At 72.3% G+C, this 54597-nt stretch carries 57 protein-coding genes and 1 pseudogene (1 of these 58 cut by a window edge); 17 read left to right on the top strand and 41 right to left on the bottom strand.

All coding sequences use genetic code 11. The features are described from left to right. Nucleotides 1-103: 103 nt before the first annotated feature. The 3 genes from OIE51_RS18180 to OIE51_RS18170 form a co-directional block, all read right to left on the bottom strand. The gene (locus OIE51_RS18180; RefSeq protein WP_326598778.1) at nt 104-859 is read right to left on the bottom strand and encodes an A24 family peptidase; all 756 of its coding nucleotides are present in this window, start codon (nt 857-859) and stop codon (nt 104-106) included. 218 nt (nt 860-1077) lie between these two features. After that, a complete protein-coding gene (locus OIE51_RS18175; protein ID WP_326598777.1) occupies nt 1078-1638 on the bottom strand; it encodes a DUF1990 family protein in 561 nt (186 codons plus the stop codon). 42 nt (nt 1639-1680) lie between these two features. After that, complete coding sequence (locus OIE51_RS18170; protein WP_326598776.1) at nt 1681-2133, bottom strand: DUF6174 domain-containing protein; 453 nt, start codon at nt 2131-2133, stop codon at nt 1681-1683. A gap of 164 nt (nt 2134-2297) precedes the next feature. On the opposite strand from OIE51_RS18170, the gene OIE51_RS18165 reads away from it, so the two are divergent. After that, the gene (locus tag OIE51_RS18165) at nt 2298-4022 is read left to right on the top strand and encodes a serine/threonine-protein kinase (protein ID WP_326598775.1); all 1725 of its coding nucleotides are present in this window, start codon (nt 2298-2300) and stop codon (nt 4020-4022) included. A gap of 6 nt (nt 4023-4028) precedes the next feature. Here the strand turns inward: OIE51_RS18165 and OIE51_RS18160 are convergent, their stop codons facing one another. The 16 genes from OIE51_RS18160 to OIE51_RS18085 form a co-directional block, all read right to left on the bottom strand. Further along, nucleotides 4029-4748, bottom strand: a complete 720-nt coding sequence (locus tag OIE51_RS18160; RefSeq protein ID WP_326598774.1) for an OmpA family protein — start codon at nt 4746-4748, stop codon at nt 4029-4031. A 9-nt stretch (nt 4749-4757) separates the two neighbouring features. Beyond that, a complete protein-coding gene (locus OIE51_RS18155) occupies nt 4758-5366 on the bottom strand; it encodes a hypothetical protein (RefSeq protein ID WP_326598773.1) in 609 nt (202 codons plus the stop codon). 35 nt (nt 5367-5401) lie between these two features. Further along, nucleotides 5402-5917 carry a hypothetical protein gene (locus OIE51_RS18150; protein WP_326598772.1) on the bottom strand — a complete coding sequence of 172 codons (516 nt, stop codon included), beginning with the start codon at nt 5915-5917 and terminating at the stop codon, nt 5402-5404. A 62-nt stretch (nt 5918-5979) separates the two neighbouring features. Continuing rightward, nucleotides 5980-6183, bottom strand: coding sequence for a hypothetical protein (locus tag OIE51_RS18145; RefSeq protein ID WP_326598771.1), 204 nt, complete (start codon nt 6181-6183; stop codon nt 5980-5982). Between the two features lie 339 nt (nt 6184-6522). Beyond that, complete coding sequence (locus OIE51_RS18140) at nt 6523-6849, bottom strand: hypothetical protein (protein ID WP_326598770.1); 327 nt, start codon at nt 6847-6849, stop codon at nt 6523-6525. Between the two features lie 14 nt (nt 6850-6863). Next, a complete protein-coding gene (locus OIE51_RS18135) occupies nt 6864-7505 on the bottom strand; it encodes a hypothetical protein (RefSeq protein WP_326598769.1) in 642 nt (213 codons plus the stop codon). A 25-nt stretch (nt 7506-7530) separates the two neighbouring features. After that, nucleotides 7531-7827 (bottom strand): WXG100 family type VII secretion target, encoded by a 297-nt coding sequence (locus OIE51_RS18130; protein ID WP_326598768.1) that lies wholly within the window; start codon nt 7825-7827, stop codon nt 7531-7533. Nucleotides 7828-7896: 69 nt separating this feature from the next. After that, a complete protein-coding gene (locus tag OIE51_RS18125; RefSeq protein ID WP_326598767.1) occupies nt 7897-8784 on the bottom strand; it encodes a DUF5936 domain-containing protein in 888 nt (295 codons plus the stop codon). A gap of 12 nt (nt 8785-8796) precedes the next feature. After that, nucleotides 8797-9813: a type II secretion system F family protein gene (locus OIE51_RS18120; RefSeq protein ID WP_326598766.1), complete on the bottom strand. Its 1017-nt coding sequence runs from the start codon at nt 9811-9813 to the stop codon at nt 8797-8799. Nucleotides 9814-9815: 2 nt separating this feature from the next. Then, on the bottom strand, nt 9816-11156 hold the full coding sequence (locus OIE51_RS18115; protein ID WP_326598765.1) for a CpaF family protein: 1341 nt from the start codon (nt 11154-11156) through the stop codon (nt 9816-9818). A gap of 164 nt (nt 11157-11320) precedes the next feature. After that, complete coding sequence (locus OIE51_RS18110) at nt 11321-11698, bottom strand: TadE/TadG family type IV pilus assembly protein (protein WP_326598764.1); 378 nt, start codon at nt 11696-11698, stop codon at nt 11321-11323. Nucleotides 11699-11700: 2 nt separating this feature from the next. Then, the gene (locus tag OIE51_RS18105; RefSeq protein WP_326598762.1) at nt 11701-12081 is read right to left on the bottom strand and encodes a TadE/TadG family type IV pilus assembly protein; all 381 of its coding nucleotides are present in this window, start codon (nt 12079-12081) and stop codon (nt 11701-11703) included. After that, entirely contained in the window at nt 12078-13304 is a 1227-nt protein-coding gene (locus OIE51_RS18100) for an AAA family ATPase (protein ID WP_326598761.1), read from the bottom strand. Before OIE51_RS18100 ends, OIE51_RS18105 begins: the two co-directional genes overlap by 4 nt. Before the next feature lie 16 nt (nt 13305-13320). Beyond that, nucleotides 13321-14079: a Flp pilus assembly protein CpaB gene (gene cpaB / locus OIE51_RS18095; RefSeq protein ID WP_326598759.1), complete on the bottom strand. Its 759-nt coding sequence runs from the start codon at nt 14077-14079 to the stop codon at nt 13321-13323. 33 nt (nt 14080-14112) lie between these two features. Continuing rightward, on the bottom strand, nt 14113-14994 hold the full coding sequence (locus OIE51_RS18090; RefSeq protein WP_326598758.1) for a hypothetical protein: 882 nt from the start codon (nt 14992-14994) through the stop codon (nt 14113-14115). 110 nt (nt 14995-15104) lie between these two features. Beyond that, nucleotides 15105-16397, bottom strand: a complete 1293-nt coding sequence (locus tag OIE51_RS18085; protein ID WP_326598757.1) for an alanine racemase — start codon at nt 16395-16397, stop codon at nt 15105-15107. 198 nt (nt 16398-16595) lie between these two features. Here OIE51_RS18085 and OIE51_RS18080 point away from each other — a divergent pair, with 198 nt between their 5' ends. Beyond that, entirely contained in the window at nt 16596-17807 is a 1212-nt protein-coding gene (locus OIE51_RS18080; RefSeq protein WP_326598756.1) for a pyridoxal phosphate-dependent aminotransferase, read from the top strand. Nucleotides 17808-17866: 59 nt separating this feature from the next. Here the strand turns inward: OIE51_RS18080 and OIE51_RS18075 are convergent, their stop codons facing one another. Further along, nucleotides 17867-19732, bottom strand: a complete 1866-nt coding sequence (locus tag OIE51_RS18075; protein ID WP_326598755.1) for a phosphoenolpyruvate carboxykinase (GTP) — start codon at nt 19730-19732, stop codon at nt 17867-17869. 141 nt (nt 19733-19873) lie between these two features. On the opposite strand from OIE51_RS18075, the gene trhA reads away from it, so the two are divergent. The 3 genes from trhA to OIE51_RS18060 all read left to right on the top strand — a co-directional run bounded on the left by trhA (nt 19874) and on the right by OIE51_RS18060 (nt 22762). Further along, nucleotides 19874-20521 (top strand): PAQR family membrane homeostasis protein TrhA, encoded by a 648-nt coding sequence (gene trhA / locus OIE51_RS18070; protein WP_326598754.1) that lies wholly within the window; start codon nt 19874-19876, stop codon nt 20519-20521. Between the two features lie 88 nt (nt 20522-20609). Next, complete coding sequence (locus OIE51_RS18065) at nt 20610-22142, top strand: MFS transporter (protein WP_326598753.1); 1533 nt, start codon at nt 20610-20612, stop codon at nt 22140-22142. Then, nucleotides 22139-22762 (top strand): TetR/AcrR family transcriptional regulator, encoded by a 624-nt coding sequence (locus tag OIE51_RS18060; RefSeq protein ID WP_326598752.1) that lies wholly within the window; start codon nt 22139-22141, stop codon nt 22760-22762. The genes OIE51_RS18065 and OIE51_RS18060 overlap by 4 nt, the downstream gene beginning before the upstream one ends. Nucleotides 22763-22847: 85 nt before the next feature. Here the strand turns inward: OIE51_RS18060 and OIE51_RS18055 are convergent, their stop codons facing one another. The 3 genes from OIE51_RS18055 to OIE51_RS18045 form a co-directional block, all read right to left on the bottom strand. After that, nucleotides 22848-24848: a thioredoxin domain-containing protein gene (locus tag OIE51_RS18055; protein ID WP_326598751.1), complete on the bottom strand. Its 2001-nt coding sequence runs from the start codon at nt 24846-24848 to the stop codon at nt 22848-22850. Nucleotides 24849-24875: 27 nt separating this feature from the next. Next, on the bottom strand, nt 24876-25376 hold the full coding sequence (greA, locus tag OIE51_RS18050) for a transcription elongation factor GreA (RefSeq protein ID WP_326598750.1): 501 nt from the start codon (nt 25374-25376) through the stop codon (nt 24876-24878). Nucleotides 25377-25542: 166 nt separating this feature from the next. Beyond that, nucleotides 25543-25965, bottom strand: coding sequence for a DUF4307 domain-containing protein (locus OIE51_RS18045; RefSeq protein WP_326598749.1), 423 nt, complete (start codon nt 25963-25965; stop codon nt 25543-25545). A 133-nt stretch (nt 25966-26098) separates the two neighbouring features. On the opposite strand from OIE51_RS18045, the gene mca reads away from it, so the two are divergent. Both mca and OIE51_RS18035 read left to right on the top strand, forming a co-directional pair. Then, nucleotides 26099-26971, top strand: coding sequence for a mycothiol conjugate amidase Mca (gene mca / locus OIE51_RS18040; protein WP_326600678.1), 873 nt, complete (start codon nt 26099-26101; stop codon nt 26969-26971). A 3-nt stretch (nt 26972-26974) separates the two neighbouring features. Beyond that, the gene (locus OIE51_RS18035) at nt 26975-27199 is read left to right on the top strand and encodes a hypothetical protein (protein WP_326598748.1); all 225 of its coding nucleotides are present in this window, start codon (nt 26975-26977) and stop codon (nt 27197-27199) included. A gap of 33 nt (nt 27200-27232) precedes the next feature. Here the strand turns inward: OIE51_RS18035 and OIE51_RS18030 are convergent, their stop codons facing one another. The 4 genes from OIE51_RS18030 to ilvA form a co-directional block, all read right to left on the bottom strand. Beyond that, nucleotides 27233-30526, bottom strand: coding sequence for a tetratricopeptide repeat protein (locus OIE51_RS18030; protein WP_326598747.1), 3294 nt, complete (start codon nt 30524-30526; stop codon nt 27233-27235). Nucleotides 30527-30707: 181 nt separating this feature from the next. Beyond that, entirely contained in the window at nt 30708-31592 is an 885-nt protein-coding gene (locus OIE51_RS18025; RefSeq protein ID WP_442811955.1) for an ABC transporter permease, read from the bottom strand. Further along, nucleotides 31589-32656 carry an ATP-binding cassette domain-containing protein gene (locus OIE51_RS18020; RefSeq protein WP_326598746.1) on the bottom strand — a complete coding sequence of 356 codons (1068 nt, stop codon included), beginning with the start codon at nt 32654-32656 and terminating at the stop codon, nt 31589-31591. The genes OIE51_RS18025 and OIE51_RS18020 overlap by 4 nt, the downstream gene beginning before the upstream one ends. A 142-nt stretch (nt 32657-32798) precedes the next feature. Further along, nucleotides 32799-34013, bottom strand: coding sequence for a threonine ammonia-lyase (gene ilvA / locus OIE51_RS18015; RefSeq protein WP_326598745.1), 1215 nt, complete (start codon nt 34011-34013; stop codon nt 32799-32801). Nucleotides 34014-34198: 185 nt separating this feature from the next. Here ilvA and OIE51_RS18010 point away from each other — a divergent pair, with 185 nt between their 5' ends. Then, complete coding sequence (locus OIE51_RS18010) at nt 34199-34723, top strand: MarR family winged helix-turn-helix transcriptional regulator (protein WP_326598744.1); 525 nt, start codon at nt 34199-34201, stop codon at nt 34721-34723. Here the strand turns inward: OIE51_RS18010 and OIE51_RS18005 are convergent. Continuing rightward, on the bottom strand, nt 34704-35858 hold the full coding sequence (locus OIE51_RS18005) for a cystathionine gamma-synthase (protein WP_326598743.1): 1155 nt from the start codon (nt 35856-35858) through the stop codon (nt 34704-34706). The genes OIE51_RS18010 and OIE51_RS18005 overlap by 20 nt on opposite strands. A 109-nt stretch (nt 35859-35967) precedes the next feature. Between OIE51_RS18005 and OIE51_RS18000 the strand changes: the two genes are divergently transcribed. Together OIE51_RS18000 and msrA are read left to right on the top strand one after the other, a co-directional pair. Then, complete coding sequence (locus OIE51_RS18000; protein ID WP_326598742.1) at nt 35968-37128, top strand: hypothetical protein; 1161 nt, start codon at nt 35968-35970, stop codon at nt 37126-37128. 26 nt (nt 37129-37154) lie between these two features. Then, nucleotides 37155-37817, top strand: a complete 663-nt coding sequence (msrA, locus tag OIE51_RS17995; RefSeq protein ID WP_326598741.1) for a peptide-methionine (S)-S-oxide reductase MsrA — start codon at nt 37155-37157, stop codon at nt 37815-37817. 23 nt (nt 37818-37840) lie between these two features. Here msrA and OIE51_RS17990 read toward each other — a convergent pair whose 3' ends face one another. The 6 genes from OIE51_RS17990 to OIE51_RS17965 all read right to left on the bottom strand — a co-directional run bounded on the left by OIE51_RS17990 (nt 37841) and on the right by OIE51_RS17965 (nt 44212). After that, nucleotides 37841-38611, bottom strand: a complete 771-nt coding sequence (locus tag OIE51_RS17990; RefSeq protein WP_326600676.1) for a radical SAM protein — start codon at nt 38609-38611, stop codon at nt 37841-37843. A gap of 8 nt (nt 38612-38619) precedes the next feature. Then, nucleotides 38620-38787, bottom strand: coding sequence for a hypothetical protein (locus OIE51_RS17985; protein WP_326598740.1), 168 nt, complete (start codon nt 38785-38787; stop codon nt 38620-38622). A gap of 160 nt (nt 38788-38947) precedes the next feature. Continuing rightward, complete coding sequence (locus tag OIE51_RS17980) at nt 38948-40897, bottom strand: tetratricopeptide repeat protein (RefSeq protein ID WP_326598739.1); 1950 nt, start codon at nt 40895-40897, stop codon at nt 38948-38950. After that, nucleotides 40894-41430, bottom strand: coding sequence for a hypothetical protein (locus OIE51_RS17975; protein ID WP_326598738.1), 537 nt, complete (start codon nt 41428-41430; stop codon nt 40894-40896). Before OIE51_RS17975 ends, OIE51_RS17980 begins: the two co-directional genes overlap by 4 nt. Before the next feature lie 100 nt (nt 41431-41530). After that, nucleotides 41531-43141: an alkaline phosphatase D family protein gene (locus OIE51_RS17970; RefSeq protein WP_326598737.1), complete on the bottom strand. Its 1611-nt coding sequence runs from the start codon at nt 43139-43141 to the stop codon at nt 41531-41533. A gap of 258 nt (nt 43142-43399) precedes the next feature. Beyond that, nucleotides 43400-44212 carry an RNA polymerase sigma factor SigF gene (locus OIE51_RS17965; RefSeq protein WP_326600675.1) on the bottom strand — a complete coding sequence of 271 codons (813 nt, stop codon included), beginning with the start codon at nt 44210-44212 and terminating at the stop codon, nt 43400-43402. 450 nt (nt 44213-44662) lie between these two features. Here OIE51_RS17965 and OIE51_RS17960 point away from each other — a divergent pair, with 450 nt between their 5' ends. Next, on the top strand, nt 44663-44944 hold the full coding sequence (locus tag OIE51_RS17960; protein ID WP_326598735.1) for an STAS domain-containing protein: 282 nt from the start codon (nt 44663-44665) through the stop codon (nt 44942-44944). A gap of 5 nt (nt 44945-44949) precedes the next feature. Further along, nucleotides 44950-45876: an anti-sigma factor RsbA family regulatory protein gene (locus tag OIE51_RS17955; RefSeq protein WP_442812062.1), complete on the top strand. Its 927-nt coding sequence runs from the start codon at nt 44950-44952 to the stop codon at nt 45874-45876. A 117-nt stretch (nt 45877-45993) separates the two neighbouring features. Here OIE51_RS17955 and OIE51_RS17950 read toward each other — a convergent pair whose 3' ends face one another. The 4 genes and pseudogenes from OIE51_RS17950 to OIE51_RS17935 all read right to left on the bottom strand — a co-directional run bounded on the left by OIE51_RS17950 (nt 45994) and on the right by OIE51_RS17935 (nt 48673). After that, nucleotides 45994-46524 carry a gamma carbonic anhydrase family protein gene (locus tag OIE51_RS17950; RefSeq protein WP_326598732.1) on the bottom strand — a complete coding sequence of 177 codons (531 nt, stop codon included), beginning with the start codon at nt 46522-46524 and terminating at the stop codon, nt 45994-45996. Between the two features lie 48 nt (nt 46525-46572). Further along, nucleotides 46573-46870: pseudogene (locus OIE51_RS17945) on the bottom strand (alcohol dehydrogenase); the annotation flags it as partial. A gap of 93 nt (nt 46871-46963) precedes the next feature. Then, a complete protein-coding gene (locus OIE51_RS17940) occupies nt 46964-48229 on the bottom strand; it encodes a L,D-transpeptidase (protein ID WP_326598731.1) in 1266 nt (421 codons plus the stop codon). A 126-nt stretch (nt 48230-48355) separates the two neighbouring features. Beyond that, a complete protein-coding gene (locus tag OIE51_RS17935; protein ID WP_326598730.1) occupies nt 48356-48673 on the bottom strand; it encodes a hypothetical protein in 318 nt (105 codons plus the stop codon). A gap of 104 nt (nt 48674-48777) precedes the next feature. Here OIE51_RS17935 and OIE51_RS17930 point away from each other — a divergent pair, with 104 nt between their 5' ends. Beyond that, a complete protein-coding gene (locus OIE51_RS17930; RefSeq protein WP_326598729.1) occupies nt 48778-48957 on the top strand; it encodes a hypothetical protein in 180 nt (59 codons plus the stop codon). Nucleotides 48958-48976: 19 nt separating this feature from the next. On the opposite strand, the gene OIE51_RS17925 is transcribed toward OIE51_RS17930, so the two are convergent. Beyond that, nucleotides 48977-49999: a diguanylate cyclase domain-containing protein gene (locus tag OIE51_RS17925; protein ID WP_326598728.1), complete on the bottom strand. Its 1023-nt coding sequence runs from the start codon at nt 49997-49999 to the stop codon at nt 48977-48979. A gap of 86 nt (nt 50000-50085) precedes the next feature. Between OIE51_RS17925 and OIE51_RS17920 the strand changes: the two genes are divergently transcribed. Beyond that, on the top strand, nt 50086-50271 hold the full coding sequence (locus tag OIE51_RS17920) for a hypothetical protein (RefSeq protein WP_326598727.1): 186 nt from the start codon (nt 50086-50088) through the stop codon (nt 50269-50271). Nucleotides 50272-50297: 26 nt separating this feature from the next. On the opposite strand, the gene OIE51_RS17915 is transcribed toward OIE51_RS17920, so the two are convergent. Both OIE51_RS17915 and OIE51_RS17910 read right to left on the bottom strand, forming a co-directional pair. Continuing rightward, nucleotides 50298-51407: an adenylate/guanylate cyclase domain-containing protein gene (locus tag OIE51_RS17915; protein ID WP_326598726.1), complete on the bottom strand. Its 1110-nt coding sequence runs from the start codon at nt 51405-51407 to the stop codon at nt 50298-50300. 110 nt (nt 51408-51517) lie between these two features. After that, nucleotides 51518-52378 carry a biotin--[acetyl-CoA-carboxylase] ligase gene (locus OIE51_RS17910; protein WP_326598725.1) on the bottom strand — a complete coding sequence of 287 codons (861 nt, stop codon included), beginning with the start codon at nt 52376-52378 and terminating at the stop codon, nt 51518-51520. Between the two features lie 156 nt (nt 52379-52534). Between OIE51_RS17910 and OIE51_RS17905 the strand changes: the two genes are divergently transcribed. From OIE51_RS17905 to OIE51_RS17895, 3 genes are all read left to right on the top strand, one after another. Then, the gene (locus OIE51_RS17905) at nt 52535-54061 is read left to right on the top strand and encodes an acyl-CoA carboxylase subunit beta (RefSeq protein ID WP_326600674.1); all 1527 of its coding nucleotides are present in this window, start codon (nt 52535-52537) and stop codon (nt 54059-54061) included. 35 nt (nt 54062-54096) lie between these two features. Next, on the top strand, nt 54097-54303 hold the full coding sequence (locus tag OIE51_RS17900; protein ID WP_326600673.1) for an acyl-CoA carboxylase subunit epsilon: 207 nt from the start codon (nt 54097-54099) through the stop codon (nt 54301-54303). A 168-nt stretch (nt 54304-54471) separates the two neighbouring features. Next, nucleotides 54472-54597, top strand: the 5' portion of a protein-coding gene (locus OIE51_RS17895) for an ABC transporter permease (RefSeq protein ID WP_326598723.1). The gene runs 1329 nt beyond the window's last position; the window shows 126 of its 1455 coding nt (coding positions 1-126); it begins with the start codon at nt 54472-54474; its stop codon lies off the right edge, out of view.

Below are 54597 nucleotides of genomic sequence, written 5' to 3'. Positions count from 1 at the left end.
GACAAGAAAGCGGGCCGGTCCGTGGGGGGGGTTACGGACCGGCCCGAGGGGGGGTTTCCACCGTAACGCATGAGTGGCCATGGTGGCTGCACCTTCCACAGAATCAGGCCGCGAGTCCGCCGAGGAGGAGGGCGACCAGGGCGCCCAGGGCCATGAACGGCCCGAACGGAATGGTCCGCCCGCGCCCCGCCCCGCCCGCGATGACCAGGGAGAACCCGTAGCCGGCCGCGAGCAGGAAGCCCACGAGTGTTCCGAAGAACACAGTGGACCAGCCATACCACCCGAGGACTACTCCGATCGAGGCAGCCAGTTTGACGTCCCCGAAGCCCATGCCGCGCGGATTGATGAGAAAGAGGACGAAGTACACCCCGGTCAGCACCGCCCCACCGAACAGCGCCCCGCGCCAGCTGCCGCCGGCCCCGGGCAGCAGAGCGGCCACGCCGAGCCCGGCGGCGACAGCGACGGCCAGCGGGAGGGTGAGCACGTCCGGCAGCCGCTGCACGGCGAAGTCGACGGTGGCCAGCAACACCGCGGCCGGCACGGCGAGCAGCCAGACCACCAGTTCGGGCCGAGCTCCGACGGCGACGGCCAGCGCCGCGCAGACCACGGCGGTCACGGCCGCCAGCCGGACGGGCGGAGCGCCGTAGGCCGACACCGCGCCCGCGCCCGCGCCTCCGCAAGCGGCGCAGCGCCCGGTGCCCAGCCAGCCGCGCGGACGCGCGCCCAGCGGATGCCCCGCCGGACAGGCGGAGCGCCACGGCTCTTCCGGCTCGACGGCCAGCCGGTACCCGGGGCGGACCAGCAGCGATCCGGCCAGCGCGCCGTAACTCGCGGCGGCGGCGATGAGGAGGGGATGCACGGCCCGAAGCGTAATGCGGGCCGGCCTGCCCGAGTGGGGGGAGGGCAGACCGGCCCGTGGAATGGGGTCGGACCGGAGCGGGGGGGGGTGGCTCACGGTCCGCCCCGCCAGCCGTCGTCGGGGTGGGAGTGACGACGCTGGCCGCACAAGATGTCAGCGGCTGCCAACAATTGGAACACTACCGCACCCCACCGGAACCTGTTCCCTCCGTGCGCCGGTCAGCCGCTCGTGACGCGGCGCAGAGCCCGTCCGTAGCCCCGGGCGATGAGCCGCTGTGCCGCCCTGCCCAAGGGCCCCGCGGCACGGGCGTACCAGGCGACGCCCCGGCTGAACGCCGTGACCGTCAGCCAGACCGAGTCGTCCGGCAGCCGTTCGACGACGAACGCTTCTTCCCCTGCCTCGGGATGTCCGGACAGCGTGCCGTACGCGAAACCGATCCGTTCCGGCTCCCTGACGACCCACACGACACGGCACGGGGCGCGCAGCCGCAGCGGTCCGGCGCCGAGCCCGACCGTGATCTCGGCCCCGGCGACCGCCTCGGCGGCGTCCGCCTCCACACTCATCCCGACGGCCCGGTGCATCCGCCACTCCAGCAGGGCCCGCCCGGCGGCGTCGCGCGCCGCCGGGCCGGTGCCGACGCGGGTCCGCCGCCGGAGAAGATGGAACCCGGGTGGCGGCAGCGCCGCTCCCGCGCCACCATCGCGGGTGGCGCCGACGTCCGCGTAGGTGAAGCCATCGGTGCGACCCGCGTGACCCGCTGCTTGCCCCTCGGTGCTCATGGGGCCGTCGTACCCGGACAGGGGGCGGGCGCGCAAGCGCGGTCAGGCGGTCGGCGCGTAGTCGGTGATGGTGTAGCAGACCTCGTCGTCGATGGTCATCTCCTCCTGGTCGATCTCGATCCAGGACGGCGGCCCGTCCGGCGCGTCGGAGCCCTCCGGGTACTCGACGACGACCTTGAACGCACCGTTCTCCCGGGCCCGGTCGGCCTCCGCCAGCAGCTCGCCGATCGTCGGCACCCCGTCGACCGGCTCCTGCCACGGCTCGGCCGGGGTCGCCTCGACGACCCGGCCGCCGACGACGGAGACCTGGAAGAGGCCGATCAGGCTGTGTTCGCCGCACGTCGATTCGAGGGTGTACCGGTAGTCGTCCGGCTCCCGCCACTCCGCGCCGCCGGTCGGCTCACCGCCGGCCCGCTCCTCGGCGCCGGTCGGCGTGTCGCCGCAGCCGGCCAGGACGGGGAGGAGGAAAAGCGCGCCGAGCAGAGCGCTCTTCATGCCCGTCGGGCTCATCCGGCTCATCGGGCTCATCCGGCTCTGGGGTCTTTCGGTGCTCTTCACGCCGCTGAGACGGACGGCACCGCCGTCCGGTTCCGTTACGCACCGCATTAGGATGCGCACGGACGCAGGCCGCAGATACGCCACTATCCGCCGGGGGACGCATGGCAGGGCAGCACGGCACACCGCCGCCTCAGTTCGGCGCGCTGGAACCGGGGGATCCCCGGGAGGTGGCCGGCTACCGGCTCCAGGCCCGCCTCGGCGCGGGCGGCATGGGCAGCGTCTACCTCTCTTATACGCGCGGCGGACAGCCGGTCGCGATCAAGGTGGTGCGCGCCGAGTTCGCCCAGGACGCGGAGTTCCGGCGGCGCTTCGAGCTGGAGGTGCGCGCGGCCCGGCGGGTGCAGGGCGTGTACACGGTCCCGGTGCTCGACAGCAACACCGAGGGCGCGGCCCCGTGGCTCGCGACGGCCTTCGTCCCCGGCCTCTCCCTGGCCGACGCGGTACGCGCGCACGGGCCACTGCCGGTGGAGACGGTGCTGCTGCTGGTGGGCGGGGTGGCCGAGGCGCTGCAGTCCATCCACGCGGCGGGGATCATCCACCGCGATCTGAAGCCGGGGAACGTCCTGCTGGCGTCCGACGGCCCGAAGGTGATCGACTTCGGCATCGCCCGGGCCGCCGACGCGACGGCCCTGACCGGCGCGGACGTCCGGGTCGGCACGCCGTCGTACATGGCCCCCGAACAGATCACCGGCGCCCCGGCCACACCCGCGGCGGACGTCTTCGCCCTGGGCCTGATCGCCCACTTCGCGGCGACCGGCACCCACCCCTTCGGCGAGGGCACGGCCCACGCGGTGATGTACCGGATCGCCCAGGCACCCCCCGACCTCACCACGACCCCACCCCCGCTGCGCGACCTGATCACGGCCTGCCTGACGAAGACCCCAACCACCCGCCCCACCCCGACCCAGGTCATCGAAGCGTGCCGCGCCCTGTCCCCGGACCAGACACTGCGCCGGGGAGAAAGCTGGCTACCGACGGCAGTGGCGACCGAGGTGACAAACCGCACAACGGCGCCTCCCCCGGCGGCACCGCATATCCCAGCACCCCCAGCGAACCGTCCCGATCCGACCGACCCACCGCGCCGTGTCCAGCGCCGAACAGCAATTCTCCTGGCGGCCACGGCGGTGGTGGCCGCCATCGCGGGCGGCGTGCTGGTGTCGTTCCTGGGCGGCGGCGACGGCGATTCAGGGAATGGCGCGTCGCCCGACACGGGCCAGACCTCCACGCCGACTGAGGAGAGCCCGCGGGATGACGAGGGCGGCGGTGCTGCCGAGGACGGGGCTGGTACCGGGTCACCGCCGACGGCGCCCGCCCCCGACACGCCCTACACGCTGACGAACGGCGACGTCGAACTCGACATCGTCGCACCAGTCTTCACTCCGGACACGGACATGGCACTCGACCGCTGCGTCGGCGCCAACCGCACCCTGGTCGATTTCGACGAGCTACTGGTCGAGCCCGACACCATCTCCGGCGCCAGCGGCCCCTTCGGCGATTGGGAGTTGCAGTACATTTACTGCGACGACCCCAATCTCGAAGGCCAGGGCATCGAATTCCATACGCAGACCTTCGCGGGAATCATCAATGACCCCGACGCCACTCCGGAGGAGTGCCATGAGGCGGCCAACGCCTCGACATTGCCCAATATCATCCCCGTGCAGGACATCATGGAGGACCTCACACTGCATGAGGGCGTCGGCATCTGCGCGGAAACCGTAGAGAACAATCTGGTGATGCTCTGGATCGACGACGTCACCGTCGACCCGTACAACGAGAATCTGCGCACCTACCTCACGACCGCGACCCAGTGGCGGATCAACGACTGAGAGACCTCACTCGCTGGTCGGCCAGGAGATCTCCACCCGCCGGTTCCGCTGGCGTCCTTCCTCGGTCCCGTTGTCGTACAAGGGATAGTCCTCGCTGTAGCCGCGGACGTTGAACGCGATGACCGAGGGGTTGTCGATGAGGCTTATCAGCGCCTCGTGGGTGTTCCTGGCCCGGCCGTCGGAGAGTTCGATGCCGCTCTCGTAGGAGCCCTGGTCGTCGGTGAACCCGAAGATGTTCACCTGTGTCGGCTGGTACTCGTTGATGGCCGCCGCGACCTCAAGAAGAGCGCCCTGCGAGTCCTCGGAAAGCTCGTCGCTGCCCTCACTGAAGAGAACGTCCGTCTGAAGCGTGAACTTGTGCTGCCCGCTGGTGCGTTCCTCGCGCTGCTCACCGCCCCCTCCACCGTTGGGCTCCTCACCTCCGGGGTCCGCGCCGTCTCCGGAGCCGTCGTCCCCGTTCTCTGCGGGTTGTTCCGTACCGCCGAGGTCCTCACTGATGAACTTGATGTCGAGCACGCGCGGATCAGCGAGAGCGGCCCCGTCGCCGAGCATGAGCCCAGCGGCCTCGGGGTCGATGTCGGGCGGAGCCGGGGCCTCGTACCCCGGTGGCTGTTCGACTTCGTCGTTCTCGTCGGCGGCCGCCACCGGAACGGCGAACGTCCCGGCGACCAAGGCGGTCGTCAGGACCGCGGCGGCCCGAGCCGACTGGTGCAGCAGGTACCTCATCACGACCCCTCAGTGAATCTCAATGGTGGCGGGAGGCATTTGCCCGATCTGGAAATCGACCTCCGTCGTTCCGGCGTCGGGCTCGGGGAACTGAGCGAACCAGGTCTCCGTGACCCCGGCATCGATCTGCAGCCCGAAGTTGGTGCACAGACAGCGGCCCTCGGTATCCCTGAGGATGAGGTACCTCTTCTGTTCCTCGTGTGCGGTCAGCGTGGCCCCGGCCATGGAGAAGTCGTTGCCGGCCAATTCACTTTCCTCGCCCGCCCAAGTCGACGTGCCCCAGCTCTCGGAGCTGCCGTTGTGAATGGTGCCCTCGATCGTGAGGAAGCCACCGGCCTCGCGTTCGGCACGGGTGATGGTCAGGGTGATGTCCTCCTCGCCCGTCACTTCGGCGAGGGTCTCCTGCCCCGCCGGGTCCTCGCTCGACGGGTCCTCCTCGGACGCCCCGTCCTCCTCCGTGTCCCCACCGTCAGTCTGCTCCGCGGGAGCGCTGCTGGTGCCGTCCCCGCCTCCGTCGTCACCGCCTCCTCCGCCACAACTGGCGACGGCGACCACGAGCGCGGCGCCCAGAGCGACAACGATCAGGATCAGGCGCGACTTGCTATCACGGAGGTCCATCGAGGGCGGTTCCTTTGCGTTCAACTCGTCGTCGGTCAGTCGTCCAAATAGATGTAGAACAGGTCCCGGGCCTCGGGCAGTTCGTCCTCGTTCCCCGGGTCGAAAGCCAGATCCCGGTCGTCGTCACAGCGGAGCTCCACCCGGTCGTCCTCCTCCGACTCGCTCTCGCACAGACTCCGGATGACGGCGGTCGCCTCGGCGTGTGCCGTCTGATCCTCCGTGCCGGGGAGGAGGGACTCCCCCACAGTGTCGCGGGTCTCCACGTCCACGGTGTACCCCGTACGTTCGTGATCCGGGTCGCACGAGCGGACGACGGCGTCATTGCGGTCGGCCAACCGGGGCGCCGCCTCCGCGCACGCCTCGGGCACGTAGAAGTCGTCACCCTCGAGCACGTCCTCGAGGTCTCCGTCCCCATCGATCGCGTCGAGGAACTCATCGAAGAGATGATCCCTGCTCTCCCGAGCGGCCGCGAGGGCCGCCGCGTCGGCCGCCGACTGGCCGCTGCTGCGCGTGACCGCCGCCTGGGCGAAGACGAAAAAGAGAAAGGCCACCGTCAACAGACCACTGATCATCCATATGTACAGCGGGAAGACGGCACCCCGACTCGGGTCCGTCAGCCGCCGGTGATGCTTCCGACCGCGTCCCGGACCGAGTCGGCCACGGTGTCGTCTATGTCCAGTGCCATCACGGCCACCACCACCGAAGCGATCAGGAGCAGCAATCCCGCGTACTCCACGAACCCCGCGCCGCGGTCGTCGAAGCGGGCGTGGAGGCGTTCGGTGATCTTGTGGCTCCAGGTCGACAGCAGCCTGCTCATGGCGTCCCTCTCCTCCGGCTGACGCCGGTTCAGCCGGCCTCTCTTGGCCCCTGTCCCGCCGCGTCTCACCGTACTGCGAAGCGCGGCGTCCGGGTATGGGGGACGGGGGGCTGCTCTGCCGTGATGGCACCCGTGTGAAGGCGGGATGCGCCATGCCCGACCCCCTCCCAGCGGGCCAACCCGTACAGCTATCGGCACTGACTGTGCCACACCGAGCGGGAGTTGGGCAGGGAGACCTAGCCGATCCGTTGGCATTCTGTATTGCCATGGACAGCTGAGCGCGACTTTCCGCTCGGCGCATGAGCACCCGTGCCCACCCGGCGGGGCGGTGAAACGCCGCTACACCGCCTGCTGTTCGCCGCCTTCTCCGCCGCCGTCCTGGAGGGAGCGTTCCAGCTCGGCCTCGAAGTCGTTCACCGTCTGGATCACCGTCTCCGCCATCTCGGCCAGCCCGGTGAGCTGTTCGCCGATGTCGCCGCGGCCGTCGCGCCAGCCGCTGACGAAGCTGTCGAGGGCGTCGACGATCCGGCCGTCCCCGAACGAGTCGTTGTACTCGTCGAAGGTGTCCCCCGTACGGTTCATGTACTCCTTGACCGCGCGCAACTGCGGGGCGAACTCGCCCAGCGCGTCCAACGGGATCGCGATCCGGTCGCCACTTCCAGACATGATTCCCCCGGCTCTCAGACGAAGCGGAACGTCGACGTGATCGCGTCGAAGACGTCGAAGAACGAGTCGGCCAGGTCCAGCACCTGGCTGCTACCCGACACCAGCGCCACCGCCTGGGCGTCGTCCGGCACCGGGATGAACGTCTGCATCAGCACCGCGCGCACATGGCGGGTGTCGCCGGGGACCGAGATGTCCTCGATACCGCGGGTGCGGGCGGCCACGCCGACGTCCTTGATGTCCACCGTCGAGACCTCGCGCCAGGCGTCGCCCTCCTTGCGGGCCTGCCTGGTGCCCAACTGGGCGGCGATCGAGGCCGGGTCGGTCGGCAGCGCCTCGCCGGACGAGGTCCGGGCGCCGATCAGCGAGACGGTCACGGACGCGGTGATCGGCGGGCCGCCGCCGAAGCTCTGGGCCATGCAGCCGCAGTACACCGCCCCCGAGTCCCACGCCTCGCGCGCCTGGCGGCGCAGGAACGACGTGATCACGTCCCGGTGATCAGCCATCTCCGGCTGCCCCTGGATCCGCTCGTCGACCATGCGGCGGATGCTGTTGTCCCTGGTCTCCGGACGCAGATCGAACTCCCACCAGGAGTCGGGCACGGATATCCGGAACCCCTGACGTTCGATGGTGACCGCGTCGGTCCACTTGTCGGCCATCGTCACTCCCTCCGCGGGTATCCGCCTATTCGCGGAGCCCCTCCTCCAACTGCTGGTCCAGATCGCGGAAGCCGTCCGCGGCACCGTGCAGGAAGTCGCCGAGTCCCTGGAGGGACTCGACGGCCTGCTTGCCGCCGGAGGTGAACTCCCCGTACGACTGGTCGAACGCCCGCGACGAGCGGGAAGTGACATAGCCGTCCTGGACCAGGTCGCTGATGTACACCCGCAACTGGTCCAGCTTGACCGTCAGCTCCTCCTTGGCGGTGTGGAGCCGGTCGGCCGCATCGTGCATGTCCTGATAGGTAACGTCGAGATCTGCCATCGGCGGCACCCCCTTCCGGCCCAGCGTACGCGCGGGCCGGTCGCTCCTCCGCTACGGGTTCGCAACAGCTCAGTCCCCGAGGACCTGCCCGAAGTCGGTGCCGGAACCCAGGATCATCCCGGTCACAATGATGATCATCGTTGCCGGGACCATGAAGACCAGGGTCGCCATCGTCGCCATCGGGATCGCCCGGGCGGCGCGGCGGCGGGCGTTCTGGGCGTCCGTGCGGCGCATGTCCCGGGCGATCTGGATCAGGGTGTCCGCGATCGGGGCGCCGAGCTCCTCGCCCTGCTGGAGGGCGGAGACGAACTGGTTGACCGGCTCGGAGTCGTTGCGGCGGCGCAGTTCGTCGAACGCCTGCCGCCGCGAGACGCCGACGTCCATCTGGCGCAGCGCGATGCGGATCTCGTCCGCCCACGGGCCCTCGTAGCGCGCCGAGACCCGGTCCAGGGCCTGCCGGAAGCCGAGGCCGGCCGAGACGACCACGGCGAGCACGTCGAGGAAGTCCGGGAGCGTCCGGTCGATGACGTCCCGGCGCGTCCTGATGCCCTGCCAGATCGCCAGGTCGGCCGCGAACGCGCCGAAGGCGATGCCGAACAGCGCGAAGAGCGGGAAGCCCGCCACGATGAAGACCAGCGTGGTCAGCAGGCCGAAGAGCCCGTACACCGCGCGTCGGGCGGCGTACCGGTCGATGGTGAGGCCCTCGGGGTTGCCCGCCTGGTCGATCCGTTTGCGCTTGCGGTCGACGGCCTTGCGGCCCATCAGCCGCAGCACCAGCGGCGCGAAACGGATGCCGAGCCGGTCGATGGCCGAACCGCCCGCCGAGACACGGGTGGAGCCGATCTCCAGGGCGAGCTGGAGGTCGGCGGGCAGCGGGGTGCCGGCGCGCAGCATGCGCACGGCGGTGACGATCCCGAAGACGGCGGCGCCCATGGCGAGGCCGAGCAGCAGTCCCATCCGGCGTGCCCCCTAGACGTCGATCCGGCCGAAACGGCGCACGACGATGAATCCGACGACGTACAGGCCGAGCGCGAGCAGCATGGCGATCTGCCCGCCCGCGCTGCCGGTGACCCGGCCGAGCGCGCCGGGCGACATGGCGTTGATCATCAGCAGCGCGCCGAGGCCGAGCACCGGGACGGTGACGGCGGTGGCGTTGATCTCGGCGAGCATGGTGCGCACCTCGCGCCGGGTCTCCTTGCGCTCCTCCAGCGTGGAGGTGAGGTTACGCAGCGAGGCCACGATGGTGCCGCCGGCCCGGTTGGCCAGGATCAACGTGGTGACCAGCACGTTGAGTTCGCGGGACGGCAGCCGGGTGCCGAGCTCGTGCAGGGCCTCGTCCAGGGAACGGCCGACCGCGAGCTGGTTGGCGACGGTGGCCAACTCGGCGCCGGCCGGGTCGTCCATCTCCTCGGCGGCCATCGACAGGGCGGTGCGCATGGCCAGTCCGGCGGCGGTGCCGTTGGCGATCAGCCGGGCCAGCTCGGGGAGTTGGTTGATGAACTTCTCGGTGCGCCTGGTCCGCTGCCAGGTGAGGAAGACGTTGCCGCCCCAGAGGGCGACGAGCGCGAACACCGGGCCGAAGAACGGCGCCAGCACCGCCGAGCCGATCAGCCAGAGCGCGGCGACCGCGCCCAGCACATACGCGGCGTACTCGCCGACGGTCAGGTCGAGGCCGGTGGCCTGAAGCTTCAAGCGCAGCCGACGACCGAACTCGGTGTTCCGCAGCCGCCGGTCGAGGCCCCGGAAGCGGCGCCGGCGCCCGGTCCCCGGCGCCGCGGGCTGCTCGGCACCCGGGACCGGGCCGATGCCCGCGCCGATGCCCGCGCCGACGGCCCCGGAGTCGGCCGCGGCGGGCACCGGCCCGGTGAGCCGGCTGAGCACCACGCGGCGCTGGGCGCGCCCGGTGGCGTAGAGCTGGAGCCCGGCCACGGCGCAGACGAGCGCGAGCAGTACCAGGCCGATGACGAGGAGGGACAGGGTGCCCATGATCAGCTCGCCTCCCGGGTGGCGAGGTGGGAGTCGTCGAGTTGGACGCCGAACGCCTGCGGGAGCGGCTCGCCGGCCAGGTAGAGGCGGTCGGCGACGGCGCGGGGGATCGGGTAGTGGTGGAAGCGGCCGTGCACGCGGCCGTCGGGGCTCATCGGCTCGGCGCGGTACTCCGCGACGGTGGCGATGCGGAACGCCTCCCGGCCGTGCGAGGACAGGATCGCGATCTCGGCCAGCCGCCGGGACCCGTCTGGGTGCCGGGTGAGCTGGACGAGCACGTCGACGGCACTGTTGATCTGGTCGCGCAGCGCCTCGAACGGCACCTGGAGTTCGGACATGGAGGCCAGGGTCTGGAGGCGCAGCAGCGCGTCCTCCGCGCTGTTGGCGTGCACGGTGGCGAGCGAGCCGTCGTGGCCGGTCGACATGGCCTGGAGCATGTCGAGCGTCTCGCCGCCGCGGACCTCGCCGACGATGATGCGGTCGGGGCGCATGCGCAGCGAGTTGCGGACCAGGTCGCGGATGGTGACCTCACCCTTGCCCTCTATGTTGGGCGGGCGCGACTCCAGGCGGATGACGTGGCTCTGCTGGAGCTGGAGTTCGGCGGCGTCCTCGACGGTGACGATGCGCTCGCCCTCGGGGATCAGGCCGCTGAGGGCGTTGAGCAGGGTGGTCTTCCCGGAGCCGGTGCCGCCGGAGACGATGACGTTGAACTTCGCCCGCACCAGCCCGGACAGCAGCAGGACGAGCTGTTCGTCCAGGGTGCCGAAGCCGATGAGCTCGGCGAGGGTGTAGGCGCGCGGGAAGCGGCGGATGGTGAGGGTGGCGCCGCTCAGCGCCAGCGGCGGGATGATGACGTTGACGCGCTCGCCAGTGGGCAGGCGGGCGTCGACCATCGGATTCGACTCGTCCACGCGGCGGTTGACCGTGGAGACGATGCGCTCGATGGTCTGCATGAGCTGCTCCTCGGACGCGAAGCGCAGCGGCAGCCGCTCGACCCGGCCGGAGCGTTCGACGTAGATCTGGTCGGGGCCGTTGACCATGATCTCCGTGATGGAGGCGTCCTCCAGGAGGGGTTCGAGGATGCCGAGGCCCAAGGCCTCGTCCACGACGCGGCGGATGAGCAGGGCGCGCTGCTGGGTGGACAGGACCGGGCCCTCGCGGCTGAGGATGTGCCCCAGGACGCGCTCCAGCCGGTCGCGGCGGTCGCTCGTGCCGAGCGAGGACATCTCGGCGAGGTCGATCTCCTCCAGCAGCTTGGCGCGGTAGGTCGCGACGAGCCGACTGTCGCCGGGTCCGGCGTCGGCGGTCTCGTCGGGGGCGTGGACTCGGGATCTCAGGCCCATCGCTCGCTCCTTACCTCGCTGTTCCGGTGCTGCCCGCTGTCTTCGTCCGCCGTTCGCGCCGTCCTCGCCGACCGCGCCTTCCTCATCGACCGTCCTCGTCGACCGCGCCGTCCTCGTCGACCGCGCCGTCCTCGTCGACGGCTCCGGCCCGGCCGCCGACCGCCTCAGTCGCACGGCATGGTCACGGTCCTGCTGGCCTCGCCGAACAGATCGATGAACGGCAGGACCGAGGGAACGGTGACGCGCGCCGTCACGGTGGCCTCGTCGCCGCACGACTGGTCGGCGGTGACGGCCACGGTCAGCCAGTCGCTGACGGCCGCCTGTCCCGCCGCCGCGTACTCGTCCTCGATCTCCTCCTGCGCGGCGGTCCTGGCGGCGGCCCGGGCGGCGGATCCCGCCTGCTGTGCGGCATACCCGACGAGTCCGAGCTGAAGCGCGGTCAGGGCGACGAGAACGAGCAGCGGCAGCCAGCCCGCGAACTCGACGGCGGTGACGCCGCGGTCGTTGGTCCGCGGGTCCCGGCGACGAAGCCGTCCGGCCATGGTCAGCCCTCCTCCGCCGCGCCGGCCGAGCCGGAGATCGTCATGGGCAGGTTGAGCGCGCCGGGGAAGAGGACGGGGACCTCCAGGTCGATGTCGGCGCGGCGGATGTTGCCCACCAGGGGGCACGAGATGTCCGCCTGCCAGGCGTCCGGCAGGTGTTCTCTGGCCGCCGTCTCGCACGCGGCCTCGGCGTCGCCGTCAGCACCGGCCGCCGCCCGCGCGCCCTCGTCGGCGGCGTTCCCCGCCAGGGAGAACGTGTAGCCGATGAGGATGCACTGCCAGATGAGGGCCAGCATCACCAGGATCAGCGGGAAGATGCCGGTGAACTCCACCAGCAGCGCGCCCCGGTCGCGGTCCCGTTTCCGCGCCGCCCCGCGTATCACGGCCGCCTGCCCCGGCGCCTGCCGGCTCCGGCGGCGGCCGGCTCCGGGGCGATCAGGCCGAGTTCGACGGCGAGCGCCCACATCGCGCGCCGCACCTGGCCGCGGACGTCGAGGTCCTGGATGCGGCCGGCGTCCTGCGCCTCCTGCAACTCCCGGAAGCCCGCCGGGATCACGCTGCGCGCGACATGCGTGCCGGTGATCCGGGAGATGAGCTGCGGCTGGATGTGGCTGGTGCGCCCGAGGCGGTTGACGACGGTGAGCGTGTCGGCGGCCTTGCGGATGCGCAGCCGGTCCCACATCCGGACCATACGGTTGACGGCGCGGACCGCGATCACGTCCGGGGTGGTGACGAGGACGGCGATGTCGGCCATCTCGACGGCCGCCGCGTTGGCGCTGTTCATGTGCGACCCGCAGTCCACCACGACGACGTCGTAACGCGACCTGACCGCCGTCAGCAACTGCCGGGCGGTGGCGTCGCTGACGTCCTCGCCACGCTCGCCCTCGGCCGGGGCGATCAGCATGGACAGGCCCGTCTCGTGCGTGAAGACCGCTTCGGCCAGCACCTGCGGGGTGATGTCGGCGATGCCCGCCAGGTCCGCGACCGAGCGGCGGAACTGGACGTCGAAGTACGAGCCGACATCCCCGCACAGCAGATCGAGGTCGATGAGGATCGCGCCCCGCTCGAAGGGCCCGGCGGTCTGCGCGGCGAGCGCGAGCTGGGTGGCCAGCACGGTGGCGCCGACGCCGCCCTTGGCGCCGGAGACGGTGATGATCCGGCCGCCGGGGCCGGGCGCGACGGTCTCGCCCGCGCCGAGGTGGCGGCGCATCCCCGCGGCCCACTGGGCGGCGGCCAGCACCCGGGCGCCCAACTCGTCGTAGGTCAGCGGCAGTCCGGCGAGGCCGCGGGCGCCCGCGTCCATGGCCGCCGAGTACAGCCCGGCGGTGGGCTCCGCCGACACCAGCACCACGCCCACGGCCGGGAAGCGAAGGGCGACTTCGCGGATCAGCTCCAGGGCGGGCAGCGGCCCGATGTGCTCGTGGATCACCACGACGTCGGGCAGCTCGGCCACCGACTCGTGGGTGAGGGAGGCGAGGGTGTCCAGCAGCGTGCCGGAGTCCGGCACGGAGCGCATCGGCTCGCTGTCGGGGAGCTGGCTCAGCAGGGTGATCAGCGAACGGGCGGTGTCCGGATCACCCACCGCGGGCAGAATGCGCGTCGTCATCGGTCCACCTGCTTCCTTAGGGGAGGACCCCGCCGAGTTCGGCGTGGGGGTCGCCGAGGATGTCCCCGATGATGGTGTATGTCCGTTCGTCCTCCGGGATTTCCCGCTCGTCACCGGGGGCCACGAGCGCCAGCCGCACCTGCTCGGCGAACGCCTCCGCGAAGGTGACGCGCTGTGCGTCCGTGTTGTCGAGGGCGAAGGTGATCGGGACGGCCGCGGTGACGTTGCTCTCGTCGTCCTCGACCTCGGTGAGGTCGCCGACCTCGATGACCTCGGCGTTGTTGACCATCAGCCGCACGATCTCGGCCGTGTCCTCCTCATCGTTGCCCTGGGCGCCCTGCTGCCGGATCCGGTAGGCGGCGTACATGTTGATCGTCGCGCCAGGACGGATCTTGCCGGCCACGCCGGTCGAGGCGTCGATCATCACGGCGATCTCCACCTGACCCGGGTCCAGTTCGGGCCGCGCGGCCAGCATGTCGCTCTGGAGCAGCGACCCTTCGCGCAGCCGACCGACGGCGACCCGGTCCTCGACCTCGGCCAGGTCCAGGACCGCCGAGTCCGGCACATACCGCTCGGGGATGCTGACTTCGCGGAGCTTGTCGGCGGTCACCGCCTCATAGGGGTCGACGTCCTCGCTCAGCTCGTACGCGGTGGTCTCCGGACCGACCTTCGACTCGACGTCGTTGATCACCGCGAGCACCCCGGCGAACGCCCCGAGGGCGAGCAACACCGAGGCGAACAGCAGCAGCAGGCCGCGTCGCTGGCGAGCGTTCATGAAGCGTGTCTACCCTCTCCGTCGTGGTCGCTGTCATCCCGCGCCCGGGGCGAGTGCCCTGCGCCGCGACGTTCCTATCGCGCGCGGCGCGCGCTCCTGGGACACCACGGGGGCCGAGCAGAACGCGCAGCGGTCGCCTATCAGCGTGAGGCCGCACCAGTGGCAGGCTTCCTGCCGCATCGAGCTCACCATCTGGTAGAGCAGCGAGACGTCCGGTATCGCGGCGGCGAACTCCACCAGCTTGGCGGTGGCCCACCAGGCGGCCGACTCGGCCGGCAGGTGCACCGGGTGCAGGGCCTGGACCTGCCACTGCCCGGCCAGTCGGCGGGTCACCCACGCGCTGTCCAGGGCGCCGGGGGCGTACGTGAGGGTGGTCGCGAACTGCGGGCCCGCCAGGGACACATCACCGTCGGCCCGGACCAGCTGGGGGGTGGGCCCGGCCAGCACGGCGCACTGGCCGCCCGGCTGCCGGGTGCCGTTGGTCGCCGGGAGCGTGACGGGGACCCGGTCCAGGCGGGTGCCGGAGCCGAGCAGCGCGCCCGCGTAGATGTAGTGGGCCAGCAGCCGGGCGGAGGCACCGAGCACCCCGGGGGTGAAGTCGCAGGCGGAGAGCTGACGGAGCTGACGGACCAGCACCGCGGTGCCGAGCGGCGGCAGGGCGCTGGGCAGCAGGGCGACGCGGTCGGACTCCAGCATGGCGCGCACGGCGTGCAGCCGTTGGACGTACGGCAGCGGGGTCGTGGTCGGGTACAGCACTATCAGGTGACCGTGGCCGCTGAGCAGCTCGCTGATCTCGGCGAGCGCGGCCGGGAAGTCCTGCCGCTCCGGCGGGGTCAGCACGTGCGCGCTGGGCGTGTGCTGGTCGGTGGGCGGCAGCACGAGGTCGGCGCTGGTGACCGCGATGGCAATCGGCATGCCGCTCCCCCCGGGCCCTTGGACACCCGTCTCGTATGGTGACTCCGCCAGTTGGGCAGCTTATCGACTCCGCCGCGTGGGGGAACAGCACGGAACGGAGACCGCACACCTCAGAAGAAGGTGCGGACGTAGTCGGTGACCGTGCCGTCACCCGCCACCAGCGGAATCAGGGGCCACTTCTCGAAGATCGTGCACGGATGCGACATACCCAGTGCCACCCAGTCACCCACCTGCGGCAGCACTCCGCCACCCGCGCGGGCGCCGTCGGCCGACGGGCCCTCGACGAAGGCGTGCTGGTCGGCCAGTCTGCTGACGACGAGGCCGTACCCGCCGCGCACCCGGCCCTCCACGGTGCGTACGGCCTGCACCTCCGGCAGGCCGAGGTCGTAGGCCATGTCCCGCTTCCCGGCGTTGATCAGGGCCAGGGAGGGCTCCGGCCGGGAGACGACCTGAGCCCACAGCCGGAAGGCGGGCAGCAACGAGCCTTCCAGCGGCGCCCGGTTGAAAGGGGTGACGTCCCGGTACCGGCCGTCGTCGTGGCTGACATACGCCCCGGCGCGCAGCATCTTGCAGACGGGCCGGGACAGCTCGGGCAGGGCGGTGAACGCGCCCGCCACCGCGTCGAACCAGGCGCTGCCGCCCGCGCTCAGGATGATCTCGCCGAGCCCGGCGAACCGGCCCGCCTTGTCGAACTCCACGGCCAGCGCGCACAGTCCGTCCAGCCAGCGGCGCACCGAGACGGCGTCGGCGTCCGGTATCTCACCCTCGTACCCGGCGACGCCGACCAGCCGCAGCGTGGCGGTGCGGGCGACCGCGTCGGCCACGGCCGTCGCCTGCGCCTCGTCCCGGACACCGCCGCGCCCGCCGGGCACGCCGAGCTCGACCACGACCTCCAGCGGGCGGCTCGCCCCGGCCGCGCGCAACGCCGCGTCCATCAGCTCCACGCCGCGCGCGGAGTCCACGTAGCACACGCAGCGGAAGCGGGGATCGGCGTCCAGCTCGCCGGCGAGCCAGGCCAGGGCGGCGGGGTCGACCACCTCGTTGGCGAGGAAGATCCGCCGCACGCCGAACGCCCGCGCCACGCGGGCCTGGTGCGGCACCGCGACGGTGATGCCCCAGGCGCCGTGGTCGAGCTGGCGCTGGAAGAGGCGCGGCGCCATCGAGGTCTTGCCGTGCGGCGCGAGCACCAGGCCGTGGCGCCCCACGAACCGCTCCATACACGTCAGGTTGTGCTCCACCGCCTCGGCGGAGAGCGTCAGGACCGGCGTGGTGAATCCGCCGGTGTACAGATCGCGCCGCTCCGCCGCCAGCTCCCCGATCGTGCGCCCCACCGCGTCGGGCGGCAAGCCCTTGAAACGGTGATCGACGATCTCGTCGGCGAGCGTGTCGAACGCGGTGGGCATGGCGACTCCGGGTGGCCGAGCGACATCGGACGGGCGGGGTAACGGGATCCCCGACCCTACCTAGCACCGAGTATGGAGATGGTCAACGGAGCGCGATCGCCGAGCGGGGTCACCGGACCAAGCCCGCGCGGGCCGCTCACCACCCGCGTGGGCGAAAACACAAGGCGCCCCGCGTTACACGGCCGTAAGGTGGCGTGCATGCAGGTGATCCAGTCGGCGAAGCTCGCGAATGTCTGTTACGAGATCCGTGGTCCCGTGCTCGAAGAGGCGCAGCGGCTGGAAGCGGCGGGCCACCGCATCCTGAAGCTCAACACGGGGAACCCCGCGGCGTTCGGCTTCGAATGCCCGCCGGAGATCCTGGAGGACATCCTCCGGAACGTGGGCACCGCGCACGGGTACGGGGACGCCAGGGGCCTGCTCTCGGCCCGCCGCGCGGTGATGCAGCACTACCAGACCAAGGGCATCGACCTGTCGGTCGAGGACATCTATCTGGGCAACGGCGTCTCCGAGCTGATCCAGATGTCGATGCAGGCGCTGCTGGACGACGGCGACGAGGTGCTCGTCCCGGCGCCGGACTATCCGCTGTGGACAGCCTCGGTCGCGCTGGCCGGCGGCACCGCCGTGCACTACCGCTGCGACGAGGGCTCCGACTGGATGCCCGACATCGCCGACATCGAGCGCAAGATCACCGACCGGACCAAGGCGCTGGTGATCATCAACCCGAACAATCCCACCGGGGCCGTATACGACGCGGAGATGCTGCGGCAGCTCACGGAGGTCGCCCGAAGGCACCGGCTGGTGGTCTGCTCGGACGAGATCTACGACCGGATTCTGTACGACGGCGCCGTCCACACCCCGACCGGGGCCATCGCCCCGGACCTGCTGACGCTGACGTTCAACGGCCTCTCGAAGAACTACCGGGTGGCCGGCTTCCGCTGCGGCTGGCTGGCGGTGTGCGGGCCCAAGGAGCACGCGACGAGCTACATCGAGGGTCTGACGATCCTGGCCAACATGCGGCTGTGCGCCAACATGCCGGCGCAGCACACGGTGGCCGCCGCGCTCTTCGGCCGCCAGTCGATCGAGCAGCTGGTGCTGCCGGGCGGCCGGATCAAGGAGCAGCGGGACGTGGCGTACGAGAAGCTGATCAGCATCCCGGGCGTGACGTGCGTGAAACCGAAGGGCGCGCTGTACGCCTTCCCCCGGCTGGACCCGAAGGTCTACAAGATCAAGGACGACCGGCAGATGGTCCTCGACCTGCTGCGGTCGGAGAAGATCATGATCGTGCACGGCACCGGGTTCAACTGGCCGGAGCCCGATCACTTCCGCATCGTGACGCTGCCGCAGGCGAGCGAGCTGGCCGACGCGGTGGAGCGGATCGGCTCGTTCCTGGACGGCTACAACCAGTACTGAGCGCCGGCGAGCGCCAAGACGCCCGCGGGCCCCGCACGCCGTTGTGCGGGGCCCTTCCCTCAGCCCAGTCGGTCCAGCCGTTCCGTCAGGGCCCGGTATTCGTCCCACAGCTCCTCGGGAGTGTGGGTGTCGAAGGCGCGCAGGTGCTCGGGGATCAAAGCCGCTTCCTGGCGCCAGATCTCCGGGTCCACCTCCAGGAGGAATTCGAGCTGCTCCCGGGTGATGCCAAGGCCCTCGGTGTCCAGCGCCTCGGGCGTCGGGAGGACCCCGATGGGGCTCTCGACGCCCTCGGCCCGGCCCTCAAGCCGCTCGACAATCCACTTCAGCACCCGGATGTTCTCGCCGAAACCCGGCCACACGAAGGCGCCGTCGGCGTCCTTCTTGAACCAGTTGACGTAGTAGATCTTCGGCAGCTTCTCCGGGTCGCCCGCCTTGGCGCCGGTCTTCAGCCAGTGGCCGAAGTAGTCGCCCATGTGGTAGCCGCAGAACGGCAGCATGGCGAACGGGTCGCGGCGCAGCTCGCCCACCGTGCCCTCGGCCGCCGCGGTCTTCTCGGAGGCGACGTTGGCCCCGAGGAAGACGCCGTGCTGCCAGGAGAAGGACTCGGTGACCAGCGGCACCGCGGTGGCGCGGCGCCCGCCGAAGAGGATGGCCGAGATCGGCACCCCGGCCGGGTCCTCCCACTCGGGGGCGATGGTCGGGCACTGGGCCGCCGGCACCGTGAACCGGGCGTTGGGGTGCGCCGCGGGGGTCTCGGCGTCGGGGGTCCAGTCGTTTCCACGCCAGTCGGTCAGGTGGGCGGGGGGTTCCTCGGTCATGCCCTCCCACCAGACATCACCATCGTCGGTGAGGGCGACATTGGTGAAGACCGAGTTGCCCCACAGAGTGCGCATGGCGTTGGCGTTGGTCTTGTCGCCGGTGCCGGGCGCGACACCGAAGAAGCCGGCCTCGGGGTTGATGGCGTAGAGCCGGCCGTCGTCGCCGAAGCGCATCCAGGCGATGTCGTCGCCGACGGTCTCGACCTTCCAGCCGGGCAGCGTCGGCTGGAGCATCGCGAGGTTGGTCTTGCCGCATGCGGAGGGGAACGCCGCGGCGACGTAGTGGCTCCTGGCTCCTCCGTCACGGGCGGCCTCCCCGGCGGGCGGGGTGAGCTTGAGGATGAGCATGTGCTCGGCCAGCCAGCCCTCGTCGCGGGCCATGACGGAGGCGATGCGCAGGGCGTAGCACTTCTTGCCCAGGAGCGCGTTCCCGCCGTAGCCGGAGCCGAAGGACCAGATCTCGCGGGTCTCGGGGAAGTGCGAGATGTACTTGACCGGGTTGCACGGCCAGGGCACGTCGTCCCGGCCGTCGGCCAGGGGAGCGCCGACGGAGTGGACGGCCCGCACGAAATGCCCGTCCTCGCCGAGCTCCTTGAGCACGGCGGTGCCCATCCGGGTCATGGTGCGCATGGCGACGGCGACATACGCGGAGTCGGTGATCTCCACGCCGAGCGCGGAGAGGGGCGAGCCCAGCGGGCCCATGCAGAACGGCACCACATACATGGTCCGGCCACGCATGGAGCCCCGGAAGAGCCCCTGCCGACCGGTGAAGATCTCCCGCATGTCGGCGGGGTCCATCCAGTGGTTGGTGGGACCGGCGTCCTCCGGCCGCTCGGAGCAGATGAAAGTACGGTCCTCGACCCGGGCGACATCGGTCGGGTCGGACACGGCGTAGTACGAGTCGGGCCGCTTCTCAGGGTTCAGCCTGATGAACGTGCCCTTCGCCACGAGCTCCGCGCTGAGGCGGTCGTATTCCTCCTGGGATCCGTCGCACCAGACGACCTGGTCGGGCTCGGTCAGCGCGGCGATCTCTTCCACCCAGGCGATGAGCTTGTGGTGGCGGGTCGGGGCGTTGGCGGCGACGGGAGCGGCTGATATCAGCGTCACGTTCGCTCCAGAGGGTTGAGGGTTTTACGTGCGAGTCGCTCATCCGTAGGGATTGGGCGCTCATCTGATAGTGCCCCGACTTCTCTTCTGTGTCTAGTTGGGCTCATGTGAGCGCGGCCCGCCGCTCGCTACCATCTGCCCATGACCCTGTCGGCAAAACCCCGGTTGCGCGGCTGGCTGCACGCCGGCATGTTCCCCGCGGCGCTGATAGCGGGCGTCTTCCTCACCGCCCTGGCGGAAAGCCCCAGAGCCCGCGTGGCCTGCGCCGTCTACACCCTCAGCGCCTGCCTGCTGTTCGGTGTCAGCGCCCTTTATCACCGCGGCCACTGGACGCCGCGCGCCGAGGCCGTGCTGAGACGGCTGGATCACGCCAATATTTTCTTGATCATCGCGGGCACCTACACCCCGTTCACGATCCTGCTGCTCGACGGCGCGCGAGGACAGCTCCTGCTGTGGTGCGTCTGGGCCGGCGCCGTCGCCGGCATCGCCTTCCGCGTCTTCTGGGTCGGCGCCCCACGCTGGCTCTACACCCCCTGCTACCTCGCCCTGGGCTGGGCCGCCGTCTTCTTCCTGCCGGACTTCCTGCGCACCGGGGGCATCGCGGTGATGATCCTGGTCGTCGTGGGCGGCGTGCTCTACAGCGCCGGCGGGGTGATCTACGGCCTCAAGCGCCCCGATCCATGGCCGAAATGGTTCGGCTTCCACGAGCTGTTCCACTCCCTGACCCTGGCCGCCTTCGCCGTGCACTACGTGGGAATCTCGCTGATCGCCTACCGGCCGATCACCTGACGCTCCACGGAGTCCCCCACATATCGAAATGACTCACTTTTGAGAGCCACTATCATTTAGCGGTGGCTCTCGGAGGTGTGTCTTGGACATGGACCCACGGCTCGGCCCGCGCCGCTGGTGGGCCCTGAGCGCGCTCGCCGTCGCGACGCTCGTCCTGGGCCTGGACATGACCATCCTCAACGTGGCCCTGCCGTCCATCGCCGCCGACCTCAAGGTGGGCACCCGCCAGCAGCAGTGGATGGTCGACGCCTTCCTCGTCGTCTTCGCCGCCATCATGGTCCCGGCCGGGCTGGTCGGCGACCGGTTCGGCCGCCGCCTGACGCTGGTGACCGGCTTGGCCGTGATGCTGGCCGGCTCGGTCCTCGGCGCCCTCGCCGGCGGCCCCGGGCTCCTGATCACCGGGCGCGCGGTCATGGGCCTGGGCGCCGCGCTGGTGAGCCCGCTGACGGTCGCGGTGCTGCCCGCCCTGTTCGGCCCGGCCGAGCGCGCCAAGGCCATCGCCGCGCTCACCGCCGCGTTCACCGCCGGGCTGCCCCTCGGCCCGCTCGTCGGCGGCTGGCTCCTCGACCACTTCTGGTGGGGCTCGGTCCTGCTGGTCAACGTCCCGCTGGTCGCCGTCGCGCTCGCCGGCTGCGCGCTGCTGCCAGAGACCAGGGAACGCGGCGCGCCCCGGGTCGACGTGCTGGGCGCGGCCTGCGTGGCCGGCGCGCTCGGCGCGCTGGTGTACGGGCTGATCGAGGGGCCCAGCCGCGGCTGGGGCGACCCGCTGGTCCTGGCGGCCTGGGCCGCCTCCCTGCCGCTGCTGCTCCTGCTGATCGCCAGGGAGCGGCGGCGGGAGGGCCCGCCGCTCGGGCTCGGTCTGCTGCGCGATCCGGTCTTCGGGGGCAACGCCCTGATCGGCGCGCTGATCGGCTTCATCCTGGCCGGGCTGATCTTCCTGCTTCCGCAGTACCTCCAGGCGGTCCGCGGCCACGACGCCTTCGGCACCGGGCTGCGGCTGCTGCCCCTGCTGGCCGGGGTGCTCGTCGCGGCCCGGGGCTGCCAGGGGCTGGTGCGCCAGTTCGGACCGCGCGGCGTCGTCGCCACCGGGCTCGCGCTGCTGTCGTTCGCCGGCATCCAGGGCAGCACCATCGAGGTGGGGTCCCGCTACGGACTGACCGCCATCTGGCTGACGGTCACCGGGCTGGGTGCCGGGCTGGCACTGGTGCCGGCCACCGACGCGGCGATCGCCGCGCTGCCGCCGGACCACTCCGGCACCGGCTCGGGGCTGCTGCTGACCCTGCGGCACGTCGGCAGCGCCATCGGCGTCGCGGTGCTCGGCAGCCTGCTCGCCCAGGTCTACCGGGACCGCCTGGACACCGAGGGCCTGCCGCCGCAGGCCGCCGAGGCGTCCCGCGAGTCGGTCGTCGCCGCGCACTCCGTCGCCGAGCACACCGGCGCCCCGGGGCTGACCGACTCCGCCGACTGGGCGTTCACCCACGGCATGAGCGTCACGCTCTACGTCTGCTCCCTCGCGGCGCTCGGCGGCGCCCTGCTGGCCGGACTGCTGCTGCCGCAGCACCGCGCGGACCGGCCAGGGGTGACAACCCTGGTCGCGGCCGAGGGAGATGTCCGAGAATGACCCGCGTGCCCTCCGCTCCCACCGCCAAGGCGGGCCTCCGCGAACGCAAGAAGATCCGCACCCGGCGGGCGATCCGTGGCGCGGCGTACCGGCTGTTCGCGGAGCAGGGCTACGACGCCACCCGGGTGGACCAGATCGCGGAGGCCGCGGAGGTCTCGCCGAGCACCGTTTTCCGGTACTTCCCGACCAAGGAGGACATCGTCCTCACGGACGAGGAGGACTCCGTTCTCGACAGCGCCCTGCGCGCCCGCCCTGCCCACGAGCCACCGCTGACGGCCCTGCGGGAGGCCATCCGCACGGCGCTCCGGCAGGCGTACACCACGCCCGAGGCACTGGCCGAGGTGCGGGTGCGGATGCGGCTGGTCGCCACGGTCCCCGCCGTCCGGGCCCGCCTGGACGAGAGCATGGCGGCCTCCGGCCGCCTCCTGGCCGCGACCCTCGCCACCCGCCTGGGCCGCTCCCCCGACGAGCTGGAGATCCAGGTCTTCATCAGCGCCATCCTCGGCGGCCTGCGCGCGGCGCTGATCTACTGGGTCGCCCACGACCTGCGGGACGACCTGACCGACGTGATCGACCGCGCGGTGGCCACCATGCGGACCAACCTGGCGGACCAGGGCTGACGGAGCCCGAGCGTCCCGAACGGGACCGGCCGCGGCCGGTCCCGCTCACCCGCCGGCGGAACCGCGCTCGGGCCTGCGGCGCCGTTCAGCGGAGCTGGGCCGCCAGGTCGGCCGGGGCCGTGGTCGGGGCCGAGCAGACGAAGCCGCGGCAGACGTACGCCGTCGGCCGGCCGTCGCGCAGCGGGCGGTCCGCCAGGAGGGGGGCGGCGTCGGGGGTGTCCGGCTCGCCGAGGGCGATCACCGCGCCGGGGGCCGTGGCGCGCAGAGCCGTGCGGTGCAGCTCCGCCGTCGCCGGATCGTGCCGGGGGCCGACGACCGCCACCTCGCGCGGTCCGTCGAGGGCCGCCTCGGCCACCGCCAGACCCCAGCCGATGAAGCGCGGCGCGCGGGTGCCCAGGGCCGTGACGATGCCCAGCGCCCGTTCGGCCGCCGCGCGGTGCCGGCCGCTCCCGGTGTACGCGGCGTACGACAGCAGCGCCCCGGCCGCCGCCGTCCAGCCGGACGGCGTCGCGCCATCGGTCGGGTCCTGCGGGCGGCGGATCAGCTCCTCCGCGTCGTCGGCCGTGTCGAACAGCGCGCCGTCCTCGCCCGTGAAGCGTGTGAGCACCGTCTCCAGCAGGGACCCCGCCCGGTCCAGCCACGGCCGAGCGCCGGTCACCGCGTACAGCGCGAGGAAGCCCTCCGCGACATCGCCGTAGTCGTCCAGCACGCCCGCGCTCGGGCCGGCCCGGCCGTCGCGCGAGGTGCGCGTCAGGCGGCCGTCCGCGCCGAGGTGGACGCGCGCCAGCAGCTCGGCGGCGTCCGTCGCCGCCGAGATCAGGTCGGGGCGGTCGAAGCAGGCGCCGGTCTCGGCGAGCGCGGCGACGGCCAGGCCATTCCAGGCGGCCACCACCTTGTCGTCCCGCTCCGGCCTCGGCCGCGCGTCGCGCGCCGTCAGCAGCCGCTCGCGCAGCCCGGCCGGAGGCTCGGCGCCCGGCAGCCGCAGCACCGAGGCGCCCGCCTCGAACGTGCCGGTCGCCGTGACGCCGTACGCCTCGGCCGCCGCCTCCGCGCCCGCCGCGCGCACCTCCTCGGGCGTCCACACGTAGAACGCGCCCTCCGCGTGCCCGCCGCCGCCCGGCACCTCGCTGTCGGCGTCCAGCGCCGAGGCGAAGCCGCCCTCGGCGGTGCGCAGCTCGCGCACCATGAAGTCCGCCGTCTCCAGCGCGATCCGCCGCGCCAGGACGGACCCCGTGGTCCGCCACAGGTGCGTGTAGACGCGGCCGAGCAGCGCGTTGTCGTACAACATCTTCTCGAAGTGCGGCACGGTCCACGTCGCGTCCACCGCGTACCGCGCGAAGCCGCCGCCGAGCTGGTCGTAGATGCCGCCGCGCGCCATCGCCTCGCAGGTCGCCTCGGCCATCCGCAGCGCGTCGGCCGAGCCGGTGCGCGCGTGGTGGCGCAGCAGGAACTCCAGCGCCATGGCCGGCGGGAACTTCGGCGCCCCGCCGAACCCGCCGTGCGCCACGTCGAACTCGCCGTCCAGCACGCTCACGGCCACGGCCAGGTCATCCGCGCCGGGCGGGCCGGGCGTGTCGTACGACAACCGCCGGTCCGCCAGCTCGCCCGTGATCTGGGCGGCGACCTGGGCGACCTCACCCCGCCGGTCGGTCCAGGCGGTGTGCACGCCCTCCAGGAGCTGCCCGAACGACGGCATGCCCGAGCGCGGCTCGGGAGGGAAGTAGGTGCCGAAGTAGAACGGCTCGCCGTCCGGCGTCATGAACACGGTCATCGGCCAGCCGCCCTGGCCCGTCGCGGCCTGGACCGCGTCCATGTAGACCGCGTCGACATCGGGCCGCTCCTCCCGGTCCACCTTCACCGGGACGAAGCGCGCGTTCAGATACGCGGCGACCGTCTCGTCCTCGAAGCTCTCCCTGGCCATGACATGGCACCAGTGACAGCTGGCATATCCGACGCTCAGCAGGATGGGCACGTCCCGCCGCCGCGCCTCGTCGAACGCCTCGGCGCGCCACGGCCACCACTCGACGGGGTTGTCCGCGTGCTGAAGCAGATAGGGCGAGGTCTCGGCGGCGAGTCGATTGGCCATGGGACCATCTTGCACCGCGCGGCGGGCTCAGGCCGCCTGATAGGGCTTGGCCTCCAGCACCTTGACGCGGGCGACGCTGCCGTTGGGCAGCGTGTACTCGGCCTCCTCGCCGACCTTCTTGCCGTTCACGCCGCTGCCCAGCGGCGACTGCGGCGAATACGTCTCGATGTCCGACGTGGCGAACTCGCGCGAGGCGAGCAGAAACGTCATCGTGTCGTCCGGGTCGCCGTCGAAGGCGATCGTCACCACCATGCCGGGCGCCACCACGCCCGTGTCCGCGGGGGCCTCACCGACCTGGGCACTCTCCAGAAGCTGGGTGAGCTGGCGCACGCGCGCCTCCATCTTTCCCTGCTCCTCCTTGGCCGCGTGGTACCCGGCGTTCTCCTTGAGGTCGCCCTCTTCGCGCGCCTGCTCGATCTTCTTCGCGATCTCGACGCGGGCAGGACCCGACAGATGATCCAGCTCCGCCTTGAGCTGGTCATACGCCTCCTGGGTCAGCCAGGTGACAGTGTCGCTGGTCTGCGTCACAGGTGCTCCTCGGGTGAAAAGAGAGGGGGATAAAAACAAGGCGCCCGACCCGGACTCGGTGCGCTCCTGGGCGGGCGTTACATCGATCGAAAAATCGACTCTCACAACGACGACCGATGTGTGCGGAGACATTACCCTCCGCTGCCATGGACAAACCCGCCACCACTCAGCGTGCCGCTGACGTGGCCTCCGTGCAGCCCATGAGCTCGGCGGCGGTGGCACGCTCGGTAGTCCTGAGCGTCACGGAACGGTGCACACTACCGGCGTCCTCGTCGAAGCGGAAATCGGCGCGGCCGACCTCCAGACCGTCCTCGGCCTGGGCGCGCACCGTGCACACGCCGTCGGTGCCGGAGGGCTTGCGGACCGCGATGTTCACCTCGATCTCGCCGTCCGAGACCACCTCGAAGCCGGTCAGCTCGCCGGTGACCTTCTGGTCGGAGATGTACGACACCCCGGCCCAGACCACGAAGCCGACCAGCGCGGCCCCGAGCACGGCGCCGATGATCCTGAGCCGCCGGTCAGTACGGGCATCGGCCGTGCCAGAACGGCCGTACCGCCCCTCGGGCAGGTCCGCTCGTACTTCAGCCATGGCGCTCGGTCCTCGGAAACTCGGATACTCGGAAACTCGGAATAGCGGCTGCGGTCCATCAGTCACTATAGAAGGCGTGTGCCCCACGCCGACGAGTGACCTGACGGACGAGGACGAGGACGAGGACCGAGCGTTGACCGAGCAGCTCCGGCTCATGGCCGTGCACGCCCATCCGGACGACGAGTCCAGCAAGGGCGCCGCCACCATGGCCAAATACGTGGCAGAGGGTGTGGACGTCCTGGTGGCGACATGCACCGGCGGGGAGCGTGGCTCCATCCTCAACCCCAAGCTCCAGGGCGACCCCTATCTGGAGGAGCACATCCACGAGGTGCGGGCCCGGGAGATGGCCGAGGCCCGGGCGATCCTGGGCGTGCGGCAGGAGTGGCTGGGCTTCGTCGACTCGGGGCTGCCGGAGGGCGACCCGCTGCCGCCGCTGCCCGAGGGCTGCTTCGCCCTCCAGGAGGTGGACGCCGCGGCCGAGCCGCTGGTGCGGCTGATCCGGACCTTCCGGCCGCACGTGATCACCACGTACGACGAGAACGGCGGGTATCCGCACCCGGACCACATCATGACCCACAAGATCTCCATGGTCGCCTTCGAGGCCGCGGGCGACCACGCGCGCTACCCGGACGCGGGCGAGCCGTGGCAGCCGCTGAAGCTCTACTACAACCAGGGCTTCTCCCGGCCGCGCACCGTCGCCCTGCACCAGGCCATGCTGGACCGGGGCCTGGAGTCGCCGTACGCGGAGTGGCTCAAGCGCTGGGACGAGGCCGACTGGCCCGACCGGCAGCTCACCACGCGAGTGCCGTGCGCGGAGTTCTTCCCCGTCCGGGACAAGGCGCTGATCGCGCACGCCACCCAGATCGACCCGGACGGCGGCTGGTTCAAGGTGCCGATGGACGTCCAGCAGGAAGTCTGGCCGACCGAGGACTACGAGCTGACCCGCTCCCGCGTGGATACCTCGCTCCCCGAGTCGGACCTGTTCGCCGGCATCCGCCAGAATTGAGAGATGACTGACTTGCTGCCTCTTGCCGCCAAGGAGCTCAACGAATACACCGTGACGCCGGGCGTGCTCGGCTTCATCGTGTTCGCCGTGCTGGGCCTGGGTGTCTGGCTGCTGCTGAAGTCCATGAGCAAGCACCTGAGAAGGATCGCCGTGCTGGAGGCTCAGGAGCAGCAGGGCGTCCCCGCCGGAGCCGGCCGGGAGGGCGAGCGCGGGTCCTCGCGCTCGTGACCCCCTCCCCCGCCCGGGGCGGGGGAGGGCCGCTCACCGCCCGGGCCCGCCGATCACGTCACGCGCGCCGCGGCGGGGCACCATGCCCAGGCGCCAGGCCGGCCAGCCCGACTCCGGGCCCTGGCCGCGCTCCAGCAGGTGCGCGTACGACCGCGCGGCGTCCGTCAGGCGCGGGTCGCGCAGCGGGTGCCCGGCGCGCAGCAGATCGGTGAGCTCCTCCTGGGCGACCGCCTGCCCGACCTCCGAGCCGCCGGGCGAGGCGAGCGGCAGCAGGGTGCAGCGCAGGAACGCCGCCCAGTCCGCGCCGCGCGCGTCCGGACGGCCGTCGCCGTAGCCCTCCGTGAACAGCCGCAGGCCCTGGTCGGTCAGCTCCAATGCCTGGCCGAGCCGCTCGTTCCCCGCCTCGATCACCGCCAGCTCCAGGCAGGACCACGCCTCGCCGTGCCGGACGCCCGCCCGCCGGTAGTCCCGGCGGGCGTCGGTCAGGAGCTGGCGGGCGAAGCCGCTGTTGCGCAGCGAGCCGGTGCTCTCCGCGCGGGTGTCCCGGCTGATCCGGGCGGAGTGGTGGCGGGTGCAGGCCAGGCCGTAGACGTCCCGCATCCGGCTGAACATCGACCGGGCCCGCTCGTGGGTGCGCAGCGCGCTCCCGGCGTCGCCCGCCTCCTCCAGGGCCTGGCCCAGGTTGTACAGCGCCCACGCCTCGCCGCGGGCGTCCTCCGTGTCGCGGTGCCGGGCGAGCGCCGCGTCGAGCTGCTCCCGCGCCGCGGCCGGGTCGCCCGCGTAGACCCGGGCCAGACCGAGGACCGTCTGCGCCCAGGCGACGCCGCGCCCGTCGCGGGAGCGCTCGTACAGGTCGAGGGAGAGCCGCAGCTCACGCTCGGCGGCCGGGATGTCGCCGCCGTACAGGAGGGTCTGGCCGAGCTGGAAGCGGGTCCACGCCTCGCCGTGCACACTGCCGCTGCCCTGATGCAGCTCCAGCGCCTCGGCGAGCATCGCGCGGGCGGGCACGATCCGGCCGCACTCGCGTTCCAGGGCGGCCAGCGCGTGCAGGGTCCAGGCGCGGTCGCCGTCGAGGTGCTCGCCGGACTGGAGCCGCAGGGATTCGCGCAGCTTGGCGCCCGCCTCGGTGAGCCGGCCCTGGTGCTGGAGGGTGATCCCCAGGTCGCGCAGGGCGCGGGCGGTGCCCGCCTCGTTGTGGGCCTGCTGGTAGAGGGTGACCACGGAGGTGAGCGTGGAGCGGGCCTTGTCGAGCTCGCCGAGCTGGCGGGCGGCGACACCGGTGCGCCACTGCACCGAACGGGTGAGCAGGCCCTGGTTGATCGCCTGGGTCAGCTCGTTCAGCTCGCCGAGCCGGTAGAGGTCGCCGCGCAGCAGGCAGTAGTCGCACAGCGCGCCCAGCAGGTGCTGGACGGCCTCGCGGTCGACCCGCTCATCGGCGTGGCGCAGGGTCGCGGTGATGAAGCTGGTCTCGTCGTCCAGCCAGCGCAGCGCGGCGTCCAGGGAGGGGAAGCCGTGGCCGCCGGCCGCGGCGGGCAGCACGTTGGCGCGGGTGGAGGTCTTGCCGTCCACCAGCCGGATGACGGTGTCGGCCAGCTCGGCGTAGCTGCGGATCAGCCGCTCCTGGGCGGCCGAGCGGTCGGCGTCGCTCTCCTCCTCGTGCAGGCGGGCGCGGGCGAAGCGGCGCACCAGGTCGTGCAGCTGGTACCGGTCGCCGTGGGTGGTGCGCAGCAGGCCGGCGCGGGTCAGCTCCTCCAGCCGGCGGGCCGCCTCCTGGCGGCCGACGTCGAGGAGCGCGGCGGCGGCGCTGGGGCCGAGGCTGGCCCGGCCGACGAGGGCGAGGCGGCGCAGCAGCCGGCGGGCGGCCTCGGGCTGGTCGGCGTAACGCAGGCGCGGGGCGCGCTCGGCCGGGTCGGGGCCGCCGTCCGGGGGGCCACAGGCGGCGAGGTCGTCGGCGAGCTGCCCCGGGGAGCGGTGGTCCAGCGCGGAGCCGGCCATGCGCAGCAGCAGCGGGCGGCCGTCGCACAGCTCGGTGACGCGCCGCCAGCTCACCTCGTCGTAGGGCACCGGGGCGACGGTGGCGCCGTCCGCCACGGAGGCGCGCAGCAGCTCCTCGGCGGCGGCCTGGTCGAGCGGGCCGAGCTCCAGGTGGTGGACGGACGCGGGCAGGTCGTCGCCGAGCGCCAGCGGCTCGGCGGCGGTGACCAGGATCAGGGAGTCGGAACGCTCGGGGATGAGGGTGCGCACCTGCTCGGCGTCGGTGGCGTCGTCGAGGATGATGACGACCGGCAGACCGGCCAGGTGCTGGTGATATGCCTCAACGAGCCGGCGGAGCTGGGCGGGGTCGGCGTCCCGGCCGGTGTTCTCGCGGAACAGGAGCTGCTCGCGGGGGGCGCCGAGACGGTTCATCAGGTGGAGGATCGCGTCGCGGGTGGGAAGCGGGTCCTGGCTCTGGCCGCGCAGGTCCACCAGGCAGGCACCCCGGAACAGCTCGCGGGTCTCATGGGCGGCCCAGCGCGCCAGCATGGTGCGCCCGGAGCCGGACGGGCCGTGCAGCACGACGACGGTGGGCCGGGTGTCGGTGCGGGCGCGGTCCCGGTTGACCCACTGGGTGAGCTGGGTGAGCTGGCTGCGGCGGCCGATGAACGGATGGCCCCGGTCGGGCAGCCGGTCGAAGGAACGGGCCAGCACCGAACGGGTGCGGGCCTGGCCCGACCGGTCCCGGGAGCGGGACGCCGGGCGGCGGTCGCCCGGCCGCTCCCGGCTCTCCCTGCCGGTGGCGTCGCGGCGGGGGGCGAGGGCACGCTGCTGCTCCAGATAGGGGCGGATACCGCGCACGTCGAGGGCGGAGCGCCAGGCAAGCCGCAACTGGTCGACGCCGCCTGGCTGGTGACGGCTGCCGGCCTGCCGCTCCGCCGACCACAGGTGGGCGGCCACGGCCCGGAGCGTGAATCCGAGCACGGCCGCCAGGGCGACCAGCCCGGCGTCCCGGACGGCCGTCGCGGTGGACTCGTCGCGGCCGGCGACCAGCAGCAGGGTGGCGAGGGCGGCGGCGCCCGCCGCGCCCGCGAGGCCGCCGAGGGCCTCCCTGCCGAACCGGTCGAGCAGTCGGCCGGGCGCGCTGTCGGCCTCGGCCTGGCGGTACGCCGTGTACTCCTCGTGGGCCGGCCGCGCGATCTCGTCGAGCGCGCCCCGGGCGCGCCGCAGAAGCTGCGCGCCGTCGACACGCCCCTCGGAGCGGCGCACCTCCTCCTCGACCGCCTCGGCCAGCATGCGGTCCACCTCCGCCCGGTGCCGCTCGCTCAGCTCGGTCCGTACCGGTACCGACATCCGTCTCCCCCATCACCCGTCGACATGCCGCTCAACCCGCCATCTATCACGCTGAATTCGGCCGAGTCGTTGCACATGGGCGAATATTCGGGACAGGCGGCGGAAAGCGCAAGCACCGGACGGCGACACAAGGCTCCCGGCCGATCGGCGGGGGCCTCCTCCGCGCGCGGGCGGGCGGCCGTCAGCCGGTGGCCTGCCGGTACTTGCGCACGGCCTGCTTGCGGAAGAAGAGGATGACCGCCACCGACCACAAGGCGGAGGCCAGCACCGGGTGCTGCATGGGCCAGGAGTCCGGCGCCTGATAGCCCGGCGGCAGATTCCCGAAGAGCTCGCGGACACCCAGCACCGTGGCGCTGAACGGATTCCACTCGGCGACCGGCTGGAGCCAGCCCGGCATGTTCTCCGAGGGGACGAAGGCGATGGAGATGAACGTCAGCGGGAACAGCCAGACCAGGCCGCCGGAGGTGGCCGCCTCCGGGGAGCGGACCGACAGGCCGATCAGGGCACCGATCCAGGTGAAGGCATAGCCGAAGAGGAGCAGCAGCCCGAAGGCGGCCAGCGCCTTGGGCAGTCCCTCGTGCGTGCGCCAGCCGACCGCGAAGGCGACGATGGCGAGGACGACCAGGATGACGGCCGTCTGCACCAGGTCGGCGAAGGTGCGCCCGGTCAGGACGGCGCCGCGCGCCATGGGCAGCGAGCGGAAACGGTCGATGATGCCCTTCTGCATGTCCTCGGCTATGCCCGCGCCCGCGCCCGCCGTGGCGAAGGTGACGGTCTGCGCGAAGATGCCGCCCATCAGGAACTCCCGGTACGCCTCGGGGTCGAGACCGGCGCCCGGGATGTTGATCGAGCCGCCGAAGACGTAGGAGAACAGGACGACGAACATGATCGGCTGGATCATGCCGAAGACGACGATCTCGGGGATGCGCAGCATCCGCAGCAGATTCCGCTTGGCGACGATCATGGAGTCACGCAAGCCCTGGCGGAAGCCGATCCGCTGGTCGTCCGGGCGCGCCGCGTGCCGTGGCCCGATCGGCTGGCGCGCGGCGGACAGGGGGCTGGTCATCGCGTCACCTTCTCCTTCTTCTCCTTCTTGCTCTTCTTGTCCTTCTTCTCCGTCTTCGTCGGGCCCTTGGCCCCGTCCACCCCGCCCGCCCCGCCTTTCCCGCCCGTCCCGGTCGCTCCGTCCGTACCGGCCGCGTGGCCGGTGAGGGAGAGGAAGACGTCGTCCAGGGTGGGGCGGCGCAGACCGATGTCGTCCATCTCGATGCCGAGGGCGTCCAGCTCGCGGATGACCTCGGCCAGCGTCTTGGCGCCGCCGGAGGCCGGGACACCGAGCTTGCGGGTGTGCTCGATCAGGGTGGTCTCGCCGTCGCCCAGGCGCCGCAGCACCGTCTCGGCCTCGGCCAGGCGCGTCCGGTCGTGCACCACGACTTCGACCACGTCACCGCCGGACTGGCTCTTCAGCTCGTCGGAGGTGCCTCGCGCGATGACCCTGCCGCTGTCGACCACGGCGATGGTGTCGGCCAAGCGGTCGGCCTCCTCCAGATACTGCGTGGTGAGCAGCAGCGTGGCGCCGCCGGCCACCAATTCCTCGATGACCTCCCACAGGGCCTGCCGGTTCATCGGGTCGAGGCCGGTGGTCGGCTCGTCCATGAACATCACGGGCGGGCTGGTGATCAGCGCGGCGGCCAGGTCGAGGCGGCGGCGCATGCCCCCGGAGTACGTCTTGGCGGTGCGGTCGGCGGCGTCCGCCAGGTTGAACCGCTCCAGCAGCTCGTCGGCTCGGCGCTTCGCGTCCCGCGCGGAGAGCTGGTAGAGCCGACCAACCATCTGAAGATTCTCCCGGCCGGTCAGATAGTCGTCGACGGCGGCGAACTGGCCGGAGAGCCCTATGGAGCGCCGCACCTCGTTCGGATACTTGAGCACATCGAGACCGGCCACCTCGGCTCGGCCCTTGTCGGGCCGCATCAGGGTGGTGAGGACACGCACCGTGGTCGTCTTCCCCGCGCCGTTCGGCCCGAGGAGGCCGAGCACGGTGCCCTCCGGCACGTCGATGTCCACGCCGTCCAGTGCCCTGACGTCGCCGAAGGTCTTCACGAGCCCTTCGGCCCAGATGGCGCCTGGCATGAGGATCTCCCAAGGTCGACGGGCGAGTGTCAGAGGGGGGTCGAAGGAGGGACCGCGGCGTGGCGTCCGCGCCGCGCGGCCACCAGCCTAGGCTATCGCGATGTATCGCGATAGCCTTCTTTTTTTGAGCCACCCGGATGGGTCAGCCGAGAATCCGGTAGCCCGCCGCGCGCAGCGCCCGGGACACCTCCGCGCAGTGCTCGGGGCCCAGGGTTTCCAGCCGCACCTCCACCTCGACCTCGTCCACCCCGAGCCGCGGATCGGTCCTGACGTGGTTCACGGCGAGCACGTTGGCGTCGGCCAGCGACAGTTCGCCCAGCAGCGCCGCCAGCACCCCGGGCCGGTCCGGCAGCCGCAGCCGCAGCGACAGGTAGCGCCCGGCCGCGGCCATGCCGCGCCGCAGGCTGCGCTCCAGCACCACCGGGTCGACGTTCCCCCCGGACAGCACCGCGACCACGGGCCCGGTGAACGCCGCCGGCTCCGACAGCAGCGCCGCGACCGGACTCGCCCCGGCCGGCTCGACCACCATCTTCGCCCGCTCCAGACAGAGCAGCAGCGCGGCGGAGAGCGAGTCCTCGGAGACCGTGCGGACCTCGTCCACCAGCTCCTTGATGATGCCGAACGGCACGTCCCCCGGCCGGCCGACCTTCATCCCGTCCGCCATCGTCGCGACCTGCGGCAGCGCCACCGGGTGGCCGGCGGCCAGCGAGGGCGGATACGCCGCCGAGCCCGCCGCCTGTATCCCGACGATCCTGACGTCCGGCCGCAGCGACTTCACCGCCAGCGCCACCCCCGCCGCCAGCCCGCCGCCGCCGACGCCCACCACGATGGTCCGCACCTCGGGGCACTGCTCCAGGATCTCCAGCCCGAGCGTGCCCTGCCCGGCCACCACGTCCGGGTGGTCGAAGGGGTGGATGAGCACGGCCCCGGTGGTCCCCGCGTACTCCTTGGCGGCGGCCAGCGTCTCGTCCACCACCTGTCCGTGCAGCCGTACCTCGGCGCCGTACTCCCGGGTGGCGGCGACCTTTGGCAGCGGGGCGCCGACCGGCATGAACACGGTGGCACGCACGCCCAGCAGCCGGGCGGCGAGGGCGACGCCCTGCGCGTGGTTCCCCGCGCTGGCCGCGACCACGCCGCGTTCCCGTTCGCCCTCGCTCAGGCCCGCGATGCGGGTGTAGGCGCCGCGGATCTTGAACGAGCCGGTGCGCTGCAGGTTCTCGCACTTGAGGTGGACGGGGGCGCCGAGCAGCCGGCTCAGGTACCGGCTGCCCTCCAGCGCTGTCACCCGGGCTACGCCGCTGAGCGTCTTCTGGGCGGCGAGAACGTCGTCCAGCCCGGGCCGGTGGTTCGCAGGCATGCCGCCAGTGTCGCAGGCGTGAATTCACCCGGCGCGCGCGGTCCCGGACGCGCGCCCGGTCGCTGCGACGGGATCGCGCAATGCACGTCCGAGCACCCGCCGGGCGGCGTACGCTGAGGCGCGACCGGGGGGCCACCCCCTGTCACCGATCCCCACCCGCACCCTCACCGATCCCTAGACCGGAAATGACGCCTGAACCCACCCAAGTCACCACCGCCGCCCCCGAATCCGACCTCCTCGACGCGCTCCAGCACGAGGTGGCGGTCTTCGCCCGGCGGGCGGAGCAGACCCGCCTCGGCGGCCTCGGTCCGGCCCGCAACTCGATGGACCGCGCCGCCTACCTCCTGCTCAGCAGGCTCGACCAGCAGGGCCCGACGGGTGTCAAGGCCCTCGCCGCCGGGATGGGCATCGACTCGTCGACGGTGACCCGGCAGGTCGCCCCGCTCGTCGACTCCGGCCTGGTCAGCCGCACCGCGGACCCCGAGGACGGCCGCGCGGTCGTGCTCCAGTTGTCGGAGCGGGGCAGCGACCGTCTCCAAGAGGTCCGCACCTCGCGCCGCAGGCTCGTGTCGACCCTCACCACGGACTGGACGGAGGAGGAGCGCGACAGCTTCTGCGCGCTCCTCACTCGCTTCAACTCCGCGATCTCCCGCATGCAGACGAACACGGGGGCGATCATCCCGGCGAGCCTCAGCCCAGAGCCTGGCTGAGATCGGCCAGCAGGTCCTCCACGGCCTCGATCCCGACCGAAAGACGCACCAGGTCGGCCGGCACCTCCAGGGCGGAGCCGGCCGCCGAGGCGTGCGTCATCCGGCCCGGGTGCTCGATCAGCGACTCCACGCCGCCGAGCGACTCCCCCAGGATGAACAGCCGCGCCCGGTCGCAGACCTCGACCGCCGCGCGCTCGCCGCCCGCGACCTGGAACGACACCATCCCACCGAAGTCCCGCATCTGCTTGGCGGCGGTCTCGTGGCCCGGGTGCGAGGTCAATCCCGGGTAGTACACCCGCGTCACCTTCGGATGGGCCGCCAGCGTGTCCGCGATCCGGGCGGCGTTCGCGCTGTGCCGGTCCATCCGCACGGCGAGCGTCTTGATGCCGCGCAGCACCAGCCAGGAGTCGAACGGGCCCGCGACCGCGCCCATCGCGTTCTGGTGGAACGCCAGCTCCTGCGCCAGCCCCGGGTCCGAGGTGACGAGCGCGCCGCCCACCACGTCGGAGTGGCCGCCGAGGTACTTGGTGGTCGAGTGCACCACCACGTCCGCGCCCAGGGCCAGGGGCTGCTGGAGGTAGGGGCTGGCGAAGGTGTTGTCGACCACCAGCCGGGCCCCGGCGGACCGGGCGATGTCCGCGACGATCGCGATGTCCGTGATGCCGAGCAGCGGGTTGGACGGGGTCTCCACCCAGATCAGCTTGGTCTCCGGGCGCAGCGCGGCGCGCACCGAGGCCGCGTCCGAGGTGTTCGCCACCGACCAGGCCACGCCCCAGCGTTCGGCGACCTTGGTGATGAGCCGGAAGGTGCCGCCGTAGGCGTCGTCCGGGATCACCATGTGGTCGCCCGGCCTGAGCACGGTGCGCAGCAGGCAGTCCTCGGCGGCGAGACCCGAGGCGAACGCCAGCCCGCGCGTGCCGCCCTCCAGCGCGGCCAGGTTCTCCTCCAGGGCGGTACGGGTGGGGTTGGCGGACCGGCTGTACTCGTAGCCCCCGCGCAGACCGCCCACGCCGTCCTGCTTGAACGTGGAGACCTGGTGGATCGGCGGAACCACCGCGCCCGTCACCGCGTCGGGCTCCTGCCCGGCGTGGATGGCCACGGTCTCGAAACGCTGACGACTGTGCTGCTCGCTCATACGGACCACGGTAGTGCGCCCGGCGGTGGACCCGTCGCCTGGCCACGGGTGCCGCGCCAAGCGTCATAAGGTGTTCACAGTCATTCGAACGAGGGGGAGCCGCGCCGCCATGGAAGCTCTTTGGTTGCTCTTCGCCCTGATCGCCGTCTTCGGCGTGGTGGTGCTGCCGCTTCTGCGGCGGCGCCGGGAGCGGCAGGAGTTCGAGCGGGCCGCCTCAGCGGCCGAGGAGCGGACCGGGCCCGGGGGACGGACGCCGGACGGGGTGTCGCTCGGCAAGCCCGGCAGGCCCGGCCAGGAGGGCGGCCGGCCGGCGGGCGGGCTGGTCCCGGTCGACCAGCTCGACGTGCGGCTGCCCGGCCCCGATCCCGATCTGGTCGCGGCCCTGGAGGAGACCCGGCGCACCCAGGACTGGCGGCCGGCGGGCCGACTCCTGGCGCTGACGGACGACGCCGAGCCGCGCTGGCAGCGCGTGCAGTCGCTGGCCGGGGCGGCGGCGATGGAGCTGGCGCACTGGCGGGCCGCGGACCAGGCCGGCCAGTCCGGTGCGCGGGACGCGGGCTGGCTGCGCCGCTGGCGGACCGACGAGCCGAACGACGCGGGCGGCGCGCAGGTGTACGCGCAGTTCCTGGTGTGGCAGGCGATGGCCGACCCGGGCGCGGCGGAGTACCGGATCATCCTGGAGGAGGCGCGGACGGTGTGCGGCGAGGCCGCCCGGCTGGCGCCGGCGGACCCGATCCCGTACATCACGGAGTTGTTCATCGCGCGCGGCCTCAGCTACCGGCGGTCGGACTTCGACGCGCTGTGGGAGAAGATCACCCAGCGGGACGACCGGCACATGGGCGCGCACCTGGCCGCGCTGCCGTATCTGTCGGAGAAGTGGCACGGCTCGCGCGCCGAGGCCGACGCCTTCGCCACGGCCGCGGCGGCCGGGGCCCCCGAGGGCAGCCTGCTGGCCGCCCTGCCGCTGTTCGCGGTGTACGACCACCTGCCCGACGTGCAGCTCTCGCCCGGCATGTATCAGGGCGCGGTGATCCGGGACGCGATCGAGGCCGCGCAGTTCGCCGTGGCCACCGTGCGCGCCGGTCACCCGGTGGAGCCGCACGTGCGCCACCTGCTGCTGTGTTTCCTGGTCCGCGCGGAGCGGTACCCGGAGGCGGCGGAACAGGTGCGGGCGATCGACGGTTATGTCGGTGCGATCCCGTGGGTGGACAGCGACAATCCGGCCGGCGAGTACGCCGCCTACCGCGCCATGGCGATCGCCGGACAGTGATGGACCGAGGAAGGACGACGAGACGCATGTTGTACGCCTTCAAGACGCGCCTCCCCACCCCGGAGGAAGCCCTGCCCGGCCGCGCGGAACCGCCGTTCCGCGTCCCCGAGAAGCACACCGTCCTGGGCACCGCCCTCCTCGGCCCCTATCCCGAGGGCTTCGAGGTGGCGGACTTCGCCCTCGGCTGCTTCTGGGGCGCCGAGCGCCGTTTCTGGCGCACCCCGGGCGTGTGGACGACCCTGGTCGGCTACCAGGGCGGCATCACGGCGAACCCGACCTACGAAGAGGTCTGCTCGGGCATGACCGGCCACACCGAGGCCGTCCGCGTCGTCTTCGACCCGGCGAAGGTCTCGTACGAGGATCTGCTGAAGATCTTCTGGGAGTCCCACGACCCGACCCAGGGCTTCCGCCAGGGCAACGACGTCGGTACCCAGTACCGCTCGGCGATCCACACCCACTCCCCCGCCCACCACGCGACGGCGGAAGCCTCCCGCGCGGCCTACCAGGACGTTCTGGCGGCCTCGGGCTACGGCACGATCACCACGGAAGTCCTCCCCGCCGCCCCGCGCGCGTTCTACCCGGCGGAGGGCTACCACCAGCAGTACCTGGACAAGAACCCCGCCGGCTACTGCGGTCTCGGCGGCACCGGCCTGAGCTGCCCGGTCGGGGTGGCGAAGGCCGGGGACTGACCTTCCCCGGGCGCGGCCCGGTGTCAGTGGGTGGCCGTCGCCCGGTTCTGGAGTGTCGTGATGGTCTCCGCGACGTCGTCGCTCAGGTGGGGGCGGCAGGGGGTCATCAGCTCGGCCAGGGGGGTGCGCAGGAAGCCGCGGCGGGCCGTTTCGCGGCGTTCCTCGGCGCGTGCGGTGGGGAAGGCGCCGGCGGCCAGGGCAAGGGACCAGAAGTGGAGCAGGCCGTACCAGACGAACGTGGCCTGGAGGAACGGTCTGATCGGCAGGAGGCGGCCCGTCCAGGGGGAGCGGACGGACGGTCTCGGGTCGAAGAGGCGGTCGCCCCGCGCCCAGGGGGGTCCGGAGCTCCAGCATGTACAGCAGGCCGTGGATCGACTCGTGGACGAGACCTTCCACGCGGCCGGGCCGTCCAGGCTCACCCCGATCTGCACGCCGTGGCGGTCGAACAGCTCGATCCGCTCCGGGGCGAGGAGGGTGCCGTTGGTCTGGACGGTCAGCGAGAGGCGGAGCCCGTCGGGGGTCGCGTACCGGACGTCCTCCAGGAAACGCGCCATCCAGGGCTTGCCGACCAGCAGGGGTTCGCCGCCGTGCAGGGCGATGATCGCCTCGGGGACCCGGTGGCGTGCCGCGTAGGCCGTGATGCGGCCGAGGGCGGCCCTGGCGGTCTTTGGGTCCATGATCCGCGGACGCGCCTCATAGGTCGTGTCTGCCTTGTTGTAGACGTAGCAGTATGTGCAGTTGAGACTGCACCGGGAAGCGACCTTGCGGATGTGGGAGACCGACGGCGCGTCCACGTCCCGGCTCACATCGGTGGGTTCTCGGGGTTCCGGCTCCTGCTGAACGTGAGCCGGTCGTAGCCGGCGATCACCGTGGGAGTGTTCCCGCCGGCGCGGGTTTCGAGCGCGGTGCGCAGGATCGGGTTCAGCTTGCCGATGGCGTCGTGGAGCGCGGCGACGTTGCCGACCGGCACCCGACTTCGAGCTGGTGTGACTTTCTCTCGGGATGCGACATGGCGACCTCCTGGACGGACGGACGAAGAAGCACGTCCAAATAGTCCGATTTGATCGGTTCAGACGCTAGCCCGCCCCCGGTGCGAAGGCAACCAGGGCGCGGCGCGGGCCGGGGAGACGTCAGCCGTCCCGCAGGGCCTCGCGGGCGTTCGTCAGGAGGTCGCGGGCCAGGGTCGTGTGGGGGTGGGCCGGGCCCAGGACGCGCTCGCGGGCCGTCAGGGTGAGTTCGTACAGGGGGATCGCCCGGGGGAGGTCGCCGGTCAGCTGGTAGGTGTAGGCCAGGTTGCCGCGGGCCGTGATCGTCTCGGGGTGGTCGGGGCCGAAGACCCGTTCGTACTCGGTGACGTTCCGCTCGTGGAGCGGGATCGCGGCGGCCGGGTCGCCGGCCACGTGGTAGGTGCTCGCCAGGTTGCTCCGGCAGACCAGCGTGTGGGGATGGTCGGGGCCGAGCGTGCGTTCGTAGGCGGCGAGGTTGCGCTCGTGCAGCTCGGTGGCGCGAGTCAGATCGCCGGTCAGGCCGTGGAGGTGGGCGAGGTGGCCGCGCGAGGCGAGGGTATCGGGGTGGTCGGGGCCCAGGACCCGTTCGCAGTCGGCCAGGTTCCCGACGTGCAGCGGGGTCGCCGCCGCCAGGTCGCCGTTCGCGCGGTAGGCGCTGGCCAGGACGCCGCGTGAGGCGAGGGTGCGCGGGTGGTCCGGGCCGCGGAGGCGCTCGGAGGCGGCGGCCGAGCGTTCGGCGAACTCCGTGGCCCGCTCCGGACGGCCCTCCTGGAGAAGGAACGTCGACGCGGCCAGCAGGATGCCCTCGGTCCACTCGCCGTCCTCGGCCGGGTCGAGCAGCCCGACGAGCGCCTCGACGTGCGGCAGCAGGGCGCGCCAGCGCGGCCAGCCGGCCACGTTGAACAGCGGGTCGCCCGGCAGCGCCGCGCCCAGCAGGACGATCGCCTGCCGCCGCGCGTGCGCGGTGGCCTCCGCCGGGCCGTCGCGGACGACGCCTTGGACCAGGCGGTGGATCGCGAACGTCTCGGGGGCGAGCGTGATCAGGCTGTAGGCGTGCAGCGCCGCCAGCGCCTCGTCCACGGCGACCGGGTCGTCGGCCAGCGCGTAGGCCAGGTCGCGCGGGACGTCGTCGGGGCCGAGCCAGGCGAACGTCCGCAGGATGTCGAGGGCGAGCGGCTGCCGGGTGGCGACCGCGCTCAGGGAGAGCTGCCAGACCCGGGCCACGGTCCGCTGCTGGCCGTCGGGCGCGGCGGCGAACATCCGGGCCGGGTAACGGCGCAGCCGTTCCAGGTAGGCGGCCGGGGTGATGACGGTGTGCTGGATGTAGGCGGCGGCCTGTTCGAGGGCGAGCGGGAGGTGGCCGAGCTCGGCCGCCAGCTTCGCCCAGGTCTCGTCGTCGCCGCCGCCGCTGACGCGCGTGAGCAGATCGATCGCGGTGTCGGGGGCGAGGGTGGCCAGCCGCTGGGGGCGGGCCAGGTGGTGCCAGCCGGTGGAGCGGCGGCTGGTGACGAGGTGGCGGCCGGTGCCGAGCGGACCGATCACCGGGGCGAGGTCGCCCGGGGTCTCGGCGTTGTCGAAGACCAGGAGCCAGCCGTGGTGGGACCGCAGCCAGGTCGTCGCCCAGGCCGCGCCCTCGGTGCTGGCCGCCGAGGCGAGGTCGGCGTACGGGTGGAGGTGCGCGGCAAGGTCGGCGAGCGCCAGAACGATGCCGTCGGGGGTCTCGGCCGGGATCCACCAGATGGGGTTGTACCGGTCCCGGTGCAGGTGGGCGTACTGGAGCGCGAGCGTGCTCTTGCCGACACCGCCGAGGCCGTGCAGGACCGCGGACGCGGCGGGGCCGTCGTCCAGCGTCGCGGCGAGGCGGGCCATGTCCTCCTCGCGGCCGAGGAAGACGGCGCTGCCGGGCGCGGGCAGGTTGTTGAGGCCGGGTGGCGCCTGCACGTCGGCGGGCGGGCGGACCGCCTCGCCCGGCAGGTGGACGGCGCGGTGGTGGATGGTGGCGCCGTCGCCCGTGCTGACGATGCCGTGGTGGACCCCGACGGCGACGGCCCCGGCCCCGGACGCCTCGGTCATCGCCCCGTGATGGTGCTCTGGTCGCCGGTGCCGGTGATCCCGGAGTTCTCCTGGACGGCGCCGGTGGCGGTGACGGCGACGGTGGCGGTGACGGCGACGGCGACGGCGACGGCGCCGGCGACGGCGCCGGCGACGGCGACGGCGCCGGTGGCGGTGGCGGTGGCGGTGAACGTCGTCCCGTCGGCGGTGGGGGGCAGCAACCGGGCGAGATCCGCCGTCAGTTCGGGATCGTCGAGCAGCGCCCGCTTGAACCGGGCGCGCGGCACGGCCTGGAAGTCCTCGTCCCCCGGGGCCTCGGCGAGATCGCGGACCGCGTCCTCGATGCCGTCCCGGCTCTCCTCCCGATGCCAGATCCGGCGCAGGACGCGCTGCCCCACCGAGAGGGTCGAGTCGACTCCGGCGTCGGCCTGGGGGCACCTCCCAGGCACCCCGGGGGCCTGGGGGAGGGACAGCGCCGCCGTGCCGTACGCCCCGACCGCCGCCGTGATGGAGGGCGCCGCCCGCCGCGCCACCACCAGTGCGTCCAACGCCATCTCCCCTCCCGGAGCTGGGCTTCCAGCATGCCATCCCCGGGGGGCACCGCTCCCGGCCGGGCCGGTGGACGGGCGGGAGCCGCGCCTCGCGGGGGGGCGGTCAGGCCCAGTAAGCGCCCGGGTTGCCCGTTTCGACCGCGAATCCGGCGACCGTCTGGACACCGGCGCCGGGGGTGGTGACGTGGGGCAGCACACGGTAGTCCGCGCGCATCTCCTCGTGGGACACGCGCATGACGGTGTAGCCGCGCTGGGAGTTGTGCCATCTCAGGTGCGGGTTGACGCCGGCCGCCATCCAGTCGTAGCCCTTGTCGTCCATGGGCGCGCCATCGCCGCCCGAGCTGATCGAGGTGCCGGCGAACTCGGTGGCGACGACCGGCGAGGACTCGTCGGCGAAGTCCAGCTTGAGGTCGGCCACCACGCTGCGGTGGATGTCACCGGTCAGCACCACGGGGTTGTTGGCGCCGCTCTCGTACAGGCCGGTCAGGAGCCGGTCCCGGGCGGCCGTGTAGCCGTCCCACATGTCCAGGCCCGAGGAGACGACGTCCGGGTCGGGGTCCTGGTCGACCTGGGCGACGAGGGTCTGGTTGGCCAGCACGTTCCAGCTCGCGTCCGTGGCGGCGGCGCCGTCGAGCAGCCAGCGCTCCTGGGTGTCGCCGAGGATCGTGCGCGAGGGGTCGGAGCGCTCGGCGTCGCACCCGGACTCGGTGCCGTCGCCGCACACCTGGTTGTCGCGGTACATGCGGGTGTCCAGGACGTGCAGCTCCACCAGGCGGCCGAAGCGCAGCCGCCGGTACATGGCGACCTCGGCGCCCTCGGGCTTCTGCGGCAGCCGCAGCGGCAGGTGCTCGTAGTACGCCTGGAACGCCGCGGCCTTGCGGGCGCGGAAGCTGTCCGCGTCGCTGTCGGGGAAGCCATCGCTGTCCGACTGGGCGATGTCCCCGGCCCAGTTGTTCTCCACCTCGTGGTCGTCCCAAGTCAGCACCCAGGGGAACGCCAGGTGCGCGGCTTGGAGGTCGGCGTCGAGGCGGGTGAGGGCGTACCGGTTGCGGTACTCGGACAGGGTGTACGTCTCGCGCTGGAAGGAGGCGTCGAGGCTGATCCCGCGCACCCCGCCGGTGGGCCCGACGCCGTACTCGTAGAGGTAGTCGCCGAGGTGGACCACGAAGTCCAGGTCCTCGCCCGCCATGTGCTGGTACGCGGTGTAGAAGCCCTCGTACCAGCACTGGCAGGAGGCGAACGCGAACGACAGCTCCGCCGCCGTGTCCGCCTCTTGCGGGTCGGGCGCGGTGCGGGTGCGCCCGACCGGGCTGATGTCGGTGCCCGCCCGGAAGCGGTAGAAGTAGTCGCGGCGCGGCTCCAGGCCCGACACCTCGGCGTGGACGGAGTGCCCCAGCTCCGGCACGGCGGATGTCTCGCCGCGCTGCACGACGTCGGCGAACGCCTCGTCGCGGGCGATCTCCCACTCCACGGTGACCGACTCCGGCGGCATACCGCCGAGTCCGTCCAGCGCCAGCGGGTCGGGCGCCAGGCGCGTCCACAGAACGACGCCGTCGGGCAGCGGATCGCCCGAGGCGACGCCCAGACTGAACGGGTCGGCGGCGAAACTGGGAGCCGCCCAGGCGGAACCGGAGGTGAATCCGGCGGCGTAGAGTCCGAGTGTCGCCGCCCCGGCGCCGGCGGTGCTGAGAAGTCGGCGTCTCGTGAGATCCATCGAAGAACCTGCCCGTCTGTGCACGTGATCACGTAGTGCTGACGGGCCGCCACAATGGCCGCCTATCGGACGATAATGGTGAAGGCTCGCCTATGGCCACCCGGACGGGTGAGCGCCAACGGCGCACATCGGGGCATGACGCGATCGCCGCCGCGCGGGGTCGGTGGGGGGCGGACACGCCACAGCCCTGAGCGCCGGGCGTCCCGCCGGCCCGGCGCGCAGGGGGTGGAAGCCGTCCGGCCGAGGGACGGCACCGGTCTAGTGCTGTGTGAGCAGGTGTTCCCGCAGCCGGGTCAGGACGCGGCTGAGCAGCCGCGAGACGTGCATCTGGGAGATGCCCAGCTCCGCCGCGATCTGGGCCTGGGTCAGCTCCTCACCGAACCGCATCCGCAGGATCCGCCGGTCGCGTTCGCCGAGCTTGCGCAGGAACGGCTTGAGGGCGTGCAGGTTCTCGACCTTCTCCAGGTCCGCGTCCACGCTGCCCAGCCGCTCCGCCCACGGCCGCGCGGTGTCGGAGCCGCCGCTGTCGTCGCCGCCGGGCGCGTCGAGGGAGCTGGCGGTGTAGCCGTTGCACGCCATCCGCGCCTCGACGACCTCCTCCAGGCTCAGGTCGAGGAGGTCGGCCAGCTCCTTCGTGGTGGGCAGCCGGCCGAGGCGGCTGGACAGCTCGTCGCTGGCCTTGGCCATGTCGACGCGCAGCTCCTGAAGGCGCCGGGGAACGTGGACGGCCCAACTGGTGTCCCGGAAGAACCGCTTGATCTCGCCGCTGATGTACGGCACGGCGAAGCTGGTGAACTCCACCTCGCGGGACAGGTCGAACCGGTCGATCGCCTTGATCAGGCCGATGGTGCCGACCTGGAGGATGTCCTCCATCTGCTCGGCGCGATTCCGGAAGCGGCCGGCCACGAAGTTGACGAGCGAGAGGTTGATCTCGATCAGCGTGTTCCGCGCGTACTGGTATTCGCGGGTGCCCTCTTCGAGCACCGACAGGCGGCTCAGGAACAGCTTCGTCAGCTCCCTGGCGTCCCGGGGCGCGATCTTGCCCGCGTCCGGGACATGGGGCAGGGGCATCTCGGTGGTGCTCCGGATGCCGGGCTTGGTCGAGACCGTCACGGTCGTGCTGTTCACGGGCCCTCTCCCTCCGCTCTGCTGCTGTCTGCGCTAGCCCCGCTTCTGCCCGCTCATCCGGAATGCATGCGGTGAATTTCGAGAAGGTCCCGCGAAGGCCGGGTCATCCCGAGTGCCCGCAGTTGTTGCAACTCCAGTCACCACGCGGTCCCTGAATGACCGGAGACCCGCATCTCGTGCAGTTCATAAGGCTGTTGCTCCTCTCTCCGCTGTCCTGTCGCTGTGTCCGCAGGGGACCCTCCGGGTCGTATGACCCCGTCCCGTCCCCCCAAACAGGAGCGGTGACGACGGTGGACCGGTGGATACTGGGGAGCTGGAAGAGGTGTCCGGGGGTAGGACATGGTGCGGCGGGAGGTGGTCGGTCAGATGGGTGGGTCGCTCACGATCGTCCCCTTGACCGACCGCCTCGGTGCCCGGGCGGCGGGCGAGATCGGCCTGCGCGCGCGGACGGAGTGGCGGGATGTCCTGGAGCGTCTGACCCGCCAGGACGGAGATGTGTACCTGGAGCTGTCCGGGATCACGTTCGTCGATGTGGCCGCGGCCTCGGAGCTCGCCGTCGCCGCGCAGCGGCTCGGCGCCGGGCGGCGTATCGTCGTGGACCGGCCGCCGTCCTCGCTGCGGCGGGCGCTGCGGATCTTCTGGCCCGACCTGACGGCGATCGAGGTGAGGGGGTGATGACCATGTCGGCCGCTGCCGAGCCGTTCGTTCATCCGGCGCTGTTCTACCGGAGCCGGCGGGAGTACCTGGCGGGTACCGTGCCCTTCGTCCTGGCGGGTCTGGCCGCGGGTGAGCCGGTGGCCGTCGCCGTGCCCGGGGAGAACCTGTCGCTGCTCCGCGCGGAGCTCGGCGACGACGCCCGCCGCGTCGAGCTGCTGGACATGACCGAGGCCGGCCGGAACCCGGGACGGATCATCCCGCGCGTGCTGCGGGCCTTCGCCGACGCGCACCCCGGCGACGGGCGGGTGCGGATCATCGGCGAGCCGATCTGGGCGAGCCGCACCGGGACGGAGTACCCGGCCTGTGCCCAGCACGAGGCGCTGATCAACCACGCCTTCACCGGCAGGTCCGTCACCATCCTGTGCCCGTACGACGTGGCCGCGCTCGACCCGCTGGTCGTCGCGGACGCGCGGGCCACGCACCCCGTCGTCATCGAGGACGGGGTCGAGCTGACCAGCGACGCCTACGCGCCCGAGCGGATCGTGGCCCGCTACAACGAGCCGCTGACGCCCCCGGCGGAAGCCGCCGCCTTCGCCTTCGACGCCGAACGGCTGTCGGACGTCCGGCACTTCGCGACCGATCGGGCGGCAGAGCACGGGCTGGCCGGGGAGCGGTTGGCGGATCTGACCCTGGCCGTCGCCGAGCTGACGACCAACAGCGTGGTGCACGGCGGCGGCACGGGCACGCTGCGGATCTGGACCGAGGACCGGCAGGTGGTGTGCGAGGTCAGCGACGCGGGCGAGCTCAAGGACCCGCTGGCCGGGCGCCGCCCGCCCGCCCGGGACCAGATCGGCGGCCGGGGACTGCTGCTGGTGCACTGCGTCGCCGACCTGGCCCGCGTCCACACCGGCCCCGCCGGCACGACCGTCCGCTTCTACCTGGGCCGTTAGAGCCCGAGCCGTCGGCGACCGATCCGTCCGGGCCTGAGCCGCCGACAACCGATCCGTCGGGGACCGATCCGTCCGGGCCTGAGCCGCCGGCGACCGATCCGTCCGGGACCGGGCCCGTCAGGCCCCGGCGGCCGGGAGCCCGGCGTGGCGCCGGGCCAGGTCCCGGTAGTGGTCGGCGTTGAGACGGATCAGCGCGGTCTCGTCCTCGCCCAGCTCGCGGCGGACCTTGCCCGGCACACCGGCCACCAGCGAGCCCGGCGGGACCTGGGTGCCCGCCAGCACGACGGCCCCGGCCGCGATGAGCGAACCCCGGCCGACATGGGCGCCGTTGAGGATCACGGCGCCCATGCCGATCAGCACGTCGTCCTCCACCACGCAGCCGTGGACGACCGCCCGGTGGCCGATGGAGACGCCCGCGCCGACGAGGGCCGGGAAGCCCGGGTCGGCGTGCAGGACGCAGCCGTCCTGCACATTGCTGCCGTCACCGATCTCGACGCGCTCGGCGTCGGCGCGGACCACCGCGCCGTACCAGAGCGAGGCGTCACGGCCGAGGCGCACCGCGCCGATGGCGGTCGCGGTGGGCGCCACCCAGGCGCCCGGGGCCAGCTCCAGCCGGTGGCCGTCGAACGGGATGAGGGTCGTCGTCACAGGGTGACAGTACGGCGGCGCGGCGCCCGCGAGCGCGCCGGGTGGGCGTTACGCCGCCGCGACGGTGGCGGCGTCGATGACGAAGCGGTACCGCACGTCGCTGGCGAGCACCCGCTCGTACGTCTCGTTGATCCGGTCGGCCCCGATCACTTCGTCTCCGCGCCGATGCCGTGCGCGGCGCGGAGTCGAGCATTTCCCGCGTCTTGGCGATGCCGCCGATCATCGAGCCGGCCAGCGACTCGCGGCCGGTGATCGGCGAGAACATCCCGACCGGCGCGGGGTTCTCCGAGACGCCGACGTTGACCAGGGTGCCGTCGAGCTGGGCGCGGAGCGCGAGGCGGCGGCCGTGGCGGCCGGACGGCCGTAGCGCCGCGCGAAACGGCGAAGCGCCACCGCACGGTCCTGTGCGGTGGCGCTTCGCCCGGTGGACCGGGATCGGTCAGAGCGCGCTGCCGGCCTGCCAGTCGGCCCAGCTCATGTTCCACCCGTTGAGCCCGTTGTCCGGCTGGATCTGGCGGTCCGGGGAGTTCTCCACGATGACCACGTCGCCGATCAGCGACTCGTCGAAGAACCAGGCGGCGTCCTGCTCGGGGTCGCCCGCGCCCTGGACGTCGGCGAGGCCGACGCATCCGTGGCTGGTGTTGGCGCTGCCGAAGGTGCCCGAGGACGCCCAGTAGTTGCCGTGGACGAACGTCCCCGAGGTGGACAGCCGCATCGCGTGCGGCACGTCCGGGATGTCGTACTCGCCCTCGCCGTCGTCGTCCGTGAAGCCGACGGTGGCGCCATTCATCCGGGTCTCCTCCAGCTTCTCGGAGATCACCATCATCCCGTTGTACGTCGGGTTCTCCGCGCTGCCCGCCGAGATCGGGATGGTGCGGATCGTCTCGCCGTCGCGGACGACCTCCATCTGGTAGCTCTCCGCGTCGACCGTGCTGATCTGGCTGCGGCCGATGTCGAAGCTGAACGTGCGGTCCTGCACGCCGGTGACGCCGGGGGAGCCCTCCAGGCCGTCGAAGTTCAGCTCGACGGTGACCTCGGAGTCGGCCTCCCAGAACTCCTGGGGCCGGAAGTCCAGGCGGGTGTCGCTGAACCAGTGGCCGACGACCTCCTGGCCGCTGGTCGAGTTGATCTCGACCGCCGCCTCGACCTCGGCCTGGTTGGTGATCGGCTTGTCGAAGTTGAGGGAGACCGGCATGCCGACGCCGACGGTCACGCCCTCGTCGGGCGTGAAGTACCCGATGAAGCTGTTCTCCGGCGAGACGGTCGTGAACGTGGCGCTCTCGTGCGCCTCCCGGCCCTGGCTGTCGCTGGCCTGCACCTCGAGCTCGTACTGGGTGGCTCGCTCCAGCTGGATGTCCGGGTGCCAGCTCGTCCCGTCCTCGGACATCGCGCCGGTGATCTCGGTGCCGCTCTCGACGGCCGTCATGACCACCTCGTCGAGGGCGCCGTCCTCGACGGTGACCTCCACGTCGTCATTTATCCCGACGTTGTCGGCGGCGTCCTCGGGCGTGATGGATATCACCGCCGTCGAGGTGTCCGCGTCCTCCGCGGCGCGGTCGGCGTCCGTCTGCTCGGTGCCGCCGCCACCGCCGCCCTCGTTCTCCGAAGAGTCGTCCCCGCCGCCACTGCAAGCCGACAAAGTCAGCACTCCGCAGAGCAGCGCCGCCGCCGCACTCAGGCCCTTGCGCCGCATGCCGTCCCTCATCAGATAGAAAACCTCGTCCCCACTGCCGCGTCCCCCACAGGACACAAGGGAGAGAACGTGATACGGCGGCAGCCGGTTCCACTTTAGGATAATCCGCGTCCTAGGCCGCACGTTCGAATCCGTGGGTCAGTCGTCCTCGTCGTCGCTGTCCCACCTGTCCTCCGGATCGTAGTCGGCCAGCTCACTGCTCCACGACGCCCGCGCGAGCACGACTCCCGGCACCTCGCCGACCAGGTCGATCGGGTCGATGAGATAGGCCACAGCCTCCGCCTCGTCCCGGGAGACGGCCTGCGCCGCCTGGTCGCGCTCCTCTGGCGGCATCAGCTCGTCGTCCTCGATCCGGGCCCAGGCCGCCCGGATGAGCTCATCCGGCTCCGCCACTTCGAGCACCATCTCGACGCGGACGCGCACATGCCGGACCTCGCCGCTCAGTTCATCAGTCATGACGGGGAGAGTAAGGCGCCGGGGTGCCGCCCCTTCCCCGCGACCCGCACCGGCCCGTAACATCGCACTCCACGCCGCCGATACGCAGCAAACCCGGAGCACCCGTGGACGGTCACCCCCGCACTGTCAATCGCCGCACGCTGATCAGCCTGCTGGTGGCGACCGGTGCGCTCTGCGCCGTCTGGCTGCTGCCCTCGGCCTACGGCGACGGCGAGCACGGCGCGGGCACCGGCGGTGTCATCCCCGTCGAGCAGCCGCAGGCCGGGCTCGACCAGGACCAGTAGCCCCCGGGCCCCACCGGCCCTACGCGCCCGGCCGCCGGCCCCGGAAGCGGCGCCGCTCGCCACCCCGCCGCGCGGGCGCGTCCGCGAGCGCGACCACCACGTCGTACCGCCCGCCGCGCCCGGCGACCACCGGCACCGGGGACCGCGCGGCCTTCGCCCGGTACTGGGCGGCGTCGGCCAGCCGGAACAGGCGGCGGGCCGACAGCGGCCGGCCGATCGCCTCGCCCGTCGACGCCACCCCGCACGCCACGCCCTCGCCCAGGTCCAGCTCCTGGGCCCGGCGGCAGACCTCCTCGGCGGCCCGCTCCACCTCGGCGGCCCGGGTGCCGACGGCGAGCAGGCAGAACTCGTCACCCCCCAGCCGCGCGGCCAACGCCCCCGGCACGGCGGCCCCGCACCGCGACAGCACCGCGCCGAACCGCTCCAGCAGCCGGTCCCCGGTGGCGTGGCCGTAGGTGTCGTTGACCTTCTTCAGCCCGTTGACGTCACAGACGACCAGGCTGATCACGGCGCCGGTGGCCCGGTGCTCCTCCAGGGCCTCGTCCAGGCGTATGTCCACCGCGCGGCGGTTGGCGAGCCCGGTCAGCGGATCGGTGAACGCCAGCCGCCTGGCCTCCGCCAGCCGCTCGTACTGCACGATGCCCGCCGCGATCACGGCGGCCAGCACCGAGGCGAAGTCCCGCTCCCCCGGCCCGAACGCCTCGGCGCCCGCGTCGCGGGTGACGGACAGCTCGCCCCAGACCCGGCCGTCCAGCACGACGGGCACGACCATCCGGCGCCCCCCGGCGTCTGTCCGGACACACGGCTCATCGCCGGACGCCCAGGGCCCGGGCCGCTCCTCCCCGGCGGACGGCTCGCCCGTCTCCGCCAGCACCCGCGACCGGCCGCGCTCCCGTTCCCAGACGGACAGGACGGCGGCGGACCCGCCCAGCGCGGCACCGGCCCCGTCCACGGCGGCCCGCGCCAGCTCGGCCAGTCCCTGCGCGGCGGCCATCCCCTGCGCCAGCTCGACCACGGCCCGCAGCCGACTCTCGTCACCCATACGCTCAGGCTAGGAGCGTTCCGCCCGGCGTGGATCGTTCGGCTACTCCCAGGGTCCGCGCGACGCGCCCGCCGCTACGATGAGGCATGGCCGAGGGGGCGGACGGGGACGACGGCGGGGACGACGGCGCCGAAGCGAGGGCGCGTCGGCGCGCGAGGACCAGGCGCGACATAGGGGGAGCGATCGCGACCGCGGTGGCGATCACCCTTCCGGCCGCCCTGCTGATGCTCGCCGTGGCGCTCGGCCTCATGTGGGTGTTCGGACCGCTCTAGAGCGCGGCGGCGGGCCCGGAGCGGGCTCAGCCCCGCCGGGTCAGCAGCCAGGGCTCGATGATGCCCAGGCCGCGGACGGGGCGCTGGTACAGCGGCTGGAGCGCGAAACGGTACGCCGCGGCACGGCCCCCGCCCGCGTCGGCCGCCTTCTCCGACTGCGGGGCCAGCCCGGCCGACGTCAGCTCGTCCCGCATCGCGCCGTCCACCAGGACCATGTCCTTCGGCGCTATCGAGGTGAGCCGGCTGGCCAGGTTGACCGTGTTGCCGAAGACGTCGCCCATCCGGGTCGTCACCGTGCCGAACGCGATCCCCACCCGCAGCTCCGGCATCATCGGGTCGTCGCCCAGCGTCTCCACCAGCCGCAGCCCGATGCCGGCGGCCATTCCCGCGTCGTCCGCCGCGAACAGCACCTCGTCGCCCAGCGTCTTGATCAGCCGCCCGCCCTGGGCGGCGACCAGGTCGGCGGCCGTCGTCTCGAACGCCTCCACCAGCTCGCCGAGCTGCTCCTCCTCCAGCCGCCGGGTCAGCCGCGTGAACCCGACCAGATCCGCGAAGCCGACGGCCAGCCGCCGGTCCACCATCTCGTCGTCGTCCTGCGCCTGCACCACCCGCCCGGTGGCCGCCGCGAGCTGCCGCCGCCACACATAGATCAGGAACTCCTCCAGCTCCGGGAGCAGCAGCTCGACTAGCGGATAGGCGACCTCGGTCCGCGTCATGCCCGGCTCGGGCGGCTCGGTCAGGCCCTCCAGGAACGAGTCGATCTGCCAGTCCGCCAGCCGCGCGGTCGTCTGCCCGGTCGAGCGGGCCACCTGGATCGCCATCGACTCGCTCAGCAGCCCGGCCTCGACCAGGCCCGCCAGCCGCCGCAGTGCCAGCACGTCCGCCTCGGTCAGCACCCGCGCCTGACCGATGTCGGGGAAGCCCATCGCCCGCCAGAAGCGGGACGCCAGGTCCATTGGGACCCCGGCGGCGCGGGCCGCCTGGAACGGGGTGTACTGCCGCTCGGCGCCCAGGATCAGGCGCTCCATGCGCAGTGCGATGTTCTCCGCGTCGTCCTCGGGATCGTCGGTGCCGGGGGCGTCCACGTCCTCCGGCTCCGGCGCGGGCGTGCCCGGCTCAGCCCCGGCCACGGTCATCGCCCGCCTTCAGGGGAGGAATCCCTTCGCTGCGCACTGCCCTACCGTTCCCGCTCCGCCGCGCCATCCGCGCGCTTCCCACGCCCCACCCTACGGCAGTGTGCCGTGTGTCACGCCGCCCGGAGGTGGATGATGTCAGCCGCTGCCACCGGCTGCCGCGTGCCGTCGTCGGCCGCGATGACCAGCCTGCCCTCGTCGTCGACGGCCACCGCCTCGCCCCTCGTCTCGCCCCCGCCGGGCAGCTCCGCGCGCACCCGGCGGCCCAGCGTGGCCGAGCACTTCTCGTACGCCGCGTGCAGGCCGGCCGCCTCGGCATCGCCGCCCGCCTCGGTCCAGCGCGTGTACCACTCGGCCAGTGAGCGCAGCACCGCCCGCAGCAGCGGGTCACGGTCGGTGGAGACGGCGTCCGCCAGCAGAAGCGAGCCGGCCCCCGGCACGGGCAGCTCCTCGGCGCGCAGCGAGACGTTGAGGCCGATGCCGAGGACCACCGCGCCGCCGTCGGCGTCCGCGACGCGCTCGGCGAGGATGCCGCCGAACTTCCGCTCCTCCCCGGCCACCCGCACCAGCAGGTCGTTGGGCCACTTCAGCACCGCGTCCACGCCGGCCGCGCGGGACAGGGCCGTGGCGGCGGCGACGCCGGCCAGCAGCGGCAGCCAGGTCAGCCGCGCGGCGGGCACGTGCCGCTCCGGCCGGAGCAGCACGGAGAAGAACAGGCCCGACCGGGCGGGCGCGCTCCAGGTCCGGCCGAGCCGTCCGCGCCCGCTGGTCTGCTCCTCGGCGATCAGCACCGCGCCCGCGCCCACCCGGCCCGCGCGGGCGGCGTCGGCGAGATCCGCGTTGGTCGACCCGGTGACCTCGACGACATCGAGGGCCGTCCACAGGCCGGCCGGCCGGATCAGGGCGTCCCGCAGCGCCCGGACGCCCAGCGGGGGACGGTCGAGATCGGACCAGCGGCCGCGCGAAGTGGTCATGGCGTCAGCCTACGGGTGTGGCCAACGCCGCACCCCCGCTGACGTCGAACGCCGTTAACCTACGGAGCGGTAGCCACCCGAGGATGAGTAGGAGCCGCTGACGTGGCCGAAGATATCCACACCACCGCGGGCAAAATCGCTGATCTCCGGCACCGGATGGAGGAGGCCACACACGCGGGCTCGGCCCGGGCGGTCGAGAAGCAGCACGCGAAGGGCAAGCTGACGGCCCGCGAGCGCATCGATCTGTTGCTCGACGAGGGATCGTTCACCGAACTGGACGAGTTCGCCCGGCACCGCGCGACCGCCTTCGGCATCGGCAAGAACCGTCCCTACGGCGACGGTGTCGTCACCGGCTACGGCACGGTGGACGGCCGACCGGTGTGCGTCTACTCCCAGGATTTCACCGTCTTCGGCGGCTCGCTGGGCGAGGTCTACGGCGAGAAGATCGTGAAGGTGATGGACTTCGCGCTGAAGACCGGCTGTCCGGTCATCGGCATCAACGACGGCGGCGGCGCCCGCATCCAGGAGGGCGTCGCGGCGCTCGGCCTGTTCGCCGAGATCTTCCGACGCAACGTGCACGCCTCCGGTGTCGTGCCGCAGATCTCGGTCGTCGTCGGTCCCTGCGCGGGTGGCGCGGTCTACTCGCCGGCGATCACGGACTTCACCGTGATGGTCGACCAGACCTCGCACATGTTCATCACCGGCCCCGACGTGATCAAGACGGTCACGGGCGAGGACGTCGGCTTCGAGGAGCTGGGCGGCGCGCGCACCCACAACACGCTCTCCGGCGTGGCGCACCACATGGCGGGCGACGAGAAGGACGCCTTCGAGTACGTCAAGGCGCTGCTGTCCTACCTGCCGTCCAACAACCTCTCCGAGCCGCCGGCCTTCCCGCAGGAGTCGGACCTGGAGGTCTCGCCGGAGGACGAGGAGCTCGACGCGCTCGTCCCGGACTCGGCGAACCAGCCGTACGACATGCACGAGGCCATCGAACATGTCCTGGACGACCGGGAGTTCCTGGAGACACAGGCACTGTTCGCGCCGAACATCATCACCGGCTTCGGGCGGGTCGAGGGCTACCCGGTGGGCGTGGTGGCCAACCAGCCGATGCAGTTCGCCGGCTGCCTGGACATCAACGCCTCGGAGAAGGCCGCCCGTTTCGTGCGGACCTGTGACGCCTTCAACATCCCGGTGCTGACGTTCGTGGACGTGCCCGGCTTCCTCCCGGGCACCGACCAGGAGTACAACGGCATCATCCGGCGTGGGGCCAAGCTGATCTACGCGTACGCGGAGGCGACGGTGCCGTTGATCACGGTGATCACCAGAAAGGCGTTCGGCGGCGCCTACGACGTGATGGGCTCCAAGCACCTGGGCGCCGACCTCAACTTCGCCTGGCCCACCGCCCAGATCGCGGTGATGGGCGCGCAGGGCGCGGTGAACATCCTGCACCGCCGCACCCTGGCGGCGCTGGAGTCCACCGAGGAGCGCGAGGCCGAACGGGCGCGTCTGACCCAGGAGTACGAGGACACGCTGCTCAACCCGTACACCGCCGCCGACCGCGGCTATGTGGACGCGGTCATCACGCCCTCGCAGACCCGCCGTTACGTGGTGCGCGGGCTGCGCGCCCTGCGGGCCAAGCGGGAGCAGCTCCCGCCGAAGAAGCACGGCAACATCCCGCTGTAGTCCCGAGGCTCCGAGTCCGCAGGAGGTCTTCCGTGATTTTCAAGGTGGTCCGGGGCAATCCGACCCCGGAGGAGCTGGCCGCCGCCATCGCGGTCATGCAGGCGCGCGCCGCGGCGGCGTCGGCGGGGCGGGGCGGGCGTTCCGGCCCGGTCTCCCAGTGGTCCGACCCGGTCCGGGTCGTGCCACGCGCCGTGCCGGCCCCCGGGCCGCGCTCGTGGGCCACGAGCTACTGGCCGAGCTGACCGGACCCACCGGACCCGTCCACGGCCCCCGGGGCCCCGCCGGACCAGGCGGCGCTCCGGGGGCCCGGGGGTCCCCGGCCGGGCGCCGCCGCGGAGGCCCGGCGATTCTCATGCGGCTCTCATGGGCTCCTCACCAGGCCCTCACCGCCCGTCCCTAGCGTCCGCCGCATGATTTTCACCTACCTGCGACGGGAGCTGCGCCGCCGCCGCAAGGCACAGCTCGTGATCGCCGCCGGGCTCGCGCTCGGTATCGCGCTCGTCGTCGTCGTCAACGCGGTCTCCTCCGGCATGCAG

It is taken from the genome of Streptomyces sp. NBC_01803, assembly GCF_035917415.1.
In the GTDB taxonomy this organism is placed as follows: Bacteria; Actinomycetota; Actinomycetes; order Streptomycetales; family Streptomycetaceae; genus Streptomyces.
Note: the sequence above shows the minus strand (reverse complement) of the source record. Positions and strands in the feature narration are given on the sequence as shown.

Bases quoted from the DNA above. Each gene is read 5' to 3' on its own strand.
- OIE51_RS18055 (WP_326598751.1), bottom strand. From the start codon at position 24,848: ATGGCCAATCGACTCGCCGCCGAGACCTCGCCCTATCTGCTTCAGCAC.
- OIE51_RS17910 (WP_326598725.1), bottom strand. From the start codon at position 52,378: ATGACCACTTCGCGCGGCCGCTGGTCCGATCTCGACCGTCCCCCGCTG.
- OIE51_RS17920 (WP_326598727.1), top strand. From the start codon at position 50,086: ATGGCCGAGGGGGCGGACGGGGACGACGGCGGGGACGACGGCGCCGAA.
- ilvA (WP_326598745.1), bottom strand. From the start codon at position 34,013: ATGCCTGCGAACCACCGGCCCGGGCTGGACGACGTTCTCGCCGCCCAG.
- OIE51_RS18135 (WP_326598769.1), bottom strand. From the start codon at position 7,505: ATGGCCGACAAGTGGACCGACGCGGTCACCATCGAACGTCAGGGGTTC.
- OIE51_RS18145 (WP_326598771.1), bottom strand. From the start codon at position 6,183: ATGAGCAGGCTGCTGTCGACCTGGAGCCACAAGATCACCGAACGCCTC.
- OIE51_RS18045 (WP_326598749.1), bottom strand. From the start codon at position 25,965: ATGGCTGAAGTACGAGCGGACCTGCCCGAGGGGCGGTACGGCCGTTCT.
- OIE51_RS17955 (WP_442812062.1), top strand. From the start codon at position 44,950: ATGTCGGCCGCTGCCGAGCCGTTCGTTCATCCGGCGCTGTTCTACCGG.
- OIE51_RS18170 (WP_326598776.1), bottom strand. From the start codon at position 2,133: ATGAAGAGCGCTCTGCTCGGCGCGCTTTTCCTCCTCCCCGTCCTGGCC.
- OIE51_RS18155 (WP_326598773.1), bottom strand. From the start codon at position 5,366: ATGGACCTCCGTGATAGCAAGTCGCGCCTGATCCTGATCGTTGTCGCT.
- OIE51_RS18115 (WP_326598765.1), bottom strand. From the start codon at position 11,156: ATGGGCCTGAGATCCCGAGTCCACGCCCCCGACGAGACCGCCGACGCC.
- OIE51_RS18005 (WP_326598743.1), bottom strand. From the start codon at position 35,858: ATGAGCGAGCAGCACAGTCGTCAGCGTTTCGAGACCGTGGCCATCCAC.
- cpaB (WP_326598759.1), bottom strand. From the start codon at position 14,079: ATGAACGCTCGCCAGCGACGCGGCCTGCTGCTGCTGTTCGCCTCGGTG.
- OIE51_RS18140 (WP_326598770.1), bottom strand. From the start codon at position 6,849: ATGTCTGGAAGTGGCGACCGGATCGCGATCCCGTTGGACGCGCTGGGC.
- OIE51_RS17965 (WP_326600675.1), bottom strand. From the start codon at position 44,212: ATGCCCCTGCCCCATGTCCCGGACGCGGGCAAGATCGCGCCCCGGGAC.
- OIE51_RS17970 (WP_326598737.1), bottom strand. From the start codon at position 43,141: ATGGATCTCACGAGACGCCGACTTCTCAGCACCGCCGGCGCCGGGGCG.
- OIE51_RS17940 (WP_326598731.1), bottom strand. From the start codon at position 48,229: ATGAGGGACGGCATGCGGCGCAAGGGCCTGAGTGCGGCGGCGGCGCTG.
- msrA (WP_326598741.1), top strand. From the start codon at position 37,155: ATGTTGTACGCCTTCAAGACGCGCCTCCCCACCCCGGAGGAAGCCCTG.
- OIE51_RS18065 (WP_326598753.1), top strand. From the start codon at position 20,610: ATGGACCCACGGCTCGGCCCGCGCCGCTGGTGGGCCCTGAGCGCGCTC.
- OIE51_RS18160 (WP_326598774.1), bottom strand. From the start codon at position 4,748: ATGAGGTACCTGCTGCACCAGTCGGCTCGGGCCGCCGCGGTCCTGACG.
- OIE51_RS18130 (WP_326598768.1), bottom strand. From the start codon at position 7,827: ATGGCAGATCTCGACGTTACCTATCAGGACATGCACGATGCGGCCGAC.
- OIE51_RS18080 (WP_326598756.1), top strand. From the start codon at position 16,596: ATGCAGGTGATCCAGTCGGCGAAGCTCGCGAATGTCTGTTACGAGATC.
- OIE51_RS18010 (WP_326598744.1), top strand. From the start codon at position 34,199: ATGACGCCTGAACCCACCCAAGTCACCACCGCCGCCCCCGAATCCGAC.
- OIE51_RS18090 (WP_326598758.1), bottom strand. From the start codon at position 14,994: ATGCCGATTGCCATCGCGGTCACCAGCGCCGACCTCGTGCTGCCGCCC.
- OIE51_RS18060 (WP_326598752.1), top strand. From the start codon at position 22,139: ATGACCCGCGTGCCCTCCGCTCCCACCGCCAAGGCGGGCCTCCGCGAA.
- trhA (WP_326598754.1), top strand. From the start codon at position 19,874: ATGACCCTGTCGGCAAAACCCCGGTTGCGCGGCTGGCTGCACGCCGGC.
- OIE51_RS18000 (WP_326598742.1), top strand. From the start codon at position 35,968: ATGGAAGCTCTTTGGTTGCTCTTCGCCCTGATCGCCGTCTTCGGCGTG.
- OIE51_RS17975 (WP_326598738.1), bottom strand. From the start codon at position 41,430: ATGGCGTTGGACGCACTGGTGGTGGCGCGGCGGGCGGCGCCCTCCATC.
- OIE51_RS17905 (WP_326600674.1), top strand. From the start codon at position 52,535: ATGGAGGAGGCCACACACGCGGGCTCGGCCCGGGCGGTCGAGAAGCAG.
- OIE51_RS18085 (WP_326598757.1), bottom strand. From the start codon at position 16,397: ATGCCCACCGCGTTCGACACGCTCGCCGACGAGATCGTCGATCACCGT.
- OIE51_RS18110 (WP_326598764.1), bottom strand. From the start codon at position 11,698: ATGGCCGGACGGCTTCGTCGCCGGGACCCGCGGACCAACGACCGCGGC.
- OIE51_RS18120 (WP_326598766.1), bottom strand. From the start codon at position 9,813: ATGGGCACCCTGTCCCTCCTCGTCATCGGCCTGGTACTGCTCGCGCTC.
- OIE51_RS17915 (WP_326598726.1), bottom strand. From the start codon at position 51,407: ATGACCGTGGCCGGGGCTGAGCCGGGCACGCCCGCGCCGGAGCCGGAG.
- OIE51_RS18175 (WP_326598777.1), bottom strand. From the start codon at position 1,638: ATGAGCACCGAGGGGCAAGCAGCGGGTCACGCGGGTCGCACCGATGGC.
- OIE51_RS17935 (WP_326598730.1), bottom strand. From the start codon at position 48,673: ATGACTGATGAACTGAGCGGCGAGGTCCGGCATGTGCGCGTCCGCGTC.
- OIE51_RS18035 (WP_326598748.1), top strand. From the start codon at position 26,975: ATGACTGACTTGCTGCCTCTTGCCGCCAAGGAGCTCAACGAATACACC.
- OIE51_RS18020 (WP_326598746.1), bottom strand. From the start codon at position 32,656: ATGCCAGGCGCCATCTGGGCCGAAGGGCTCGTGAAGACCTTCGGCGAC.
- OIE51_RS18125 (WP_326598767.1), bottom strand. From the start codon at position 8,784: ATGGGACTGCTGCTCGGCCTCGCCATGGGCGCCGCCGTCTTCGGGATC.
- OIE51_RS17980 (WP_326598739.1), bottom strand. From the start codon at position 40,897: ATGACCGAGGCGTCCGGGGCCGGGGCCGTCGCCGTCGGGGTCCACCAC.
- OIE51_RS17925 (WP_326598728.1), bottom strand. From the start codon at position 49,999: ATGGGTGACGAGAGTCGGCTGCGGGCCGTGGTCGAGCTGGCGCAGGGG.
- OIE51_RS18165 (WP_326598775.1), top strand. From the start codon at position 2,298: ATGGCAGGGCAGCACGGCACACCGCCGCCTCAGTTCGGCGCGCTGGAA.
- OIE51_RS18100 (WP_326598761.1), bottom strand. From the start codon at position 13,304: ATGACGACGCGCATTCTGCCCGCGGTGGGTGATCCGGACACCGCCCGT.
- OIE51_RS18030 (WP_326598747.1), bottom strand. From the start codon at position 30,526: ATGTCGGTACCGGTACGGACCGAGCTGAGCGAGCGGCACCGGGCGGAG.
- OIE51_RS18025 (WP_442811955.1), bottom strand. From the start codon at position 31,592: ATGACCAGCCCCCTGTCCGCCGCGCGCCAGCCGATCGGGCCACGGCAC.